Source organism: Curtobacterium sp. TC1 (assembly GCF_019844075.1).
Taxonomy (GTDB): domain Bacteria; phylum Actinomycetota; class Actinomycetes; order Actinomycetales; family Microbacteriaceae; genus Curtobacterium.
In genome coordinates this window covers 563131-619898 of the sequence record NZ_CP081964.1, presented here as the reverse complement: position 1 = coordinate 619898, position 56768 = coordinate 563131, and the positions used below count along the sequence as shown (strand labels likewise).

Sequence of the window (56768 nt, the reverse complement as noted above, 5' to 3'; positions counted from 1 at the left end):
CAATCAGCTCCTCGAACACCCCGACGAACAGCACCCCGACGGTGAGCAGCAGGAAGTAGTGCGCGGGCAGCGCCGTCCAGTCGATCAGGGGCAGCCGCACCAGGCACACCACGAGCACCAGGGCCGGGGCCAGCGCGGACCACCGCAGTGGCGTCCGGGTGCGGTCGACGGTTGCGATCCGCCACCAGCCGAGGCCGGTGACGACCACGGCGAGCGCGACGGCGGCGATGCCCTCGGGGACGACCAACGCACGGACGACGCTGTCGACCGTCTGGCCGAGCGTCGGGTAGTCGTCGCTCGGCCGTGACCGCCACGCGCTGATCGCCGCGAAGACCACGAGCGGCGCGAGGCCGATGAGCAGCGAGGGTGGGACCGGCCAGCGGCGACGACGGGGTTGGTGCACGTCCCGGTTGTACCAGTGCAGCCGTACGATTGGCGGTATGCGCCTGCCCTCGTTGTCGACCATGGCCGAGGACTACGTCAAGCTCATCTGGAAGGCCGGGGAGCGCGGCGGCGCCGGACTGGCCACGCGGGACATCGCGGCGACGCTGAAGGTCTCGGCCTCGACGGTGTCCGGCAACCTGAAGAAGCTCGACCGCGACGGCCTCATCGAGCACACCCCGTACTACGGCGTCGTGCTCACCCCGCTGGGGCAGCAGGTCGCGGTGGCGATGGTCCGGCGGCACCGGCTGATCGAGTCGTTCCTGGTGTCACGGCTCGGCTACACGTGGGACGAGGTCCACACCGAGGCAGAGGCGCTCGAGCACGCGGTGTCGGAGCGGTTCCTCGACCGGGTCGACGCCGACCTGGGGCACCCGACGCACGACCCGCACGGCGACCCGATCCCTGCAGCGGACGGCACCGTGCCCGCCACGCTCGGCGTCCTGCTCGGTGCGATCGAGCCCGGTGCGTGCGGGACGGTCGACCGGGTGTCCGACGATGACCCCTCGTTGCTGCGGTACTTCGACGAGCTCGGGGTCGGCCTCGGCACCCACCTGCGCGTCGAGCGGGTGCGGGACTACGCCGGGGTCATCGCGGTCTCGCGGCGCGGGGAGGACGGTGCCGAGGCGCTCGTCGACCTGCCGGCCGCCGCCGCGACCGCGATCTGGCTGGCCCCCGACGCCGACTGACGGGCGCGGGCGTGCCCGCGCGTCCGGCGCCCCCGTCCGGTGCCCCCCCCGTCCGGTGCCCCCCGTCCGGTGCCCCGTCCGGTGAGGTTCCGAAATCTCGGAACCTCGACGCGCCCAGGGGCCGTCCGTGGAACCTCGGCGTCGCGCACGCGGCGTGTTGTGGAACCTCGAGCGAGCCTCGCGGCCGAGACCGGCCCGCCTCGCGGCCGAGCCCGGCCCGCCCCGCAGCGACCGGCCCGCCCCATGTCGACCGGGAGGCCCGTGGCCGTGTCCGCAGCGGGCCTCCCGTCCGTCAGCCGGTGCCGTCCACGGCCGCACTCACCCCTTGGCGGATCGGGTGCGGCCGAGCGCCACCTCGCGCCGAGCCCGCTCGAGGGCGAGCGCTGACGCAGCGTCCGGGTCGTGCAACAGCCGCTCGGTGTCGGCGACGTGGTCCCGCACACCACCGGAGCCGCGATCCGCAGCCGCCGCGAGCACCGGCGCCACCGTCTCCTCGCCCAGCCCGACCAGTGCCCGCGACAGGCTGAGTCGTCGTTCACGTGGACCGACCCCGAGCTGCACCGCGAGCGTCCGGGCGAGCTCAGCCCGCTCGTCGTCGGGCACGAGTGCGACGGCGGTCCGCCAGGCGGCCCGGAGCACCTCGTCGTCGTGGTCCGCGAGCATTGGGCGCACCGACGGCCACGCCGCTGGGTCGCCGACCTTCGACAGCGTGTGCAGCGCCTGGCTGCGGGCCTGCGGTTCGGGACGGGCGAGCTCGGGGAGCACGCGCGCAACGACGTCGTCGGACGGGTGCCGGGTGAGCGCCCACGTGAGCATGTCGCGGACGAAGAAGTCCGGTTCGACGGCGCACTGTTCGACGAGCACGTCGAGGTCGCCCGCGTCCGGGGTCGTCCCGGCTGCCATCACGGCCTGCAGGCGAACCGAGGATCGGGGGTCGGCGAGGGCATCGGTGAGCACGGTCATGGCTCCATGCAACCCGCAGCCACCGGGGCCGTGTCAAGCCTCGGGGCATAGCGTCGGCAGCGGAGCGGTTCACACGGAGGACCGCTCGCCCGACCACGAAAGGACCCCGTATGCCCCGCATCGGTACCAGTGACCTCCACGTGTTCCCCCTCGCCCTCGGCGGCAACGTCTTCGGGTGGACAGCGGACGAGTCGACCTCCCACCAGGTCCTCGACGCCTACACCGCGGCGGGCGGCGACTTCATCGACACCGCTGACGTGTACTCCGCGTGGGCTCCCGGCAACGAGGGCGGCGAGTCCGAGCGGGTCATCGGTTCGTGGCTCGCGGCCTCGGGCAAGCGGGACGACGTCGTCATCGCCACGAAGGGTTCGCAGCACCCGCAGTTCCAGGGCCTCGGTGCGGACACCGTCGCCGCTGCCGCACGTGCCAGCCTGCAGCGCCTGGGTACCGACCGCATCGACCTGTACTACGCGCACTTCGACGACCAGTCGACCCCGCTCGAGGAGACCGTCCGCGCCTTCGACCAGCTCGTCAAGGACGGCATCGTCCGCTACACGGCGATCTCGAACTACTCGAAGGACCGCGCCGAGGAGTGGATCCGCATCGCGACCGAGAACGGCCTCGCGCAGCCGGTGGCGATCCAGCCGCACTACAACCTGGTCACCCGCGAGCCCTACGAGTCCGAGATCGCGCCGCTCGCCCACGCGCACCGCCTCGGCGTCGTGCCGTACTTCGCACTCGCCGCCGGGTTCCTGACCGGCAAGTACCGCTCGAAGGAGGACTTCGCCGGTAAGGACCGCGAGGGCCAGGTCTCGGGCTACTTCAACGACGAGGGACTCGCCGTGGTCGACGCCCTGTCCACCATCGCCGAGGCCCGCGACACCGAGCTCGCGACCGTCGCCCTGGCATGGCTGCAGGCACAGCCGGACGTCGTCGCGCCGATCGCGAGCGCCCGGAACACCGAGCAGCTGCCGGCGCTGCTGGCCTCGGCGGAGCTCGAACTCAGCGCCGACGAGCTGCAGACCCTGTCCGACGTGTCGGCGAAGGTCCCCGCGTCCGCCTGACCCGGCGAGCGCCCGACCCCGAACGACATCCCCGACGTCGCACGACGTCGGGGATGTCGTTCGTTGCACACGCGGGCATCACCGGCGCGCAACCAGCGACGAGATCGATGTCGTACGACGTCGACGGTGTCGTTCCACGTCGACCACCCGCAGCAGCCCGTACGCCCCCTACGCCCCCGGCGCCAACGACGCCGTGAGCTCCTGCCCCGACGACCGCGTCACGAAGCACGAGATGAACCGGTCGCCCTGGTCCCACGTCGCCTGGTCCGGCGCGTACGACCCCTGCACCTGCACGTCCCCGACGGCCGCAGCCGCCGAGGCGTTCAGCGCCGCGTCCGACTGGCACTGGTCGGCGGCCTGCGTCGCGAGGGCCTCTGCCCCCGGGTACGCGTCCCCGTCCACCGTCAGCCGAGCGGTGAGCTGCCCGATGTGCGGCGTCGCGCAGTCGACGACCGTGAAGCTCTGCGCCCAGGCGTTGGTGAACGGCGACAGGCACTCCCCGCCGGCCAGGTCGGTCCAGGCGTGCTCGCCTGGCAGCGCGGGCGTGGTGGCGAACTGGAGCGTGGCAGCCGGAGCAGCGGCCTCGTCCGAGGGGGCGGCGGACGCCGCGGCCGAGGGAGTCGCGGGCGCCGATGACGCCGCAGCCGATGACTTCGTCGGCGCGATCGCCTGGTCCGCGATGTTGTTCCCGAGGATCCACTTCGACAGCAGGAACACCAGGACGATGAGCACGACGATCAGGGCGATCGAGCCGTAGACGAGCAGCTGCTTGCCGCGCTTGCCCTCGCTCCGGAGCCGTGCAGCACCCTGGTTGATGAAGTTGTCACGCTCGACCGGCTGCCCCGACGACACCGGAGCAGACGACGTGCCAGCGCCGGCGCCCACCCCTGCACCCGCACCGGCCACTGCGGCGGACGGCACCGCGGCCGCCGGCATCATGCGCGTCCCGGTGTCCTCCGGGTCGTACCCCGTGCCACCGAGCTGCCCGACGGCCTCGGTACCGAACAGGTCCTTGATCGCACTCGTGTCGCTGGTCTCGCGGCCGTCCCACTCGGACTGGTCCAGCTCGTCCGGCGCAGCGGCCGGCAACGCCGCGGGCTGCGCACCGGTGTCGTCCCGGCGCAGGCCGAGCACGGCGTCCAGGTCCTGGCCCACGGCCGGTGGCAGGTGTGCCGGGTACGCGGGCGACGCAGCGGGCTCGACCAGGGGCGGCGCAGCGGTCGGCGGCACGGTCGCGTCGGGTTCGGACCACCAGGGCGTGCCGGCGACCGGCAGCGCGGTGGTCGCGGCGTCCGGGAGGCCCGTGGCAGCGTCCGCCCCGTCTCCCTCGGCGGCCGAGCGGGTCGTGTCCAGGGCTTCGGTCGGCTCCGCGGGAGTCGCCGGCCGCCCGGCAGCACCATCCGCGGTCGGCACAGCGGGAGCCGGCACGGCAGCAGCCGGCGGCACGGCAGCAGCCGGCGGCACCGCAGCAGCAGTCGGGACGGCCGGCGGCACCGGGAACGTCCGCTGCGCCCGAGGGACGCCGTCGACCGGGGTGTCGACCTCGCCGGAGACGACCTCGTCCTCGGCGTCGGTCTCGTCCGCCAGCGACCACGAACCGCCGCCACCGAACGCCGTCGTGTCGAAGGAGTCGCCGGTCAGGGTCGTCGGGACCTCGCCGGTCTCGTCGTCGCGGATGGCCCAGTCGAAGGGCCGGTCCGGTCCGGCGCCCTTCGTGGGCACGGATCCCGTGCCGGCGATCCGGAGCAGGTCGGTGAAGCTCGGCGGCTCCTCGGACGGGGGCAGCACGTTCTCGACGCCGAGCGGCTGGTGTGCGACGGGCCCGGTGGACGGGACGGGTGCGCCGGGGCCGGTCGCACGGCCGAGCCAGTCGACGTCGGCACGGCCCTCGCCGAACGGGTCGACGCGGCGACGCTCGTCCTCGATGGCCTTCGACGCCGCAGCGCGCTCGTCACGGTGGGTCTGCGCGGTGGGCAGCACGATCGACGACGGGTGCGGCGCGGTCGGGTTCGGCGGCACGACGGCGGCCGGCGGGATGCGGTCGTGCAGGGTGGAGCGCTCGTGCTCGGCGGCGGCGTCGGGGCTCTCGGACGGCGCCGACAGCTGCTCGGGCATCGAGATGGCCTGCGTCGCACCGTCGTCCAGCACCGGAGCCGCCGCCTCGAACGGCTCGGGCAACGGTGCGCCGGTCTCCCGTGCGGTCCGCTCGGCCTCGCGGCGTTCCCGGCGCGAGGGCCAGTCCTCCTCGCCCCGCGGGGCGCCGAAGATGTCCGCGGCACTGCGGAGACCGTGGAACGGAGCGTCCGGGTCGGACGCGCGCCGGGCCTCCTGGCCGTCGACCCCGTCGGCACCGTCGGCCGCTGCTGCGGGGCCGGCCGTGTCCTCGGGGTCGCGCGCGTCGTCCGGACGCTCCCCGCTCACGCGGTCAGCCCCAGATCAGCCAACCCGATGGCCGCGAAGTAGGGGTACCCGGCTGCCTCGATGGTCTCCTTGGCGCCGGTGTCGCGGTCGACGACGACCGCGACGGCCGCGACGATCGCGCCTTCGCGCTCGAGCGCCTCGGCCGCCTTGAGCGGCGAGCCGCCGGTGGTGGAGGTGTCCTCGAGCACGACGACGCGCTTACCCGTGAGGTCCGGGCCCTCGACCTGCTTGCCGCGGCCGTGGTCCTTCGGCTCCTTGCGGACGACGAAGGCGTCGTAGGTGAGGCCCTGTGCGGCGGCCTGGTGCAGCACGGCGCTGGCGATGGGGTCGGCGCCCATGGTGAGGCCGCCGACGGCCGAGACGTCGGGCACCTGCTGCACGAGCTCGGTCATGACCTGTCCGATCAGCGGCGCGACCCGGTGGTCCAGGCTGACCTTCCGCAGGTCGATGTAGTACGTCGCCTTCTTCCCGCTGGTCAGGGTGAAGTCGCCGTGGAACACCGCTTCGGAGGAGATGTACTGGATCAACTGTTCGCGCGCGTCGGTCACAGCGCACAAGGGTAGCCGGTCGGGCTCGCAGCGCGCTCCCCCGGTCTGTGGGGTCGTCCCGAGCAGCCCTCGGTACGCTCCGGGTCATGCCCCGAGCACCGCGTCGCGCCGCCGTGGCGCCGGCTCCGTCCGGCGGCCGTCGGTCCGGCGGCGTGGCCGGGGCGATCGGACGGGAGGCCCTGGGCGCGCTGGTCGCGCTGGCCCTGTCCGTCGTGGCCCTCCGCCACGTCGTCGCGACGGAGCGGGTCGCCTTGCTCTGGTACGACGGCGACTCGGTGCTGCTGCCGCTGGTGCACCGGTCGATGCAGCTCGGGCAGCCGTTCGAGTGGGCGATGTCCCCGGCGCTGTTCTTCTTCCCCGAGCTCCCCGTCTACCTGCTCTGCGCCCTCGTCACGAGCACCCCGCAGCAGGCGCTGGCGCTGAACGGGGTGCTCGTCCTGCTGGCCGTGTACGCGCTGGTGCGGGCGGCCGCGAACGAGCTCATGCCGTCGGCCGGGCGAGCGGCCCGCATCACGGTGTCGGCGGCCGCCGTGGCGTTCGTGACCCTGCTCGTGCTGACGGAGTCGTCGGCCACCGCGACGTCGCTCGAACTGGCGTCCCTGCTGCTCACGACGACGTACTACTACGGCGTCGTGCTGGCGATGCTCGGCACCGCGGTGCTCGTGCTCCGTGCCGTGCGGTTCGGGCGGGCGTCGGTCGTCGTGCTCGTGGTGCTCGGCCTGGTCGCGGTGTGCACGACGGCGTCGAACCCGCTGTACGTGCCGTGGTCCGCCGCGCCCGTGGTCGTCACGCTCGTGCTGCTGGCGGCGGTGCGCCGGGTGCCGTGGGGCCCCGCCCTGCTGCTGTCCGGCACCGTGACGGTCGGTTCGTTGGTCGGGTACCTGGCGCGGATCCCGCTGCAGCCCTTCGTGTCGCTCGACCCGGCCACGTACGTCCGACCGTCACGCGCGGTGGAGACCCTGCAGTTCTTCGCGGCCCTGACCGACGAGCGCGCCGGCACGGCCGCGGGCGACGCCGGACTGCTCCTGATGTTCGTCGGGGTGCTCGTCACCGTCGGCGGCACGGTCTGGGCCTGGCGGGTCCGGACCGCGCGCACCGTGCTCGTCGCCACCGCCCTGCCCCTGGTGACCGTCGTCGCGGCGTCGATCGGCGTCGTCGTCGTCGTCGGGTCGGAGACCCCGCGGTACCTCGAGCCCGTCGTCACCGCACCGCTGCTGGCCCTCGTCGCGGTGGCCGAGCTCACCCGCACCGCGGTCCGCCGCACCCGCGTGCACCGGCCGTTCCGCGGCGTCCGGGCCACCGTCGCGATCGCCGCCGTCGCCGTCCTCGCAGCCGGGGTCGCCACCGCACCGAGCACCGCGCACGCCGTCGCCACCGCCCGGTACACGCCGTCGTCCTGCCTCGACCGCTGGGCTGACGGACGGGCGGTCACCGGGGTCGGACAGTTCTGGACCGTGCGGCCCCTCGCGACGTACTCCGCCCGGAACGTGCAGCTGCTGCAGGTCCGCGACACCTTCGACACGTACCCGTGGCTGGTCGACCTCGGGGCGTACCGCGACGCCGACCCGACGTTCGTGGTGGTCGGGTCGCACGACCTGTGGACCACCGCGGTCGAGGACTCGCTCGGCGCCCCCGCGACGATCACGCACTGCACGGGGTTCGACGTCTACGACTACGCGGGGACCTCCGGCACCGAGGTGCTCCGACGCGACGTGGTCGGCAGCGCCGACGAGATCCGGCAGGAACGCGGGTTCTAGGAGTTGTCCACAGCGGCGCGTCGCCGTCCGATCTTCTCTGTACGGATGTATAGGCTCGTGCTCGATGTCTCGCCCCACCAGCCACCGCACCCCTCGTGCCTCCGTGCGCCTCCGCCTCGCCGTCACCGGCCTGGCACTCGCAGGCCTCGTCGGCACGGTCGTCGTCGATGCGCCCACTGCCCAGGCGGTCACCTACCCCACGTGGGATGAGGTCAAGAACGCCCGCGGCAAGGAATCCGCCAAGCAGGGGCAGATCACCGAGATCAAGGGCATCATCAGCGAGCTCGACGCCGAGGTCGAGGCCGCCCAGGCGAAGGCGAAGGAGCTCGGGCAGGTGTTCTTCGACGCCCAGTCCGATGCGCAGGACGCTGCCGAAGAAGAGCAGAAGCTCCGCGCGAAGGCCGACGAGCACGCGAAGGTCGCCGAGCAGAGCGCCGCGCAGGCCGGCCAGTTCGCCGCCCAGATGGCCCGCTCCGGCGGCGCCGACGTCACGACCTCGGTGCTGACCAAGGGCGACGATGCGCGCGACCTGCTCTACGACCTCGGTGCACTGAGCAAGCTGTCGGAACAGGCCGAGCGCGTCCAGGCCGCCGCAGCCGTCGACGCCGGCGTCACCCGTTCGCTCGAAGCCCAGGCCGACCGTGCCGCAGCGGAGCTCGAGCGGCTCGCCGCGAAGGCCGAGGCCCGCATGCAAGAGGCACAGGCCGCTTCCGACGCCGTGCAGACCGCGTACGACGAACAGCAGTCGAACAAGGCCCGGCTCGACGCCCAGCTCGCGACCCTGGTCTCCGGCCGCGTCCGCACCGAAGCCGAGTTCGCCAAGGGCGAGCGCGTCCGCAAGGCAGCCGAGGCGAAGGCCGCGCGCGAGGCCGAGGCCCGTGCCGCCCGAGAACTGGCCGCGGCGGCTGCGGCAGCGAACGCCGGCGGCGGATCGTCCGGAGGCGGTGGTGGCTCCGGCAGCAGCGGCTCGGGCAGTGGCGGCTCCGCCGGCTCGGGTGGCGGTCAGGGCTGGGTCCGTCCGGCCAGCGGCTACGTGATCAGCCCGTACGGCTACCGCGTGCACCCGATCTACGGCACCGTCATCAAGCACGACGGCACCGACCTGGCCAGCGGCTGCTCGACGCCGATCGTCGCCGCGTCGGCCGGCACCGTCGACTACGTCGGCTGGTACGGCGGCTACGGCAACTACGTCCGCATCAACCACGGCAACGGCGTCCAGACGGCCTACGGTCACATCGTCAACGGCGGGTTCCGGGTCAGCACCGGACAGCAGGTCTCCGCAGGGCAGCTCATCGCGCTCGTCGGCTCGACCGGCCAGTCCACCGGGTGCCACAGCCACATCGAGGTCCACATCAACGGCGCCACGACCGACCCGGTGCCGTTCATGTCCGCGCGGGGCGTCGCCTTCTAGCCCGCTCGATCGCACACCGACCGCCGCCCGCTCCCCGCGGGCGGCGGTCCGCTGTTTCTCCACAGCGCACCACGCAACATTTCACACTGAACTGCTGAAATGCTATGTTTCCCACAACGGCCAGTTGGATGGTGGGGGACGATGGGGATCGAGTTCGACGACGCAGCGGCGTCGCGGTTGGTCGATTGCGCGGTCGAGGTGGCACTCACGCTGCGAGCCAGCGCCGGACCGCGTCGGAGCACCGCCGAGGCCGCGCTCCTCGACTTCGACGGCGCGTACGCGCGACTGTTCGAGGCTGCTCGCGTGACGGAGTCCGCCGACCGCGTCCGGCTGGCGAAGGAGCTCGAGAGCTTGGCCGATCAGCTCCGCATCGTGCAACGGCAGGCGGACGAGGAACGGCAGCGATCGGCGGACCTGGCCGCGTGGCAGCGGCGCGAAGCCGACCGTGAGCTCGTGCGCATCGCCGGTGGCGTGCCGATGCAACCTGTGCTCGACTGGAGCAGCGCGGTCTTCGACCCGAAGCCGTCCAGCACACCGAAGCGCCCGTCACCGGTCTCCGCGACCTTCAGCGCCCGGACGCGCCAGCGCACCGGCGGTGGTCGCTCCGGCGGACGCAGCAGTGCCGACCCGACCAGGCTGCGGCAGTTCAGCGCGACCGCCCGCGCGCAGGACGCCTCGACGGAACAGGACATGGTCCGGGTGCGCAACGCCTGGACCGCGTTCACGAGCCGGTGCAGCTGGGTCCCCATCGACGGCGCGACGCTGCCGCGCGGGTTCGGCGACTACCTCGCCGAGAACGCCGAGGACGCGTCCTGGACCGACCGGGTCGCGGACGCCTTCAGCGCTGCCGGCGGGGGCTCCCTGGCGGACACCGCGCTCGACGCCGCCGCTGCCTCGACGCTCCCACCAGGGCTGCAGCGGCTGCTCGATTCGTCGCTGACCCCGGCCGAGGTCGCAGCGATCTGGGCAGCGCTCGGCTTCACCGACGCCGACGTCCGCGCGCTGCCGCTCACCACGCAGCTGCAGTTCGCGGGGCTCGACGGGGTTCCCGCCGCGCAGCGCGACATCGCATCTCGCGCAGTACTCTCCGCAGCCGTGCGGGATCCGGAGCGGCTGTACCGGCTGATGGGACTGGCCTACACCTACGGGGCGGTCAGCCTCGACGAGTTCCGGGAGCAGGTCATCGCGCTCCGTGACGGGCTCAACCGCGCTGATCAGCTCGCAGGTCGCCTGAAGGCGCCCTCGGCAGCGGTCGCACAGTTGGTCGGGTTCGGCGTCTCGAACGGCGCGCTCGTCGCCGCCGTCGCGCTCGGCGACCTGGACACGGCGTCCAACGTGACCGTCAACGTGCCGGGTGCGATGACCACGCTCGACAGCATGGGTGAGAAGGTCCGTGCCGCCAAAGGCCTTCTGGAAACCGCGTGGAAGCATCGACAGTCAGAGTCGTTCGCGGTCGTGTCGTGGATCGGGTACCGCGCCCCGGGCGTCATCGAGGTTCCGCGGCAGGATCGCGCGCACGCGGGCGGAGCGAACCTGGCGTCCTTCCTCGATGGCATCCACGACAGCCGCAGCACGGCCCCGCGGTCCGTGACCGTCCTCGGACACTCCTACGGCTCCACCACCGCGGCCGAGGCGCTCGCGCAGACCCGGCACCGCGTGGACTCGTTCGTCACGTACGGCTCGGTCGGGTTCACCGACACCACCACGCCCGAGCACCTCAACGTGGGCCGTGTCTACGCGACCGAAGGCGCAGAGGACCACACCGCGAGATTCGGGAGGATCGGACGCACCGATCCCCGCGACCTGCGCGACGTCGGGACGTTCAGCGCGGAAGCCGCCCCGGGCAGCAAGGCCGTCACCGGCCACGACATGTACCCGGACAGCGGCGTCGGCTACCTGTCCCGTGACGCCACGTCGCAGCACACGATCGCGAAGATCATCGCCACCGGGAAGCCATGATGAACACCATGCAATCGATGCTCCGCACCATCACGACGGCAGCCCTGGCGCTGGCCCTGCTGACCGGGTGCGCGGCAGGAGGAGACCAGATGCCCACCGACGCAGCCGGCCTGACCCAGGACGACGTCGCGGAGATGTCGCTCCACCAGGAGTTCGACGCCTTCCGGGACCACTACGACCACATGCAACGGCTCCTCAAAGAGGCACAGCTCCAGGTCCACGACGGCGAATGGGAATGGGGCGGCGGCGACGATCTGCCCGGGATAGGGGGTGATGGTGTCGCGCCGTTACCGGGCTCGGACACGAAGAACAGCTATGACATGAGCACCACCAGACTCTGGACCCCGCCCGGCGCGACCGACCAGCGGCGCGACCTGCAACCGATGATCGACTACTTCACCGAACAGGGCTGGACCATCGAACGCCGAACCATCACCGGCGACGAAGAAGTCTGGGCCACCACCGGCGACGGCTGGCAGATCCAGTACACCGCCCAGGAGAACGGCGACAACCCGATCACCGTCTACAGCGAGCCATTCTGGACCAACGACGGCAACGCCCTTTCGGATGCCATCTACGGACGCTCGACCGTAGCGTTCCCCGACCGGTCACTTCCGGGCGTGTTCCCGCCGTTCCCCTCCTGGAACGACCCGGTCGTCAACAAGCCCAAGATCTGACCGATGCTCCGCACCATCACGACGGCAGTCCTCTCCCTGGGACTGCTGACCGGGTGCGCAGCAGGAGGAGACCAGATGCCCACCGACGCAGCCGGCCTGACCCAGGACGACGTCGCGGAGATGTCTCTGCACCAGGAGTTCGACGCCTACCGCGACCACTACGACCACATGCAACGACTCCTGGAGGCCGCGCAGCTGCAGGTGCACGACGGCGAGTGGGAGTGGGGCGGCGGCGACCGCGTGCCGCTGATCGGTGGTGACGGCGTCGCGTCACTACCGGGCTCGGACACCGAGAACAGCTACGACATGAGCACCACCAGACTCTGGACCCCGCCCGGCGCGACCGACCAGCGGCGCGACCTGCAAGCGATGATCGACTACTTCACCGAACAGGGCTGGACCATCGAACGCCGAACCATGACCGGCGACGAAGAAGTCTGGGCCACCACCGGCGACGGCTGGCAGATCCAGTACACCGCCCAGGAGAACGGCGACTACCCCATCACCGTCTACAGCGAGCCGTTCTGGACCAACGACGCCCACGAGCTCCGGCGGGCCGTCGCAGGCCGTTCTCACGCCGATTTCCCTGATCAGTCGCTCCCGGGCGTCCACCCCGCCTTCCCTTCGTGGGACGACCCCATCGTCAGCCCACCGAAGATCTGACCCCGCCGACACGGCATGCCCCTGGGCACTCAGACGTCGTCGACATCGACGTTCCACAACGCCCGGTACCACGCAGTCCGCTCCGGATCGTCGGGCACCCCGTACGCCTCGTGGAACAGCGGCTCCCACCCGGGCCCGTAGTTCCACCCCAGCGCCATCGTCGCCACCGCCAGGTCGGCCCAGCGGTCCGCGACACCCGTGGCGTCCAGGTCGACGTGCCCGCTCCACCGGCCGTCGGCACCGATGAGCGTGTTGGGCGTGCACGGGTCTCCGTGGCACACCACGACGCGGTCACCGGGCGGCTCCGGGCCCAGGCGGTCCGTGTCGGCACCCGCCGCACGAGCACGGTCGAGCCGCGCCACGGTCGACCACGCGAAGGGGCAGTCGTCCACCGGCAGGGTGTCGTGGAACGCGCGGAGCCCCTCGCCGACCGCGATCACCGCGGTCCGGGGTTCGTCGTGCCAGCGGGGATCGACGGCACTCCACCCGGGGACGGCACGGGTGTGCAGCCAGACACCGTCGTCGTCCGCACCGTGGTCGAGCACCTCGGGCACCCGCACGTACCGCGACGCCCACTCGAGTCGCGCGGCCTCGTTGCCGATCCACCGGCCGTAGGCGTGCGGCAGGACCTTCACGAACTCGTCGGCGTGCTCGTCGGGGCCGATCCGGAAGGTCGTGCCGCCGATCTCGTTGTGCCAGACCAGGTCGACCTCGCGGCCCCGGGCGGCCGCGGCGACCACGCGCGGCACGGGGACGACGGCGTCCGGACCCGGTAACCCGCCGATCGACCGCACCACGACGGTCCTAGTGCACGCGGTCCGGGCGCGAGGACCCGGCCCCATCGCGCGCGATCTCGAGCAGGACCGGCAGGCGTTCGCCGAGCAGGGCGTCCAGGTCCGCCACGACGGCTTCCACCCGTTCGGTGACCTCGCGCGGCGACGCACCCCGGCGCGGACGCACCCGCACCCGGATCGCCCGGCCACCGCGGACGCGGTACACGTCGACCGCGAGCGAGGCCACCTGCGGCAGTCCACCGATCGCCGACGACAGCGCGTGCTGCACGGCCGTGGACTCCACCCGCACCGAACCGGCGACACCGTCGGCCGATCCGTCGCTCTCGACGACGGTGCCCTCGCGGCCACCGCCGAGCGTCGTCAGCACCACGATCGCCAGGATGCCGACGACGACCCCGCCGCCGAGCACCCACGTCCACGACAGCAGGGAGTCATCGCGTGACGTGTCCGTGCCGAGGCCCGCGAGCGCCTCGCCGGCCGTGCGCCACCAGGACGCCACGAGCGGCAGGCCCTGGGCGGTCTGCACCAGGATCGCACCGACCCCGGCGACGAGCAGGACGAGCCCGACGACGACGAGCGCCGTCCGGCCGAGCCCACGGTTGGTCGCGTTCATCCGTCCACCCGTCCGGTCGGCTGGACGCGCACCCGCGCGGCGAGGGCGGGGAGCGCGTCGATCGCAGCGAACTCGCGCTCGACGGCCTCGGTCGCGGCGACGGCGGGCACGTCGACACCGGCAGCCGGACGCAGCACGACCTCGACGGTCCGGCGGCCGACGGTGCCGACGGCGGCGTCCTGACCGAGCCGCGTGGCGGAACGGGCAGCACGCGCAGCGGCCGAGGCGAGCACCTCGTCGTCGACCACGACGGCGAGCCGGTCGGAGGACATCGCGTGGCGCGGGCGCCGCTGCGGCAGGACCCCCTGCAGCAGGAGCACCAGGCCGACGAGTGCGACGATGGCGGCGATCCCGACGACGAGCGTGGTGGCGAGGCCGTCGGGCGCGGCGAGGGCGGCGTCCACGACTGCGCGCGGGTCGACCCCGAGGACGTTCTGGTCGAGCAGCACCAGGGCACCGGCGAAGACGGCAGCGCCGGCGAGCACGAGGGTGACGAGCATCGCGATCACGACGGCACCGGACCGGGACACGTGGGTCTCGCGGCGGAGCAGGCGGCGGTACGTGGCGGCGTGACCGGCGGACGGTGCAGGACCGGCCTCGGGGACCGATGCGGTCCGGCCGTCCACGGCGGTCACCGGACCCTCCGCGGGACGTCGACGACCGACGACGCGAACGTCACGGTCACCCGGGACACCTGTCGGCCGGTGATGGTCCGGAGCCGTTCGGCGATCGTGCCGCGGGCCCGGTGCGCGCTCGTGACGACGGGTTCGTCGGGGACCGCGTGGCTCCCCAGCACGGGCAGGGTGAGCGGGGCGGTGATCTCGACCGCCAGCGCACCGCGACCGTCGTCCGCGACCCGGGCACGGACCTCCCGGAAGGCCACACGCAGCGCTTCGGAGGCGACCGCCTGCGCGGTGTGGACCAGGGCCGACGTGCCGATGCGGTCGGAGCCGGGGAGTCGCGCGCCGCTGTCGCCTGCCGTGGCGACGGCGGCGGCGGTCACGACGAGCTCCGGCGTCCGCGCAGCACGTCGACGAGACGACGCACGTCGACGTCACCGGCGACGATGCGGGCGACCAGGCCGCCGACCGCCATGCACACGGCGACGACGACGAATGCCCAGAACCCGAGGGTCACCGCGACGATCGCGAGGAGGGCCCCGACGCCCATCCCGACGACGGTGGCGTTCACCGGACCCGGCCCTCGCGGACGTCGCGACCGTCCAGGTCGTCGACCGTGCCGTTCAACGCAGGGATGTTCACGTCGTTGATCGCGATGTTGACCTCGGTGACCTCGAGCCCGACGAGCTCGGTGACGGCGTTCGTGACGGCTACGCGCACCGCGGTGGCGACGTCCATCATCGGCGTCGGGTAGTCCACGACGATCGTCAGGTCGACGGCGACCTGGGTCTCGCCGACCTCGACCCGGACCCCCTGGCCGAGCGCGCTCGAGCCGATGGCGTCGCGGATGGCGCCGAAGGCCCTGGCAGCGTTGCCGCCGAGGGCGAAGACGCCGGGGACGTCACGTGCGGCGATGCCCGCGACCTTGGCGACGACGGTGTCGTCGATGATCGTCTTGCCCTTGGCCGTGACCTGGGTGGTGGTGGTGCCGGTCGTCACGGTCCCGTCGACGCGGTTCGTCGTCGATGCCATTGCTGCCTCCGATGCGATCGATTCCTGGTGCTCCAGCGAACACCATCGTGCCGTACCCCGGCCGAGGATGGGCGTGCCGGTAGGTTCGATCCCATGCGCGTGGCGACCTGGAACGTGAACTCCGTCCGCACCCGAGTGGGGCGGATCGTCGACTGGCTGGTGCGCGAGGACGTCGACGTCCTCGGCATGCAGGAGATCAAGTGCAAGCCGGAGCAGTTCCCGGTGCAGGCGTTCGAGGACGCCGGCTACCACGTCGAGGCGCACGGCCTGAACCAGTGGAACGGTGTCGCGTTCGCCAGCCGGCTGCCGATGGAGGACGTCACCCGCGACTTCCCCGGCCAGCCCGGGTTCCTCAAGGGACACGAGGGTCCGGACCTGCCGGTCGAGGCCCGGGCCATCGGCGTCACCGTCGACGGCGTGCGGCTGTGGAGCCTGTACGTGCCGAACGGGCGCGAGGTCGGCGACCCGCACTACACGTACAAGCTCGACTGGCTCGCGCAGCTGGCCGACCGCACCGCCGAGTGGATCGCCGCGTCGCCGGAGACCCCGCTCGCACTCATGGGCGACTGGAACGTCGCGCCGCTCGACACCGACGTGTGGGACGTGCGGGTGTTCGAGGGGCACACCCACGTCAGCGAACCCGAGCGCGCCGCCTTCCGGGCGTTCGAGACGGCGGGGCTGCAGGACGTCGTCCGCCCGATCGTCCCCGACGGCTACACGTACTGGGACTACAAGCAGCTGCGCTTCCCGCGCAACGAGGGCATGCGCATCGACTTCGTGATGGGCTCGCAGGCCTTCGCCGACGTCGTCACCGATGCCTCGATCCACCGCAACGAACGCAAGGGCGACGCCCCGAGCGACCACGTCCCCGTGGTGGTCGACCTCGACCTGGACACGTCGCTCGACGACGACCGTCCGATGATCTTCTGACTTCTGTTACGTCCCGGGTCCGCCCGCGTTGAGCGGGGCGGGGGCCGGACGTAGATTTCCTGCACCGAACCCCTTCGAGAGCAGGTGAAGCCATGTCCCGCACGACGATCCTTCCCATCCAGCGCGTCATGGCGAACGCGGCCCCCGGCGCATGGCGCGACGGCATCGTCGTCGAGACCCGTCCCGCCGACGCCGTCGTGGTGTTCCTGGACGGCGGCGTGACCCAGCTCCGGGTGGCGGACGCCGACGGCTTCCTGTCGGTCGGAGACCCGGTCGCCCACCACCCGGTGGCGGAGATCCTCAGTGCCGGCGGTCGTCAGACCACGGCGCGCAGCGCGTAGCTCGGGCTCGTCGGCTCAGGCAGACATCGAGGCGAGCATCGCCTCGCACTTCGCGACCATCTCGTCGCAGGCCATGGCGCAGTAGCGGCACGACTCGTCCATGTCCATGTGCTTCCGGCACTCGGCGGCGCACATCGTGCCCATCGTCATCACGGTCATGAGCATCGCCTGCATGCTCGGCAGGTCCATGCCCGCCGGACGCATCATCATCCGCATGCCGGTGTCGGCCATCATCGCCGTGTTGGAGCACATCGCGGCGCAGGTCGCCATCTCGCCGCCCATGCGCATGTCGCTCGCGGAGCACATCGTCGCGGCCATCGACGCGGCGTTCATCGCCATCATCGTGTCCTGCATCAGGTCCGTGTCCATCTCCACGGGCATGTCCGTCATCGACATGTTCTTCATCATCGCCATCGTGTCCATCGGAGGTCTCCGTCCGTCGTGGTCCCGAGGCGGGTCCGCCCCGTGGACGCCAGCGTACGCGCGCCCCTCGGCCGACGCGGTGCACGCGACCCCACGGCGGACGGGAGGCCCGTGGCGGGCCCGCCACGGGCCTCCCGTCCGCCCCGCGGTGCGCCCAGGGCGCGCTACGGGTGCAGCAGCGCGGCGATCGCCACCAGGACGGGGACCGAGCCGATCGTCGAGATGAGCACCACGTCGCGGGCGACCGGGACCGCCGCGTCGTAGCGCTGCGCGTAGTTGAACACGTTCTGCGCCGCCGGCAACGCCGCCAGGGTGGTGAGCACGAAGACGTCCTGGTCGCCGAGCCCGAACACGAACCGTGCGAACACGTACGCGACCGCCGGCATCACCACGAGCTTGATCGACGACGCCACGATGACGTCCGTGCGGATCGCCGGGTCCCGCAGCGGCGCGGCACCGTGCAGGCTCATCCCGAACGACAGCAGGACGACGGGCACGGCAGCCGCGCCGACCAGCGAGAAGGGCTCGAGCACGGGGTCGGGCAGCGTGATGCCGGTCGCCGAGAACACCAGGCCGACCAACGAGGCGATGATGATCGGGTTCCGGAACGGCCCGGAGATCCGGCGTCCCCAGCCCCCCGCACCCGAGGTCGCGGCGTCGAGGATCGTCAGCGCGACCGGCGCGATGACGATGAGCTGCAGCAGGATCACCGGCACGACCGCGGTCGCCTGCCCGAGCACGTAGACGGCGACCGGCAGGCCGATGTTGTTGGCGTTCACGTAGCTCGCGGCCAGCGCGCCGACCGTCGTGGTGGTGACCGGGCGGCGCAACACGAAGCGGAAGACGGCCGCTGCGCCGAGTGCGACGACGACGGCGCTCAGCAGCGAGACCCAGAGCATCGGCGACAGCAGTGACTCGATGTCGGCGGATGCGATCGTGTGGAACAGCAGGCAGGGCATGAGCACGAAGAACGCGAGGCGGCTCATCACGAACTGCGCGTGCGGGCCGAGCAGTCCGATGCGCCCGACGACGTACCCACCGGCGATGATCGCGCCGATGATCGCGAAGCCGGTCAACACGCCACCCATCGCGTCCATCCTTGCACCATGTGACGTCGCTCAGGTCGGAAATGCGTTCGCATCGAATACCGTTGCAGGCACCATGACCTCGACGAACGCCGACACCCTCACCCGGTCCACCGACTCCAGCCAGCCCCTCGTGCCCCTGCTGGAAGAGCGTTGGAGCCCCCGTTCCTACGACGAGACCGCGACGATCTCGGACGAGCAGTTCGACGCCGTCCTCGAGGCCGCCCGCTGGGCCGCGTCGGCCATGAACTTCCAGCCGCGCCGGTTCATCGCCGGTCGTCGTGGCACCGAGACGTTCCGCAAGATCAACGAGAACCTGCTCGGCTTCAACGCCGCGTGGGCCTTCCGTGCCAGCGCCCTGGTCGTCGGCGTGCTCGAGACCGTGACCGAGGACGGCGACGAGCGTCCCTTCGCGCAGTACGACCTCGGCCAGTCGCTCGCCGCGCTCACCGTCCAGGCGCACGCCGAGGGCCTGCACGTGCACCAGATGGCGGGCATCGACGCCGCCGGGCTCCGCGCCGCGTTCGACCTGCCGGAGCGCTTCCTGCCCTTCACCGTGACGGCCATCGGCACCGTCGCGCACCCGTCGCAGCTCGACGAGAAGGCGGCCGAGCGCGAGGTCGCCCCGCGCACCCGCCTGCCGCTCGACGAGGTCGTCCTCGTCAAGGAGTAGCCCTCGGTACGAACACGCGGCCGCGTCCCCGCCGGGACGCGGCCGCTGCCGCGTAGAATGTCGTGACATGCAGCCCGAGATGAACTTCTACACCCGCAAGTGGGTCCGCCCCGAGGACCTGAACGCCAACGGCACCCTGTTCGGCGGCAGCCTGCTCCGCTGGATCGACGAAGAGGCCGCGGTCTACGCGATCATCCAGCTCGGCAACGGCAAGGTCGTCACGAAGTACATGTCGGAGATCGAGTTCGTGTCCTCCGCGAAGGAGGGCGACATCGTCGAGATCGGCCTCGTCGCCACCCGCTTCGGCCGCAGCTCGCTCACGATGCGGGCCGAGGCGCGCAACCTCTTCACGCACCGGAGCATCCTGACCATCGACGAGGTCGTGTTCGTGAACCTCGACGACGACGGCAACCCGGCGCCGCACGGCTACACCGACATCACGTACGACCGCGACCGGGTCCCCGCGACGCACCGGGCCTGACCGCGCGCGACCCCGCAGACATCACGCAGCAGTCCCCCGTCGTGGACCCAGCATGCGGCATGTGATCGGTGGCCTCTGGCAGGATCGGGGCATGACCACGCCCCGCCTCGTCGCCTTCGACCTGGACGACACCCTCGCCCCGTCGAAGTCCGCCCTCGACCCCCGCATGCTCGAGACCTTCGCGTCCCTGCTCGAGGTCGTGCCGGTCGCGGTCATCTCCGGCGGCAACTTCACGCAGTTCGAGCAGCAGCTCGTCACCCCGCTGCGCCACCGGGACGGCCTGACCCTCGACGACCTGCACCTGCTGCCGACGTGCGGCACGCGGTACTACCGCTGGTCCGACGACGACTGGGCCCTGCAGTACGCCGAGGACCTCACCGACGAGCAGAAGGCACGTGCCCTGGCCGCCGTCGAGTCCGTGGCGAAGGACGCCGGCTACTGGGAGTCCGAGACCTGGGGCGACATCCTCGAGGACCGCGGATCGCAGATCACGTTCTCCGCGCTCGGCCAGGCCGCGCCGGTGGACGTCAAGAAGCAGTGGGACCCGACCGGCGCGAAGAAGGACGACCTGCGTCGCCGCGTGCAGGCCGAGCTCCCCGACCTCGAGGTCCGGTCCGGCGGTTCGACGAGCGTCGACATCACCCGCAAGGGCATCGACAAGGCGTACGGCATGCAGCGTCTCGCCGAGATCACCGGCGTCGCGCTCGACGACATGCTCTTCGTCGGCGACCGGCTCGACCCCGAGGGGAACGACTACCCGGTGAAGGCCCTCGGTGTGCCGTGCCACGCGGTCGAGGGCTGGGAGGACACCAACGCGTTCCTGACCGAACTCATCCCGACCCTGCGCTGATCCTGCGCCGGGTCAGCCGAGGCTGCGGACGGACTCGATGAACGCACGGATCTTCGCCGGGTCCTTCACGCCGCGCTCGGACTCGACGCCGCTGGACACGTCGACACCGTCGGGGTCGAGCGCCTCGACCGCGGCGACGACGTTGGCGGGGGTCAAGCCGCCCGCCAGGATCCAGGCTTCGTCGATCGCACCCTCGATCGACGCGGGGTCGATCAGCCGACCGCTCCCCGGAACGGTGGCGTCGAGCAGCAGCAGGTCGTGGTCGTACGCGGCGCGCTGCTCCGGGGTCTCACGCAGGTAGTCCTCGGCCGCGATGGCCCGGATGGTGAAGAAGCCGGCGTCGCGGGCACGGGCGAAGTCGCTCGCCGCCTCGCCGCCGTGCAGCTGCAGGGTGGTGAGCCCGACCTCGGACGCGATGCCGACGACCTCGTCGATCTTCTGGTCGCGGAAGACCCCGACGGCGTCGATGCCATCGGGCAGCCGCTCGACGAGTTCCTTCGCCAGGTCGGCCGTCACGGTGCGGGGGCTGTTCGCGGCGAAGACGAACCCGACCGCGTCGGCGCCCGCGTCGACGGCGGCGTCCACGGTGTCGGGCGTCGACAGGCCGCAGATCTTGATCCAGCGCTGGTCGGTCATGCTGTCCATCCTGCCAGGGACCGCGGACGAACGGGACGCGCGGGCGACCTCAGTGCAGCATGCCCGCGACGTAGGCGGAGCCGCACGCGACCAACACGCCGAACGCCGCGAACGTGCCGACGAGGACGTTCCGCCGACGCCAGCGACGGACGGCCGAGAAGGTGCCGCGCTTCGCGTGCCGGTGAGCCGCACGGTGCATGCGGTGGTCGCGCTGGTGCTTGACCCGCTCCGGTCCGAGCGGCACCGGCCCGGTGATCTGGGTGGAGCCCCCACGCAGGGCGCTCGCGATCGCGACCGCGGTCGGACGGCGCTCCGGGTCACGGGCGGTCATCCGACTGAGCAGGTCGCGCCATTCCGAGGCGATGTCGTCGGGGATCTCGGGGTCGTGCCGCAGGCGCGCGAGTGCGGCCTCGATCAGGGTGCCGGAGTACTCCTGCTTGCCGGTGAGGGACTCGAGCAGCACCAGCCCGAGGGAGTAGACGTCGGTGGCGAAGCTGATCGGCTCACCGGCGACCTGCTCGGGGCTGAGGTACGCCGCCGTGCCGATGACCGTGCCGTCGTTCGTCAGGCGTGAACCGTCGACGAAGTGCGCGACACCGAAGTCGGTGAGCTTCACGGTCCGCGCGAACCCGGAGGACCCCTCGTCGCTGATCAGGATGTTGGCGGGCTTGACGTCGCGGTGCACGATGCCGCGCGAGTGCACGTAGGCCAGGGCGTCGGCCAGCTGGGCGCCGAGGTCGGCCACCTCGTAGTTGTGCAGGGCGCCCTCGGACAGACGGCGCAGCAGCGTCGTGTCGGCGATGAGCTCCATCACGATGAACCGGTGCGGGCCGTCCGGGAAGTCGTGCGTGCCGGCGTCGTAGAGCGGGATGAGCCCGGGGTGCGACAGCATGCTGAGCAGCCGGATCTCGCGCTCCTGGCGGACACGATCGGCCGTGGTCATCTTGTCCGGCGTCGCGAAGAGCTTCACGGCGACCGCGCGGTAGGTGTGCTCGTCGCGGGCTTCGTAGACGGTCCCCATGCCACCCGTGCCGATGAGCTTCACCAGGCGGTACCGGCCCGACAGGACCGTCTCCGTCCGCAAGCCGTCGAGCAGGGTCATGGTGTCCGTCGTTCCGTCTGGAGCCGCAGGTTCCGCAGCAGCTGCCGGCGTGTTGGCTCACGAGAAACGGTACGCGTCCGACCCCGCTTTTGGACGGGTGTTATGACATCGTGATCGGCGTACTTCCCTGTGTTCATGCGGATGCATCAGGGTACCGTTCGACCTCCGACCAGGGTGAGCGATCACGCAAGGAGGACAGCGATGGCACTGACGAAGGGTGACGAGGTGCACTGGAACACCTCGCAGGGACAGACGACCGGAAGACTCGTGCGGAAGCGCACCAGCGACTTCGAGTTCGACGGTCAGACGTTCAAGCCGACCGACGACGATCCGTACTGGATCGTCGAGTCGGAGAAGAGCGGCAAGCAGGCCGCGCACAAGGAGTCGGCGCTGACCAAGGCCTGACGGCGGAGCGACTCAGTCGCGGGCGGGCTCGGCGCGACGACGACCTCGTGCGCCCCCGCCCGCGGCACCGTCGCCGTCACCGTCCGCGCGGCGGTCCGCCCGCCAGCGTCGGAGGCGGCGGACCACGAAGGTCACCACGACGACCGCGATCGCGACGTAGAGCACCCGGTCGATCCACTCCGTGTACTGCTCGACGCGGTCGTACTGCGAGCCGAACGCAGCACCGAGCAGGACGAGTGCGCTGTTCCAGATGCCACTCGCGATGATCGTGAACACCGAGAACGTGCCGAGGTGCATGCGGTCCGCACCCGCGGGCAGCGAGATGAGGCTGCGCACGATGGGGACGAAGCGGCCGAAGAACACCGCGCTCTTGCCGTGCCGGTGGAACCACCCGGCAGCCTTCCGGAAGTCGTCCTCGTCGACCAGGGGGAGCTTGCCGAACCACCGCGTGGTGCGCTCGAACCCGATCTTCGCGCCGAGCCAGTAGAGCACCAGTGCGCCGAGGTAGGAACCGAGCGTCGCCAGCACGAGGACCAGCACGAGGTTCATCTGGCCGGCGCCGCCGAGGAACCCGGCCAGCGGCAGGATGACCTCGGACGGGATCGGCGGGAACACCGTCTCGACGAAGAGCATGAGCGCGACGCCCCACTCCCCCAGGGCGTCGATGACCTGGAGCACGAGGCCGGACAGCCCGCCCAGGTCCGAGGGCGCGGTGGAGTCGCCGCTGGCGACGGTCATGGTACGGGCGGTCACGGCAGTCGTCATGCCCCCAGCATCCCTGAACGCCCTGTCAGGACCCGGCACGGAACCTGAACGTCAGCCGAGTCCCATGTGCGAGGTCCGGACGTGGGTCAGCGACCGCGCGAGGGCACCTCGGGCAACGGCGTCCCGCCCGACCGTCGACGGCACGATCTCCACGGGGTGTCGGAGCTGCGGCGTGACCACCGCGGCGAGCGCCTCGGCGAACACCGGTGCCGCCGGCAGGACCTCACCCCCGATGACCACGACCTCGGGGTCGATGGTCGTGACGAGCTGCACGACACCCGGCGCCACGTCGTCCGCGAAGGCGCGGACGACCTCGACCGCCTCGGGGTCGGGACCGTCCGCACCGCCCTGACCCGGCGCAGCGCCCCCGCGCCCGGCCGCGGCGAAGACGGACTCGAGGTCGGTGTCGGACGCGATCCGGGCCTCCAGACGGGCCGGCGCACCGGGCCATCCCGTCGAGGCCAGGCCGCCCATCTCGCCGGCCGCACCGCGCGCTCCGCGCGCCAACGCCCCGTCGATGACGTAGGCCGCGCCGATCTGGCGACCCATCACCAGGTACAGGCCGTCCTGGACGCCGCGGAAGCGGCCCCACATCGCCTCGGCGGTGGCGGCGAGCTTGGCGTCGTTGTCGAAGAAGGTCGCGACCCCGGGGAACAGGTCCTGGATCCGGCCGGGCACGCGGCGCTCGACCCACTCCGGCACGGCGACCGTGTAGTCGATCTCGCCGGAGCGGTCGACGACGGCGGGGACGCCGAACGTGGCGGCGAGGACCGGCGACGCATCCGAGTCGGCCGTCAGGCGGCGGACCACGTCCTGCACGCTCGTCCACGCCTGCTCCGCGTCGGCGAGGTCCGCGTAGCGCTCCTCGACCCGGGTGAGGGTGACGCCGCGCAGGTCGGCGCGGATGCCCACGATGCCGTGCAGCCCGAGGTCGACGCCGAGCACGGAGCCGGCGGTGGCGTCCGCTGCGAAGCGCTTGGCCCGACGACCCGCCTTGTTCGGGGTGGCGATCGCCTCGGCCTCGGTCACCCAGCCCTCGTCGACCAGGTCCGCCAGCGCCGCCTCGACCGTGGGACGGGAGAGCCCGACGGTGCGGCTCAGCTCGGTCACGGTCCGCGACGCGTCATCGCGCAGGAGCTCGTCGAGGATGGCGCGGGAGTTCATGAGTCGGAGCACCCCCGGCGTCGTCCCCACGACACTCGGGATCGTTGACACGGTCTCGTCCACGGCCATAGCCTCCACATTACGAAAGATCATTGAGGAATGGTGGACTCCGACATGCTCATCCCACGACCGCGCCGCGCCGTGCCCGGCACCGGCGCCTTCGAGATCACCCCGTCGACCCGCATCGCAGCGGACGCAGCGAGCGAATCGGTCCGACTGTACCTGCAGCAGACGCTGCGGGCGTCGACCGGCCAGCCGGTCCGTGACGCGGTCGACGGCGCGACCGACCACGCCGGCGCCATCTCGCTGCGCGTCTCGGACGACCCCTCGCTGCCCGCCGGCCCACCGTCACCCGAGGGCGAACGCGCCGAGTCCTTCCGCCTGACCGTCACCACCGACGGCGTGGACGTCGTCGGTGGCTCGGCCGCCGGCGTCTTCTACGGCGTCCAGGCCTTCCTCCAGCTGCTGCCCGCCGACGTCCACCGCAGCGGCCGTGTCGGCACCGGGCCGTGGACGCTCCCCGCCACCGTCGTCGAGGACGCGCCGGCCTTCGCCTGGCGCGGCGTCATGCTCGACGTCGCCCGGCACTTCCGCACCAAGCACGAGGTCATGCGCGTCGTCGACCAGCTCGCGGCGCACCGGATCAACCGCCTGCACTTCCACCTGACTGAGGACCAGGGCTGGCGCATCGAGATCCGCAAGTACCCGCGACTGACCGAGGTCGGGTCGTGGCGACGCGAGTCGCAGGTCGGCGCGCACGTCCCCGACGCCGACGGCGTCCTGCACCCGGCCGCGTTCGACGGCCGACCGCACGGCGGGTACTACACGCAGGACGACATCCGCGAGATCGTCGCCTACGCGGCGGACCGGTTCGTCACCGTCGTCCCCGAGATCGAGACGCCCGGACACGTCCGCGCCGCACTGGCCGCGTACCCGTCGCTCGGCGTGCACCCCGAGACACCGGTCGAGGTCTGGACCGAGTGGGGCATCGCCGACGACGTCCTGAACGCCGACGACAGCACCGTCGACTTCTTCAAGGACGTCCTCGACGAGGTCATCGCGCTGTTCCCCTCGCGCTACATCGGCATCGGGGGTGACGAGTGCCCGAAGGTGCAGTGGGTCGAGGACCCCCGCACCCAGGAGCGCATGCGCTCCCTCGGCCTCGAGGACGAAGAGCAGCTGCAGGCCTGGATCATCGGGCAGCTCGCGGCGCACGTCGCCTCGCACGGTCGGCGGGCGTTCGGCTGGGACGAGATCCTCGAGGGCGGCACGCTCGACCCGTCGGCGACGATCGTGTCCTGGCGCGGCCTGACCGGTGCGCGGACGGCGGCGAAGCGCGGGCACGACGTCATCTCCTCGCCGGACGACCAAGCCTACCTGGACTACCGGCAGAGCGACCTGGCGACCGAGCCGATCCCGGTGTCGATCGTGCTGACGGTCGACGACGTGTTCGCCTTCGACCCGGTGCCGTCCGGCCTGACCGAGTCCGAGCGGGCCCACGTCATCGGCGGCCAGGGCAACATGTGGACGGAGCACGTCGACACCGCCCGGAAGCTCGACTACCAGCTGTTCCCGCGGGTCGCGGCACTGGCCGAGGCCCTCTGGTCGGCGGACGTCACCGGTCCGCGCGACGTCGCCGAGTTCCGCGGGCGGTTGGCCGAGCACACCGCGCGGCTCGAGGCGATGGGCATCGAGTACCGGCACGAGGCCGGGCCCTTCCCGTGGGAGCAGCGCCCGGGCGTTCCGGGGCGGCCGCACTCCCGCGAGGACCGCGCCGCCTACATCGACGCGATCACGGCGAACATCGCCGAGTAGGAAGCGCCGCGGGCGGGCGGGCGCTCGCGTCGAGGTTCCACGACTCGCCGCTCACTTCCGTCGAGGTTCCACAGAGGCCCGCGTGCGCCCGTGAGGTTCCGAGATCTTGGAACCTCACGGGGTGGGCGCGACCACGAACGGACGGGAGGCCCGGTGCCAGCTGACACCGGGCCTCCCGTCCGTCAGGTGGTGACGTCGACTACACGGCGACGGCCACGCGGTCGTCGGCCGTCTCGGACACGGCGGCGTCCGCCGCCGGGGCCCGACGCACGAACTTCTTCAGCCCGACCAGGACCAGCGCGGACACGATCGTGCCGGCCAGGATCGCGACGATGAACATCGCGACGTCGCCGATGGCGAAGAACACGAAGATCCCGCCGTGCGGCGCCCGCGAGGTCACACCGGCCGCCATCGAGATCGCACCCGTCACCGCGGCCCCGACCATCGACGCCGGGATGACGCGCAGCGGGTCGGCGGCGGCGAACGGGATCGCGCCCTCGGAGATGAAGGACGCTCCGAGCAGCCAGGCGGCCTTGCCGTTCTCGCGCTCGGGCTTCGTGAACCCCTTGCGGTACAGGACGGTCGAGGCGAGGGCCAGGGCGAGCGGCGGCACCATGCCGGCGGCCATCACGGCGGCCATGATCTCGAACGGCACGACGTTGGTGGCGGTGCCGGCACCGAGGCCCGCGACGGCGAACGCGTACGCCACCTTGTTCACCGGGCCACCGAGGTCGAACGCCATCATCAGGCCGAGGATGATGCCGAGCAGGATCGCCGAGGCGCCGGACAGCGAGTTGAGGAACTCGGTCAGCTGCGTCATCAGCCAGGCGATCGGGCCGCCGAGCACGAGCAGCATGAGGCCGGAGGCGATGATCGAGGCGAAGAGCGGGATGATCACGACGGGCATCAGGCCACGCAGCCAGCGCCAGGTCGGGATGCGCCCGATCCAGTACGCGGCGGCGCCGGCGATGAGGCCACCGATCAGACCACCGAGGAACCCGGCGTTCATGAAGACGGCGATGGAACCGGCGACGAAGCCGGGCGCGATGCCGGGTCGGTCGGCCATCGCGTAGGCGATGTACCCGGCGAGTGCCGCGACCAGGAACCCGAGCGACACGGAGCCGATCTGGAACGCGGCGGCGCCGAGGTAGTACCGGAGGCCACCCGACGGGAGGTCGAGCAGCGTCGAGTGCTGCAGCGTCCAGACGGCGTTGTTCACGCCGTCGTCCCCGTGGTCCAGCGCGATGCCGTAGCCGGCGAGCAGGAAGCCGAGCGCGATGAGCAGCCCGCCGCCCGCGACGAACGGGATCATGTAGCTGACGCCGGTGAGCAGCCAGCGCTTGAGCGCCTGCCCGAAGTGCTCGTTCTTGACGGTGGACTCGCCCTCGGCGGACGCTCCGCCCTGCACGCGTGCGGCGTTCGGGTCGTCCGAGGCACGGATGGCCTCGGCGATCATCTTGTCGGGCTCGTCGACGCCGCGCTTGACGGGGCCGGAGACGAGGGGCTTGCCGGCGAAGCGACCGCGGTCGCGGACGTCGACGTCGACCGCGAAGACGACGGCGTCGGCGCGGGCGATCAGGGCGGGGTCGAGGGGCTCGACCTGCGAGGAGCCCTGGGTCTCGACGTGCATCTCGGCGCCGGCGCGCTGCGCCGCGGCGACGAGGGCGTCGGCCGCCATGTAGGTGTGCGCGATGCCGGTCGGGCAGGCGGTGACGCCGACGAAGACCTTGCGGCCCGGCGCGGGTGCGGGAGCCGGACGGGAGGCACTGCTCGCCGTCCCGACGCCGGCTTCGGACACCTCGCCGCTCACCTCGCGGTCGACGAGCTGGACGATCTCGTCCGGGGTGGCTGCGGCGCGCAGGGCGGCGGTGAAGTCGTCGCGGATGAGCGCGCGGGCCAGGGTCGACAGGACAGTCAGGTGGTCCTTGTCGGCACCTTCGGGCACGGCGATCATGAACACGATGTCGGCGTCGCCGTCCGGGGCGCCGAACGACACCTTCCGGGCGAGACGCGAGAACGCCAGGGTCGGTTCGGACACCGACGCCGAACGGGCGTGCGGGATCGCGATGCCACCGGGCACGCCGGTGCCGACGCTGGCCTCGCGCTTGATGGCGTCCTCGGCCAGGACGGCGCCGTCGGCGGCACGGCCGGTCGCGGCGACGCGGTCGGCGAGGACGCGGATGACGTCGGCCGAGGTGGCACCGAGGTCCTCGTCGAGGCCGACGAGCTGGGCGCTGATGAGGCGCGGACTCGAGTCTGCGGACATGTGCTTGCTCCTTCGCAATGGCGCTGGTCGCGCGGGTCGTGCGGGTGTTCGGGGAGTGGGGGGCTGGCTGCGGGGTGTTCGGGCTGGGCGTCAGGCGGGCTCGGGTGCCGGGTGCGTCGTGAGCACCCGGACCGAGATCGCCGTCGGGTCGGTGTGGTCGAGGGCGGGCACGTCGCTGCCGGGCAGGGCTGCGGCGGCGGCTCCGGTCGCGACGGCCTGGGCGAGGCGCTGCTCGGGTGACGCTCCGGCCACCTCGGCGAGCAGGTAGCCGGCGAGCGAGGAGTCCCCGGCGCCGACGGTGGAGCGGGCGACGATCCGCGGTGCCGCGGCGGCGAAGGCCCCCTCGCCGGAGACGAGGACGGCGCCGGCGCTGCCGAGGGTGAGCAGGACGGCGTCGACGTTCCGGTCGCGCAGGCGCTGCGCGGCGGCCACGGCGGCGTCGAGGTCCTGCTCGTAGGTGTCCGGGTCGCCACCGACGACCTCGGCGAGCTCCTCGGCGTTCGGCTTGACCAGGTCGATCCGCTCGCCGGACTGCAGCAGGGCGGTGAACGGGACGCCGGACGAGTCGACCGCGATCCGGACGTCCTCACCGTGGCGCGCACGGACGGCACGGACGAGCACGGCGAGCGCGTCGTCGGGCAGCCCTGGCGGGAGCGATCCGGCGAAGACCACCCAGCGGGCGGCGGGGCCGGTGGCGGTCGCTGCCGCGGTGTCGGCGACCAGGGACGCGAGGTCGTCCAGGCGGCCGGCGAGCGAGGGACCGGGCTCGTTGAGCTTCGTGGTGGTGCCGGTCGGCTCGGTCACGGTGACGTTCGAGCGGAGCGGCGCGCCGATCGGCAGTGCGGCGGTCGGGATGCCCCGGGTGGCCAGGCCGAGCAGCACCGGGTCGAGCTCGTCGCCGGGCAGGACGGCGATCGTGTCCCCGCCGCTCGCGACGACCACCCGGGACACGTTCACGCCCTTGCCGCCGGGCTCCGCGGTGGAGCGGGTGGCGCGCTGGACGGCGCCGCGCTGCAGTTCGCCGGAGAGCTCGATGGTGCGGTCGAGGCTCGGGTTCGGGGTGACCGTGACGATGCGGCGGTTCATGCGACGACCACCTCGACGTCGGCGTCGGTCAGGGCGCCGGCGAGGTCGGCCGGCGGCGCCTGGTCGGTGACGAGCGTGTCGATCTCGTCGAGTCGGGCGAAGCGCATGAGGGCTTCGACCCCGTGCTTCGCGGCGTCGGCGAGGACCACGGCGCGGCGGGCCGCGAGGACGTACGCGCCCTTGACGGCAGCTTCGTACTCGTCCGGCGTGCTCAGCCCGAACCCCGCGGACAGACCGTTCGTGCCCACGAAGGCGATGTCGGGCCGCAGCGCGCCGATCTGCTCGACGGTGGCGGTGCCGACCGCGGCGCTCGTGACCCCACGCACCCGGCCGCCGAGCAGGTGCAGCTCGACGTGCTCGCTGTGCTGCAGGGTCGCGGCGATCGGCACGGAGTTCGTGATGACCGTGAGGGTCGCGCCGGCGGTGGCGGGTTCCCACCGTGCGAGTTCGGCGGCGACGGCGGCGCACGTGGTGCCCGCGTCGATCGCGATCGAGCCGGTGAAGGTCGAGGGCACCAGGCGCATCGCAGCGCGGGCGATCTCGGACTTCGCGGAGCCGTGCTGGCCCTCGCGCTCGGCGACGGAGAGTTCGACGACGCTCGAGCGGCCGATCGGGACCGCTCCCCCGTGCACGCGGCGCAGCACCCCGGCGGACTCGAGGGCGTCGAGGTCGCGGCGGACGGTCTCGGTGGTGACGTCGAAGTGCTCGGCCAGGTCGGCGACGGAGACCCGGCCGGCGTCCTGCAGCGCTGCTGCGATCGCGTCGTGCCGCTCGGTTGCGTACATGCCCGAACTCCTTCGTTCCCGTGGGTTTCAGGAACCATAAGCCACAAACCCACACAAACACAACCACCCCGCCATCGCCCGCCTCCCCGCTCCCTCCCCGCTCCCTCCCCCGAGGTTCCAAAATCTCGGCATCTCGCGCGACCCACAGCCTCTCCGTGGAACCTCGGCGGACCACACGCGGCATGTCGTGGAACCTCGGCGAATCCCAGACGCACGAACAGCCCACACGCACGAACGCCCCGCCGTGCACGTGCACGACGGGGCGTCCGGTCCGGCGGGTCAGCCCTTCACGGCCCCTGCCGTCATCCCGCTGACCAGCCGGCGCTGCACGATGAGGAAGAAGACGACCACGGGGATCGAGAACAGCACGCTCGCCGCCATCAGCCCGCCGAAGTCCGTGCCCTTGTTCGTCGAGAACCCGGCCAGCCACACGGGCAGCGTGTACATCCCCTGGTCCTTGAGCATCACGTAGGCGATCAGGTAGTCGTTCCACGCCGCGATGAACGCGAAGACACTCGTGGCGATGACGCCGGGCATCACGAGGGGGAACAGTACGCTCCACAGGATCCGGAAGGTGCCGGCGCCGTCGACCTTCGCGGCCTCTTCGATCTCGACGGGCACGGCCACGAAGAACCCGCGCATCACCCAGATCGAGAAGGGCAGCACGCTCGCCACGTACGCCAGGATCAGTCCGACGTAGCTGTTGAGCAGCCCGAGCGTCTGGAACGACAGGAACAGCGGGATGAGCAGGGCGCCGGACGGGATCATCTGCACGAACAGGATGCCGACCAGGATCGCGCGCCGCCCTCTGAACCGGAACCGCGACAGCGCCGCCGAGGCCAGGAACCCGACCACGATCGACAGCAGCACGGCTGCCACCACGACGATGGTCGAGTTCCGCAGGTAGACCAGGAAGCCCTCCTGTGTGAGCGCCCGGGTGAAGTTGTCGAGCGTCGGGTGCAGCGGCGCCCAGATCGGGGTCATGGTCGTGACCTCGTCCGCCGGCTTGAAGGCGGTGTTCACCATCCAGTAGATCGGGAACACCCACACCAGGCAGAAGACGATCGCGATCGTGTTCGCGACGATGCGCGGCTTCCGTTTCCGGACGTGCACTGGACGGTCGCCGACGTGGGCTGACGTGGTCACAGGTCCTCCTCACCGCTGCGGACGAGCCGGCGGATGTAGTAGCTGGTGAGCGCGCCGAGGATCACGGTCGAGATGACGGCGATCGCGGCGCCCTGGCCGTAGGCGTTGGAGACGAACGACTTCACGAAGGTCCAGATGCCGAGCGTCAGGGTGGCCTCCTCCGGACCACCTCGGGTGAGCAACCAGATCTGGTTGAAGACGTTGAAGTCCCAGATCACCGACAGGATCGACACGAGCAGCAGGGTCGGTGCGAGCGCCGGCAGCGTGATCGCGCGGTACATCGTCCAGGTCGAGGCGCCGTCGAGCGCTCCGGCCTCGTAGTACTCCGGCGCGATCTGCGACTGCGCGGCGTACAGCGTCAGCGCGACGAACGGCACGGCCTGCCAGATCACGAGCGTGAGCACGATCGTGTACGCCTGCCCGGGGTCCGACGCCCAGTTGTCCTGCGTGTGGTCGCCGAACACCCGCAGCTGCGTGATGAGCCAGTTGAGCACACCGTAGAACGGCTGGAACAGCCACTGCCAGACCAGGCTCGACGCCACGTTCGGCATCGCCCAGGCCAGCACGAGCACGACGCTGACCACGGTGCGCATCGCGACGCCGAGCCGGGTGAGCAGTTGCGCGACGCCCATCCCGATGACGATGGTGCCGAGCACCATCGCTCCGGTGACCAGGACGGTACGCAGGATGACCGGCCAGAAGCTGGCGTCGGTCAGGACGTTCGTGTAGTTCGAGACGCCGGCGAACCCGGCCTGCCCGGTGAAGATCGCCCGGAGGCCGTAGTCCTGGAACGAGATGACGACGAGCCGGACGAGCGGGTACACGACGAGCGCCAACAGCAGGATCGCCGCGGGGGCCAGCAGGACGAGCGGAGCCCGCGACGTCCCGGACGACCGGCGCCGCGGACCGCTCCGGCCCCGGTCACCCGGACCCCGCGACGACCCCTGAACCAGACCGCCGACGCTCTGCCCGCCGGCGACCGGCTCGGACTGCTCCGAACCGGTCGCCTGCTCTGCAGTGGAGGTCATCGACTACGGCTGCGCGTTGAGCGCGGTCGTGAGGTGCTTCGAGAAGCCCTCGGCGGCCTGCTCCGGCGACTTCCGCCCGGTCGCGATGTCCGCGAACATCGACTGGAACGACGCGTCGCCCTCGATGGTCGCCCAGCCCGGGGTCGCCGGGGTGGGTCGGCTCGTGCCCGCAGCCTCGAAGTACGGCTTGTGGAGGGTGTCGACGTCGTCGGCCACCGCGTCGAGCAGCTCGGTCGAGTTCGGCTCCCAGCCGTCGACGCCGAACACCTGGTCCTGCTGGAACTCCTTCGAGGTCAGGATCTTCAGGTAGTACAGCGCGAGGTCCTGGTTCGCGGCCTTCGCCGGGATCCCGAGGTCGGACCCGCCGAGGAACACCGGCTGCGTCTTCCCGTCCGTCTGCGACGGCATCGGGAACGTGCCGATCTGATCGGCGAGCGCCGGCTTCGCGGTGGTGATCGAGCCGATCTCCCACGCCGATCCGAGGAACGCCGAGGTGTTGCCCTGGGCGAAGACGTCGCTCTGCGAGGGCTTGTCGGTGTTGATGTCCTGCGTCGACTTCGCGGAGTAGTCGTTCTGGAACGTCTTCCACGCCGTCAGGCCCTTGACCGCATCGGCCGAGTCGAGCTTCCCGGTCCACTTGCCGTCCTCGTCGGAGGCGATCTCGCCGCCGGCGTCCCACACCCACTGCAGCCCGCCGTACCAGTACTGGCCGGGCATGTAGAAGGCGGAGAAGTCGCTCGCCGTGTTGGCGGCCTTGACCTTGTCCAGGTCGGCGGTGAGCTCCTCGTACGTGGTCGGCACGTCGGTGACGCCGGCGTCCTTCCAGACCTTCTTGTTGTAGACCACGGCCCGGTTGCCCGCGAAGAGCGGTGCGCCGTAGAGCTTGTCGTCGACGGTGGCCGGCCCCTCGAGCCCGGTCAGCCAGGTCTGGCCGTCCTTCAGTTCGTCGCGGTACGGCGTCAGGTCCATGAGACCACCGGCCGCCGCGTAGACCGGCACCTGCGTGTTGCCGAGGTCGACGACGTCCGGGGCGTCGTCCTGGGCGAGCGCCGTGGTGAGCTTCGTGGTGATCCCGTCCCACTGCTGGGTCTGGAGCTTCACCTTCGCCCCGGTGTCCTTCGTGAACTGCTCCTGCGCGGCGTCGAGGACCTTGTCGCTCAGGTCGCCGTTCATCATCCAGACAGTGATGGTCTTGCCCTTGCCATCGGGTGTGCCGATGGCTTTCGTGCCGCCGTCGGAAGCTCCGTTGCTTCCGGCGGAGCACCCGGTGAGGGCGAGCGCGGCCGCCAGGCCGAGCGCACCGAGTGCGGCGAAACGCGTGCGTGTCACGTTGACTCCCTTGGTCCGACCTTTATGAAAGGACGTTGCGTATTCGCAATAGAAGACCTTCCCAGAGCCCTTGTCAACCGTTGGATCGGTCCCTGTGAGCGGGTTCGATCCGCGTGTTTCCGGGCGATCACGGATGTCGAACAGATCGTCGCCGACGCTTGACGCGACTGGTCATGACCAGGCATGATCTGCGCCGCGCGTCGACGGGGTGGACCGGACGACCGGGAGGCCCGGTGCCGGTCTCGCAGACCGGCGCCGGGCCTCCCGGATCACCACCACTGCCGTCAGACGGCCGCCAGGGCGGACGTCGGCGGGATGCGCGCTGCGCGCGCCGCCGGGTACAACCCGGAGACGCCGCCGATCAGGACCGTCGCACCGAGTCCACCGCCGACGGCCCAGAGCGGCAGCGCGACCGGCCACCCCTGCGAGACGGCGAACACGACGGTGACGGCGACGCCGATCAGGACCCCGGCCACCCCACCGAGGAACGACAGCAGCAGGGACTCGACCAGGAACTGGTCGCGGATGGTCCGGCGCCGCGCACCGAGGGCACGTCGCACGCCGACCTCGGCGCGGCGCTCGAGCACGGTGATCACCATCGTGTTGGCGACCCCGATGCCGCCGACGAGCAGCGCGACGCCGCCGATGCCGACCAGCAGTCCGGTGAACGAGTCGTCGGTGGCGTCCTTTGCGGCGAGCGCGTCCGACGGTCGGGTGACCCCGACGTCCTGCGGCGCTCCCGGACGGACCGCCCCCGCGAGCCCCTCACGGGTCTGCTCGACGCGAGACGGGTCGACGCGCGTGTAGACCGCGGTCGGCGCGCCGTCGAACCCGAGCTGCCCGGCGAGGGTCCGGGGGACGAACACGCTGTTGTCGAGGTCCTCGGCGAGCGCGAGCGGTCGCAGGATCCCGACGACCTGCACCCACTGCCCGCCGATCCAGACCCGGCTGTCCGACCGGACCTCGTCGATGCCGAGGGCATCGGCGGCCTCGGCCCCGAGCACGACCTGCGGGGCCGCTCTCCGGGTGTCGTCGATCCACCGGCCGGAGGCGAGCTCACCGCCGAGCACCTCCGGGACGTCACCCCAGGCCGCCAGCACGGAGATGCCCTTCGTCTCCGGGGCCGGGACGAACCCGTTGCGGTAGACCGCGGTCTCCGGGACGGTGCCGACCGCGGCCGCGGACTCGACGTCGTCCTGGCGCTGCACCGACTCGAGAGCGGTGTCCGGCAGCGGCGGCGTCTCACCGAAGCCCTGCGCCTGGGTGACGGTGAGCACGTTCGTGCCGAGGGCGTCGAGGACCTGGTCGACCTTCGCCTTGCTCGACGACGAGATGCCGACGACCGCGATCATCGCCGCGATGCCGATGGCGATGCCGAGGGCCGACAGGACGACGCGGCCGGGCCGGGTCCGCAGGCCGAACACCCCGAGCCGGAGCAGGTCCGCCGGGCTGACGGTTCCTCGGGCGCTCACCGGTCGCCCCGGATCGCCGCGGCGAGTGCTTCGGCCCCGCCCGCGGCGTCGTCCTGCGAGACGAGACCGTCGCGCATCCGCACCTGCCGAGGCAGCGAGGCCGCGAGTTCGAGGTCGTGGGTGATGACGAGCACAGTGGTCCCGCCGTCGTTGAGCTCGCGCAGCAGCCCGAGGACCGCCGTGCCCGAGGCGGTGTCGAGTGCCCCGGTCGGCTCGTCCGCCAACAGGATGGTGGGTTCGCCGACGATGGCCCGGGCGATCGCCACCCGCTGCTTCTCGCCGCCGGACAGCTGGTGGGGGCGGTGGTCGACCCGGTGCTCGAGCCCGACCCGGCCCAGTGCCTCGACCGCACGTCGGTGCCGGTCGCGGCGCGGGATGCCCGCGTAGAGCAGGCCGTCGGCGACGTTCTCGGCGGCGGTCGCCCCGGCTTGCAGGTGGAAGTGCTGGAACACGAACCCGACGTGGTCGGCCCGCAGTCGCGACAGGGCGTCGTCGGACATCGTGGCGACGTCGTTGCCGGCGATCGTCACGGTACCGGACGTCGGCCGGTCGAGCGTCCCGACGATGTTGAGCATGGTCGACTTGCCGGAGCCGGACGGCCCGACGACGGCGACGAGTTCCCCGGCCGCGACCTCGAGCGAGACGCCGCGGAGCGCGCCGACGTCCCCGTACGTCTTCACGACGCCCTCGAGCGACAGGACGACTCGACGGTCCGCCATGGTCGTGGGGGTCATCCGGGCACCACCACGCGGTCACCGGCCGCGACGTCGCCGCTGATCGCGACGCGGCCGCCGGCGGTGAACCCCGGTTCGACGGGTACGCGCTCGGTCCGGCCGCCCTGCTGCACGACGTCGACCGCGTACGAGCCACCGGAGCCCGCGACGAGCGCCGACACCGGGACCGACAGCACGCCCCGTTCGGTGGTGCCCTTCGCGTCGATCTGGGCGGAGGCGGCCGCGGGCAGCTTGCGGTCGCCCGGGTCGAAGGACACCGACACCACGACCTTGGTGCCGCCGTCCTCGCCGGTCTCGGGCTGGATGTCCGCGACCTCGCCGCGCATCGCGGCGCCGGTCCCGTTCACCCGGACGTCGACCCGGGTGCCGACCGCCAGTCGCTCGGCGTCGCGCTGGGAGACGGTCGCCGAGACGACCCGCTTCGTGCTCGTGACCTGCAGCACGTCTCCGCCGGCGCCGCCGCCAGCACCCTCCGCGCCGGCGGCGCCGGTCGACTGGCCGAGCTTGCCGTCCACCGACGCGACGCGCACTGCGCCGTCGACGAACGCGATGTCGTCGGCGGTGAGGACCCCGGTGACCTCGTGACCGCGGTCCTCCTGCCACCGGCGCACCGCCGCCTGGGTCCGCGGCCCGAACTCGTCGTCCACGGACACGTCGTAGCCCAGGGCAGCTAGGTTCTCGTTGAGCTGCCGCACGTCGGTGCCGTGCGTGCCACGGGACAGGTCGCGCCAGAGCGGAATCGTGCCGTACATCGAGCGCACACCGCGCTCGTCCACCGCGTACAGGTACTCGTCACGCTGGATGACGTCGCCGGGGCGGGGCAGCCACGTGATGGTCCCCGAAGCCGCGGCGGGCACGCCGGTCGGGGTGCCGTAGCCGAGCGTGCCCGCGAAGACCTTCGAGTCGGTCAGGTCGCCCTTCGTGACGGCTGCCGTCGAACCGGCGCGGGTCGGACGATCCGAGGCCGACGCGGACGCTGCGCTGCCACCTCGCAGGTCGAGGAGCGCCCAGGTCCCGGTACCGGACGCGAGCACCGCGATGAGACAGACACCGACGACCACCGTGCGGCGTCGGCTCGAGTGCCTCACTGGTCGACCGCCGTCCCGGCGGTGCCGAACGCCTCGTCGGTGCACGCACGCGCGACCTCGTCGAAGGCCGCACTGTCGTCAGCCCGGTACGCGCGCTGGCCGCCCTCGTCGTCGGGGTAGTCCGAGAAGCCACCGTCGCGGATGCACTCGGCCACCTCGCGGAGCGTCTCCTCGCTGCCCGGCATCGGCTTCGCCGCCTTGACGTCCCCGGCGCCCTCGTCGTCCCCGAGGCACTCCGCGAGATCGCTCTGGTACTGCTCCGGGTCGGCACCGTCCGGCACGCTGAGGCGCATCGTCGATCCGCCGCCCGACGGGTCCGGCATGTCGTAGCCCTTCCCGCGCATGCACTCGGCGAGCGAGGATCCCTTGACCGCCGACCCCGGTGCCGTGTCGGCTTCGTCGTCCGGGCCAGCCGTGCAGGCGGCGAGCAGGCTGGGCAGCAGGAAGGCGGCTGCGGCGAGGGCGAGCAGGGAACGGGTGCGGCGAGTGGTCGTTGCGTTCATGGTTCCAGGACACCGGATCAGCTGTTTCGCGCCACGTCCCTCCGGGTTTGCACCGACGAAACACCGACGCGGATCTCGAGTCCGCCGGACGGCCGAGCGGCGATCGACAGCGACCACCCGTGTGCCTGCACGATCGACGCCACGATCGACAGCCCGAGGCCGCTGTGCCGCCCGGCCGATCGCGGCGACGAGCACCGCCGGAACGGCTCGACGAGGCGGGGTGCCTCGTCCGCCGGTACCACCGGTCCGGAGTTCTCGACGACGATCCCGTCCGGCGCGGTGGACACCCGGACGAACCCGCCGGGCTCGTTGTACTCGACGGCGTTGCCGACCAGGTTGCCGAGGAGCTGCCGCAGCAGCGTCGGCTCGGCGTCGACGACCAGGCCGGGAGGCCCGGTGCGGGTCTCGTGCGTCAGCGCCACCCCGGCGTCGGCCGCGTTCCGGGTCGCCCCCGCGACCACCTCGGCGGTCACGTCGTCCACGTGGACCACCTGCGTCGTGCCGTCGAGCCCACGGTCGGCCTCGGCGAGCACGAGCAGCGACTCGACCAGGTGCTCGGTCCGCCGGTTCTGCTCGAGCAGCTCGTCGCGGACGGCCCGGACGTCGTCGGGATCGGCGTCGTCGTGCAACCCGATCTGCACGGCGGCCCGCTGCACCGCGAGCGGAGTGCGGAGCTCGTGCGACGCCTGCGCCACGAACCGCCGTTGGCTCTCGAACGCCGTCTCGAGCCGGTCGAGCAGGTCGTCGACGGTGCTCGACAGCCGCCGGAGCTCGTCGTCGGGACCGACGAGGGCGATCCGCTCGTGGAGGTTCGAGGCGGTGATCCGGTTCGCGGTGGCGGTGATCCGGTCGATCGGCCCGAGCATGCGCCTGCTGACGAACCACCCGACGCCACCTGCGAGCACCCCGGCAACGACGACCCCCACTGCCGACCACTGCCACTGCAGCGAGTTGGCCTCGGTGACGATGCGCAGGGTCTGCGTTCCCCCCAGCCGTTCGGGGGCGATCGGGACGGCGGACGGGATCCGAGCCGTCTCCCCGCCGTCCTGACCGTCCACGGGGAGCGTCCGGGCGAACGACTGCTGGGACGCGAGGTTCACGAACACCAGCACGGCGGCGGTCAACACCATCGACGCCCCGGCGAAGGCGAGGGCCGTCCGGACGCGGATCGTGAGCGTCCGCATCACAGGGCGTACCCCTGCCCGGGCACCGTCCGGATCGGGTCCGGGTCACCGAGCTTGCGGCGGAGTTTCGACATGGTCACCCGGACCGCGGCGGTGAACGGGTCGATGTTCATGTCCCAGACCTTCTCGAGGAGTTCCTCGGCGGAGACGATCCGGCCGTCAGCACGGAGCAGGGTCTCGAGCACCCCGAGCTCCTTCGCCGTGAGGTCGAGCGGGCGGCCGTCGCGCGTCGCCATCCGCCGGTTCGTGTCGACGAGTACTCCGGCGCGTTCGAGCACCGGCGCGACGGGGGCGACGCTCCGGCGGCCGAGCGCACGGACCCGCGCAACGAGCTCCGGGTACTCGAACGGCTTCGCCAGGTAGTCGTCGGCGCCGAGTTCGAGGCCGTTCACCCGGTCGGTCAGTGTCGTCGCCGCAGTGAGCATGAGGATGCGGGTGAGGCTCCCCCGCGCCGCGAGCCGCCGGGCCACCTCGTCGCCGTGCATGCCGGGGAGGTCCCGGTCGAGCACGACGACGTCGTAGTCGTTCACCGCCAGGAGCTCGTCCGCGTGGTCACCCCGGTGGGCGACGTCGACCGCCATGCCCTGCCGGGTCAACCCCGTCGCGACGAGGTCGGCGAGGGCTGTCTCATCATCCACCACGAGTACGCGCACTGAAACATTGCACGTGATGTTCCCAAGAAGCGCCTGGGAGGCGGTCAGGCGTCGAACGGCACTTCGCCGTGGTCGCTCACGCCGGCGCGCTGTCGGTAGGCCAGGTGCCCACCGAGGTACCCGCCGACCCCGACCACCGAGAGTGCGGCGAACCCGAGGAGCTTGCCGGCCCCGTGGTTGCCGTTCTTCCGCTGCCACCACGACAGCCCGTACAGCGAGATACCGACCCAGTTCACGGCCTGGTGCACCCATCCGGTGCGCAGCTGTTCGCGGTCCAACTCGGACCAGTCGACGTACCCGGCGAGGCTCGCGCTGCCGGACGACACCAGGCCGACGCCGACGAGGGTCTTCGCGGCCTTCGCGTTGCCCTTCCCGCCGAACACGTCGAGCACCGCGGCCGAGATCCACGCCCCGAGCGGCACCTGCACCATCAGCGGGTGCAGCGGATGCCCGAACGGCACCCCGTGCAGCAGTTGCCGCAGGGCCTTCGGCTTCGCGAGCGCGTTCACCACCGCTCGGTCGACGTCGACGGCCTTGTCGAGCACGCTCGCGTGCTCGACGGTGTCGGTGAGGCGACGGAACGCGCGGATCTCAGGCATGCCCTGCAGCCAACCCGGGAGGCCCGTGCCGGGTCCCAGGAACCGGCCCCGGGCCTCCCGTCGGTCACCCCACCCACCCGGAACCTGGTTCCGCGCGGCCGCCGCCTACTCCTCGACGATCTCCGCCAGTTCGAAGGGCTCGACGGTCAGGCCGTCGCCGTCCTCGGCGACGTCCACCCGCACGGTGTCGCCGTCGCGGACGTCACCGGACAGGATCGCCCGTGCCAGCTTGTCGTCGATCTGCCGTTGCATGAGGCGGCGGAGCGGCCGTGCGCCGTAGAGCGGGTCGTACCCGCGCTCCGCCAGCCAGCCTCGCGCCTGGGGCGTGACCGCCAGCTCCAGCCGCCGGTCGGTCAGCCGGCGGGCGAGCCGGTCGACGTAGAGCGACACGATCTGGCCGAGGTCGTCGGCCGTCAGGGCCTGGAACACCACGATGTCGTCGAGGCGGTTGATGAACTCCGGCCGGAACGCCTGCTGCACGAGCTCGCGCACGGCCGCTTCACGCTTGTCATCCGTCAGCGTCAGGTCGGTCATGAACTGCGAACCGAGGTTCGACGTGAGCACCAGGATCGTGTTCCGGAAGTCCACCGTGCGCCCCTGACCGTCCGTCAGGCGGCCGTCGTCGAGCACCTGGAGCAGCACGTCGAAGACCTCGGGGTGCGCCTTCTCGATCTCGTCGAGCAGGATCACCGAGTACGGACGACGCCGGACGGCCTCGGTGAGCTGCCCACCGGACTCGTAGCCGACGTACCCGGGCGGGGCACCGATGAGCCGCGAGACCGAGTGCTTCTCGCCGTACTCGCTCATGTCGATGCGGACGAGGGCCTTCTCGTCGTCGAACAGGAACTCCGCGAGCGCCTTCGCCAGCTCGGTCTTGCCGACGCCGGTCGGCCCGAGGAACAGGAAGGAGCCGGTCGGACGGTCCGGGTCGGAGATGCCGGCGCGGGTGCGGCGGACGGCCTCGGACACGGTGTTCACGGCGGTGCGCTGCCCGATGATCCGGCGGCCGAGTTCGTTCTCCAGGTGCAGGAGCTTCTCGGTCTCGCCCTGCAGCAGCCGCCCGAGCGGGATGCCCGTCCACTGGGCGATCACGGCGGCGATGTCCTCGTCGGTGACGCTGTCGTTGACCATGCGGTCGGCGGACCCGGCCTGCTCGGCGGCGGCGAGCTCGGCTTCGATCCGGGGCTTCTCCGCGTACTCGAGGCGTGAGACCGTCGCGTAGTCGGCCTCGCGCTGCGCGCGCTGGCTGCGCATGTTCAGGTCGTCGAGCTGCTGCTTCAGCTCACCGATGCGGTTCAGGCTCGCACGCTCGGCCTGCCAGCGTTGCTCGAGCTCGGCCAGCCGTTCCTCGCGCGTGTGCAGTTCGTTCCGCAGGGTCTCGAGCCGTGCCTTCGAGGCGTCGTCCTTCTCCTGCTTGAGCGCGAACTCCTCGACACGCAGCCGGTCCACGTTCCGCTTCAGTTCGTCGATCTCGACCGGGCTGGAGTCGATCTCCATGCGGAGCCGGCTGGCGGCCTCGTCGATCAGGTCGATCGCCTTGTCGGGCAGCTGGCGGCCGGAGATGTACCGGTTCGACAGGCTGGCCGCAGCGACGAGGGCGGAGTCGTTGATCGTGACCTTGTGGTGCGCCTCGTAGCGCTCCTTGAGCCCGCGGAGGATCGCCACGGCGTCCTCGACGCTGGGCTCCCCCACGTAGACCTGCTGGAAGCGGCGCTCGAGGGCGGCGTCCTTCTCAATGTACTCGCGGTACTCGTCGAGCGTCGTCGCCCCGATGAGCCGCAGTTCGCCGCGCGCGAGCATCGGCTTGAGCATGTTCGAGGCCGCGACGGACCCTTCGCCGCCACCGGCCCCCATCAGCGTGTGCAGCTCGTCGATGAACGTGATGACCTGCCCGTCGGAGTCGTTGATCTCCTTGAGCACGGCCTTGAGGCGTTCCTCGAACTCGCCGCGGTACTTCGCGCCGGCGATGAGCGAGGAGATGTCGAGCGAGACGAGTCGCTTGTCCTTCAGCGAGTCGGCGACGTCGCCGGCGACGATGCGCTGCGCGAGGCCCTCGACGACGGCCGTCTTGCCGACGCCGGGCTCGCCGATGAGCACGGGGTTGTTCTTGGTGCGGCGGGTGAGCACCTGGCTGACGCGTCGGATCTCGGAGTCGCGTCCGATGACCGGGTCGAGCTTGCCGCTGCGAGCGATCGCCGTCAGGTCGACGCCGTACTGCTCGAGGGCGGTCTTCTGTCGCTCTTGCGAGTCAGGAGCACCCTGGAGGTTCGCCATGCGTTCCGTCCTTTCGTTGCGGTGGTGTTGTACTTGAGTCTACTCCACTCAACTTACGTCGGCGCGGGCACATTCCGGATCCCGACGGCGCTGACCACGGCGCCGCCGACGAGCAGGACCGCCATCACGACGACCGCCCGGTGCAGACCGGCGACGCTCATCTCCCCGCCGAGGACCACGCCCGCGAGCGCCACCATCACCAGACCGGCGATCCGCGCGATCGCGTTGTTCACGGCCGACCCGACGCCGGCCTCGGACTGCGGCACCGACCCGAGCACGGCACTGGTCAGCGGCGTCACCATGAGCGCGATCCCGAACCCGATGAGCACGAGTCCGGGGAACACGGCGACCCAGTAGCCGTCCGGCCGCGAACCGACCACCAGCATCAGGAGCGCACCGACCGCCGCCACCGCTGGCCCCGCCGCCATGAACCAGCGCGGCCCGAACCGCCCCGCCAGTCCGCCCACCGCCGAGGACACCAGCAGCAGGACCACCGTCGGCGGCAGCGTCGCCAAGCCGGCGAGCCAGGCGGGGAAGCCCCAGACCTCCTGGAGGAACAGCGTGACCACGAAGAAGACCATGCTCAGCGCGCCGTAGATCGACAGGGTGGCGAGGTTGCTCACCGCGAAGTTGCGAGCCCGGAACAGCGCGAGCGGCACCAACGGCGAACCGGTCGTGCGGGTCACGTGGAGCTCCCACGGCACGAAGGCCCCGAGTGCCAGTGCGCCGATCACGAGCGCGGCGACCACCACCGGGGCGCCCCACCCGAGCCGCTCCTGCTCGATGAGTCCGAGCACCGCCCCACCGACTCCGACGACCGCGAGCACGGCGCCGACCACGTCGATGCGTGGCCGGACGGCGGGGTGCACGTCGCCGGTGATCCGCAGCACGAGCGGGATCGTCACGGCGATCGGCACGGCGGTCAGCACGAAGATCCACCTCCAGCCGATGCTGTCGACCACCAGCCCGCCGACCACGGGGCCGAGGATCGTCGCGGCGCTCGACCACGCGGTCCACGTGCCGATCGCCTTCGACTGCGCGGCCCCGCGGAACGCCGCCACGATGAGCGCGAGCGCACTCGGGGTCACCAGGGCTCCGCCGACGCCCTGGAACGCCCGCGAGACGATCAGGAACTCCCCCGTCGGGGCGATGGCGCAGGCGATCGAGGCGATCCCGAAGACGACGAGGCCCCACGTGATGATCCGGACCCGGCCGAACACGTCCGACAGTGACCCGGCGACGAGGATGAGCGAGCCGAGCGTCACCAGGTACGCGTCGACGGTCCACTGCTGCACGACGAGCCCACCGCCGAGCTCCTGCCGTATCGCGGGGAGCGCCACGTTCACCACGCTCGAGTCCAGCCCGACGACGAACGACGACAGGACCGCCACGACGAGCACCGTGCGCCGGTCGTCCCGGAGCGGCGCGGTGGCGTGGGGTGCGGCAGCGGTCATGTGCTCATCCTGCGCCCCCTCGGACCGCTGCGCGCCCGGCACGACGAAGCCCCCGCGATCGGAGTGGTCGCGGGGGCTGCCGACAGGACGGGGCTGGGTGTCCTGAGCTGTGTGGCTAGCGCCGTGAGTCGGTGTTCGGCTGCGCGCTCGGGCCGGGGTTCAGGATCGGACCGGCAGCGGGCTCGGCGGGAGCGGTCGGCGCGGTGGTGTTGGTCGCCGCGGTGTTCTGCACCGTGGTGTCACCCGCCTGCGCCTTCTTCTCGTCGTCGGTCATCTCCTTCTTGAAGATGTTGATCGACTGCCCGAGGCCCTTGGCGAGCGCCGGGAGCTTCGTCGCGCCGAACAGCAGGATGATGATGCCGAGGATGATCAGCAGGTGAATACCGCCGAGGCCTTGCCACATGTTGACTCCTTGAATCTGGATCTGGTCGCCGTCACCGAGTCATCGTCGACGCGAGCGGCGGAAGTCCGTCGTGCATCCATCGTAACTCCCCTGCTCCCTGATGCCCAGGCCGGGCGCCGGAACGGACACCGTTCGCACAGGGAACGCGATCAGTAGGCCCCACGGGATCGGATCACCGACGGGATCGTCCGCGCCAGGATCACCAGGTCGTGGATGAACGACCAGTTCTCGACGTAGTGCAGGTCGAGCCGCACACCCTCAGCCCAGTCCAGGTCCGATCGCCCGCTGACCTGCCAGAGGCCGGTGATGCCGGGGGTGACCAGGAGTCGGCGATCGGCGAAGTCCTCGTAGAGGGCGACCTCGCGCGGCAGTGCTGGACGAGGGCCGACGAGACTCATCGACCCGGTGAGCACGTTCCACAGCTGCGGCAGTTCGTCGAGCGAGGTCCTGCGCAGGAAGCCGCCGACCCGGGTGACCCTCGGGTCGTCCTTCATCTTGAACAACGGTCCGGCGCCCTCGTTCGCCGCGTGCAAGGTCGCCATCCGGGCTTCGGCGTCGACGCACATCGTGCGGAACTTGACGATCGGGAACTCCGCGCCGCCACGGCCCACTCGGGCCTGCCGGAAGAACACCGGGCCGCCGTCGTCGAGTCGGACGGCCAGAGCGATCGCGGCCAGGACGGGCGCCAGCAGCAGCAGTCCGAAGCCCGCTCCGACGACGTCGAGCAGCCGCTTGCCACCACGGCGCCGGTAGTCGGGCGTCTCGACGTGCATCAGCGGCAGGCCGTCGACCGGCCGTTCATGCACGCGCCCCGCGGCGATGTCGGACAGGGGTGAGGACACGACGAGCTCGACGCCGTGCTCCTCGAGTTGCCATCCGAGGCGGCGCAGTCGCTCGTGCCCGCCACGGACGGCCCCGGCGACGACGACCGCCGAGACGCCCTCGGAACGAGCCAGCGCGAGGACGTCGTCGATCCCGCTGACCACCGGAGCGGACACCGGCCCGAGGCCGATCATCGTCCCCACTGGCTCACAGTCGGTCACGACCGCACGGACCCGGTACCCGGCGCTGGGCGTCGCGGCGATCCGCCGCCCGACGTACCGGACGTCCTCGGCGTCCCCGACGAGCAGCACGTCCTGCAGCCGCTCGCCACGGGCGCGGGTCCGCGCCAACGCGCTCCTCACGACTTTCCGCCCGGCCGCCAGGAACACGAGGCCGAGTGGGAAGGCGATCGCGACGTAACCACGGGCGAGGTCGAGCTGCGCCGCGTAGGCCACGACGGCGACCACCGCGACCGAGACCAGGCTCGCGGTGACGAGACGTCGGTACTCGTCGCCGCCGATGCCGGCGATCCGCGGGTCGCGAGTTCGGAACGTCGACAGCAGGACCATCCAGATCAGGATGATCGCCGGGGCAGTCGCGAACTCCACCCAGCCAGCCTGGGGTCGAACGGCCGACAGCTCCCAGGGGAACCGGACCACGTGGGCGACCGCGAACGCCACGACCAGCAGACCGAGGTCCAGCAGGGCGACAGAGGGGCCGAACCCACGGCGGGCGCCAGCCGGCGCCGACACCGGCGGAGCCGCCGGGGGGACGGTGAGTGCTGCCGTGGGCGGACGCATCGCGAGCGACATGGTGGGACCTCCTGTCGACCTGGCCGACGGGAGGTCGACCGGACGCCGGAGTCGCTCGGGTCACGACAGCGAGCGGCGCACCACCAAATATATCACTGTGTCGTTCTGCATATCAACGGCCGAGTACGCGGTCCAGGCTCCATAGGACGGGTTCTGCGCGGAGTGCCGGGATGTCCGCCTCGGTCACGCCGGTGATCCGGAAGGCCACCCGCTCCCCGGGCAGCAGGGTCATGAACCCGCGGTCCACCGCACCGGTCGAGCTCACCCGGTCGGGCTGGACGAGCAGGTCCCGCACGAGCGAATCGGCCTCGACGGTCAGGTCCAGTCCGCCGTCGACGGGCGTGAACGCAGTCCGGTACCGCGCCGGCTCCCACCGCGTGTCGACGTCGGGGCCCGGCGTCCACACCGCTCGGCGCCAGTCCATGTCCGCCACGATGAGCTCGTTCGCCGGGTCGTCGACCACCCCGACGGACTCGGGCAGCGCGACGACCGCCACGCCGGCGGACGACAGGCGCACCGGCAGGGACACCTCGGCCAGGATCGTGCCGGCCGTGGTCACCCGGCGCACCCGCACCACGCTGTCCTGCCCGCCCCGAACCGACCGGACGGCGACCTCGACGGGCGAGGACCCGAACGCGCCGGGCGAGACGCCGAGGGACAGGGTGTCCGCCGCGTCTCCCGGATCAGTCGCCTCGCCGACGGCGGCCGACCCACCCGGGTGATCCGGGCCTCCCGTCCGATCCGCACCGGACGCAACCGGCGAGTCGGACGCGACCGCCCCGGAGACCGGAGAGGCGGGCGACTGCGCCGGAGACGCCGCAGACCCGGACACGGCGGACGGCACGACTGCCTCCCGTGACACCGGACGGATCGTCAGCAGGACGTCGTCGTACAGCCGCCGCAGCTCGTGCGCGAGCGGCTTCGACCGCCCCGCCGAGTCGATCGCCGACCACGACGACACCGGCCACAGGTCGTTGAGCTGCCACATCACCACGCCGGTGTTGCGCGGCCAGTGCGTCCGCCAGTGCTCGATACCCGTCGCGATCGCCCGGGCCTGCTGCAGCTGCGTCAGGTAGTGCCACGCATCGAACGAGAAGGGCCCCGTGCCGAACCGCGGCTCCAAGCCGCGGGCCAGCTTGCCCATCCCGTCGGCCGCCTTCTGGTGGTGGACCACCCCGGGTGCGTCCTGCGACAGCACCTCGTCGGCGACGCCGTCCCGCAGCGTCCGCCAGGCCGGGGGTGCCTGCCAGCCGAACTCGGACACGAACCGGGGAACGGACCCGCGGTAGGCGGTGTCGGGCAGGCGGTTCCAGACATCCCACGAGTGGTGCGTCTCGTGGTCGACGTCGTTGGCGGGCAGCGACTCGGAGCCCGACCACGGCGACGCCACCGTGTAGAAGCGCGACGGGTCGACGGCATCGACGATCGTCGGCAGCAGGTCGAGGTAGTAGTCGAGGCCCCAGCCGCGGTCGCCGAGCGAGTCCGCCCAGCCGTCGACGTCGTGCAGCCAGATGTTCTCGTTGTTGCCGTTCCACAGCACCAGCGAGGGGTGTCGGGCCAGCCGGGCGACGTTGTCCCGTGCCTCGGCGATGACCTCGCTGCGGATGGGTTCGACCTCGGGGTACGCCGAGCAGGCGAACGGGAAGTCCTGCCAGACGAGCAGCCCGAGTTCGTCGCACACCTCGTAGAAGTCACGCGACTCGTACACGCCACCGCCCCACACGCGCACGAGGTTCGTGCCGAGCGAGGCCGCCGCGCCCAGACGGGACTGCAGGCGTGCACGGTCGACGCGCGAGACGATCACGTCGTCCGGGATCCAGTTCACGCCCCGGACGTCGATGAGCGTCCCGTTGACGTGGATGGCGAACGGGCGGCCCATGTCGTCGACCTGCGTGTCGATCCGCGTCGACCGGAAGCCGGTGCGGAACGTGTCGCGGTCCAGGACCTCGCCCTCGACCGTCTGCAGTTCCACGACCACGTCGTACTGCGCCTGCGAACCGTAGCCGCGGGGCCACCAGCGCAGCGCCTCGGGCACGCGCACGGTGACGACGGTCTCGTCGTCCTTCGGCGTCAGCTGCGCCCGCGACCGCTGCCGCGTGGGCGTGCCGTCCTCCTTGAGACCGCTGACGGTGACGACGAGCACCAGGTCGTCGTCCTCGCCGTCCTGGTCCAGGTCGTTCAGGCCCGAGCGCTCGACCGTGATGTGTGCGTCGAGCACCCCTTCGCCGGCCTCGACGTCGACGAGCGGTCGGACCTCGCGCAGCCGCGCGGTCGACCACCGTTCGATGGCGACCGGTCGCCAGGGCCCGCTCGTGACGGCGGTGAGGCCCCAGTCCCAGCCGAAGTTCGAGGCCATCTTGCGGATGTACGGGAACGGCTCGTCGTACGGTCCCGGCATGCTGCCGGCCTTCGCGGCCACGCGGCCGGCCTCGCGGTACGGCGACTCGAACAGGATCTCGAGGTCCTTCGTCGTCGCCCCGGACCCGGACTGCACGCGCGCGTCGAAGCGGTAGCGCCGGTGCATGTTCCGCGTCGTGCCCACGACGACGCCGTCCAGACTGAGCTCGGAGACGGTGTCCAGGCCGTCGCAGACCAGGTCCACGCGTTCGTGGCCGCGGGGGTCGACGTCAACCGAGGTGCGGTAGGACCAGTCGGCCCGGCCGACCCACTTGGCGGCCTGCTCGTTCCGATCGAAGGTCGGGTCCGGCAGCAGGCCCTCCCGTTCCAGGTCGGTGTGCACCTGGCCCGGCACCGTCGCCGGGATGGTGCGGCCCGCGACGCCGTCCGGCGCACCGGTTCCTCCGGCCATCGTCACGGTCCAGCCGTCGCGGAGTTCCTCGCGTTCGAGGGTCATGCGGGTCCTTCTCTTCGGCGGACGGGGTGTCCGTCGCCTCGGTCGGGACGCCGGCCGGTGGCCCGCCCCGTGGCCGGTCGGTCGACCTGGAGGCGCGGCACCGGTTGTCCGGGCGTCGTCACGTCGCGCGCGCGATCGGGTGGCGCTTGCGCGTGGGGGTGCTCGGCGATGCTAGTACGGGATGCTTTCGGCAACCTATGTGGTGACAGCGCGGGGCCGCGCGTGCAGGGTGGGAACGTGATCACCGTTGCACTCGCCAGGTCCCTCCGCGACGCCGGCCTCCGCTGGCACCCCGAGACGGGCGACCGGTTCGTCATCGACAAGCCCGAGGTGGACGAGGACGTCTACACGGTCTCCGAGATGACCGTCGAACGGCACGACTCCCCCACCGGCACGATCCTCGGCTTCAACGGGACGACCGAGTGGGCGCTCGACTCCGTGACCGCGTCGGAGTCGCTCTGGCTGCCGCGCGAGGACCAGCTGCGCGAGCTGCTCGGGCCGTCGTTCATCGGGTTGACGCGGGTGGCGGCCGGCGGACGAGTGGTGTTCACGGTGACCGCGACGATCGGCGGTGTCGACCGGAGCTTCGCCTCGGAGACCCCCGCGATCGCCTACGGCCAGGCGTTGCAGGCCTACATCGCCGCCGCGCTGTCCTGAGCGGCGGACCCGCTCGTCCCGAGCGGCACGCCCGAGGCCGCCGATCCTGGACGTTGCCGGAATGCGCGCTGAGGGGCGTTTGGTTGCATGACACCATGACCGTTCCGAACATCACCCTGAACGACGGCAAGACCATCCCGCAGCTCGGCTTCGGCGTCTTCCAGATCGACCCCTCGTCGACCAAGGAAGCGACGCTCACGGCGCTCGAGGTGGGCTACCGCCACATCGACACCGCCGAGATGTACGGCAACGAGAAGGAGGTCGGCGAGGCCATCGCCGAGTCCGGCATCGACCGCTCGGAGATCTTCGTCACCTCGAAGCTCAACAACGGCTTCCACGCCCCCGAAGCAGCGCTGGAGAACGGCAAGAAGTCGGCGGACCTGCTCGGTGGCTACACCGACCTGTTCCTCATCCACTGGCCGCTGCCCACCGTCTCGGACTTCGTGCCGACCTGGAAGGCCCTCGAGGAGCTCTACGCCGCCGGCACGTCCCGCAGCATCGGCGTGAGCAACTTCCAGGCGCACCACCTGCGCCGCCTGCGCGCCGAGACGGACGTCCCGCCGGCCGTGAACCAGATCGAGGTGCACCCGTACCTGACCCAGGACGAGCTCCGCGCCGTCAACAGCGAACTCGGCATCGCGACCGAGGCGTGGTCCCCGATCGCCCAGGGCCTCGTGCTCGACGACGAGACCATCACCCGCATCGCCGGTGCCGTCGGCAAGAGCCCGGCGCAGGTCGTCCTCCGTTGGCACATCCAGCGCGGCGACATCGTGTTCCCGAAGTCGGTCACGCGCGCCCGTGTCGAGGAGAACTTCGCGATCTTCGACTTCGAGCTCTCCGACGAGGACATGACGGACATCACGACGCTCGACAAGGGCCACCGCACCGGTCCGGACCCCGACACGTTCGACTACGTGCCGGCCTGATCCACCAGCTGACGACGAAGCCGCCCGGGATGCCCCGGGCGGCTTCGTCGTGTCGGCGGCTACGCTGCAGGGGAGGGGTGTTCATGACTGCGGTGGCTCGGTTCGACGATGGGTGGACGCCGCAGTTCGACCAGGCGTACCGGAACGTCCTCGGTGCGGTCCGTGACGGCTCCCTCGGCCAGGACGTCGCCCACGACGAGCTGGCGCTCTCCGGACAGTTCGACCTCGACCCGGTGGTCCTCCACGCGGTGCTCGAGCGGCTGTGCGATGTCGGGCTCGCGGTCCTCGACGACCGGGCCGCTGTCCGCTTCCGTTCGCTGTCGCCCGCGGCCTGGGTGGACAACGGTTGGCTGCTCGTCGGTCTGCTGGAAGGGGTCATGCGCTCTGCCGTGCCCGTGCTCACGGCAGCTGATCGCGCCGAGCAAGGCCGCGTCGCCGAGACGCTCCGCCGCTCGGCGCACCTGCGTACCCCCGAACTCGATCCGGCCTTCTGGGCCTCGATCGCCTTCTGGATCGACCGGACCCCGAACGCGTCCCTCGGTCGACTCACCGCGCGTGCCGTCGAGCGAGCGCGGTTCGGTGTGACGCCGTCGATCCCGTTCCGGTCCACCGAGGTCGACGCCTGGGCGGCAGCGGCCGAGCAGGCGGTGCGGTACCCCGGAGTGCGGTCCGCCGAACGTGCCGCGCACGTCCTCGCCCGCCTGTGGGGCGAGCACGTCGACGCCGCCGCGGCCGCGTTCGGCAAGGCATCCGACGACGGATCGCCGTCGTCGTCCGCGTACTCCGCGCCGGAGGACTCCCCGAGCTGGGCCGTCTGGACACCGGACGACCTGTGGTGGGACCTGCTCGCGCTGGTGCGCGACGGAACACTCGAGCGCGACCGGACCTACCGCGCGGATGAGATCGCCGCACGACTGCGACAGTCGGTCCGGCGGCTCATGCCGATGGTCCGGCGACTCGAACTCCTCGGTCTCGTCGAGACGAGGCCGGACGACCCGGAGGCCGTCCGCATCACCCGACCGGACCTGCAGCACTGGACCGATTCGCTCCAGCTCGCGTCCACGCTCGTCGAAGCGTGCGCTCGGTGGTCCGTACCGACCCTGGACGACACCGGGCGAGCCGAGCTGCACGACGTGATCGACCGTCTCCGCCGCCAGGGCCGGATCCGTGACTACGGCTACACGATGTCGGTGGTGGAGCTCTCACGGCTCCTCGCGGACCACACGCCGAACCCGTGGCTCGCCGGCAGTCTGCGGTTCGCCCTGAGCCGACTCGCGTTCGTGTTCGACGAAGCGCCGCCCTTCCGCAGGTGGGACATCGAGGACGTCCTCACCCAGTTGGAGGACGCCATCGACCGCGGTGACCCGGACCGAGCCGCAGATGCGGCGCACGCGCTCAACGTCCACTACGACGCGCACATCGTGGACGTCGTCGCGCGGTTGTCCGGCACGGAGTCCTGAGCCGCACGGCACACGTCGGCGTTCGCCGTGCACCGTGCGACGCAGGCCCATGGTCAGCTGTCGGTGTCCGCGGTGAGGCGACGCCGACGGAGGACGAGCAGCACGGCACCGGTCGCTGCGAGCCCGACACCGATGAGTGACGCGACGAGGACGCCGTCCGACCCGGTCCAGGCCAGACGTGCGGGCCCCGTCGCGGACGCTGCCTCAGTCACGGCGTCTGCTCGGCCGTTCCCGGGGCCGCTGCCGTCGCCGCTCGGGGCAGGACCACCCCCGGTCCCGGATCCGCTCCCGTCACCCGGCAGTGTGGCCCCTGGTCCGTCGGACGGCGTCGGCGTCGGTACCGGCGGGTCGGTCGGCTCCGGAGTCGGTGACGGTGTCGGTGTGGGCGTCGGTTCCGGCTCCGGTTCCGGCTCCGGTTCCAGCCCGGGTTCGACCTCGACCCGGATCGTCGCGGACGCGACCTGCCCGGCGTTCGACGTGATCTCGTACCGCACCGGCGACGCGACCCCGCTGAAACCGTCCTCCGGGGTGAACGTCACCCGACCGGCGTCGTCCACGACGTAGGTGCCCTCACCCGGCACGTGCAGCCGCTTGCCGTCGTCGGACAACTCCGCACCCTCGAGCCCGTCATCGGTCAGCCGCAGCGACCCGAGGTCGGCACCGCTGCCGTCGAGCGCGTCGTTCCCCACGACGTCCACGACCACGGGTTCGTCCTGCTGTCCGGTCGCCGAGTCGTCCGCGGCGACGGCGTCCGGCAGCACCACGTCGAACGCGATCACATCGGAGTTGTTCGTCAGGTCGACGTCACTCACGGAGCCGTCACGCGCCACGGCTGCCATCCCCTCGTCGAAGCGGCCGGAGGTGAAGTCGGTGACGCTCTCCGCCGGCGCCGAGTACTTCCCGGTCCGGGTCGTCACCGGCACGGTCCCGCGCGCCAGCAAGACGACCTGCCCGCCGGGCGGCGCCGTCCAGTCGGTCGCGACAGTGCCCTCGCCCTGCGTCGAACCGCACGTCGCGCCGCCCGTGGCCTCGCACGACCAGGTGATGTCCTCGAGCGGCAGGTCGTCGGTCAGCGCCGTCGTCCGCGCCACGGCGTCGGCGGGGCCGCCGATCGTGGCCGGGCCGTCGTTGACGGAGCGGACGCGGAACGACACCTCGTCCCCCGCGGTCACCGGCCCCTCGGTGTCGACCGACGCCGTGGTCACGACGTCCGTGGGCTGCGTGGCCCGGACGTTGCGGATCTCGTGGAACTCGGCCCGCCCGCCCGTCGACGCGCTGAACCCGAACCGCATCCGGTCGGGCAGTGCCGTCGCCGGCAGGTCGGTGGAGATCAGGTGGTGCAGTTCTGCCGGCTCCGAGCCGACCGGTGTGGGGTCCGACATCGTGACGATCGCCGTGATGCCGCCGGCATCCCGGGGGACGACGTCGACCTTGACGTGCCGGTAGGTCGCCGCCTCGGCATCGACGCCGCGGTCTTCCAGGAACCCGTCACCACGGTTGCCCGTCGTCGCCAGCACGGGGTAGCACTCGGCCTCGGCCCCACGGACGGTGACGGCGTTCTGGATGAACTCCGGCAGCGCGAAGTTGCCGAACCGGTCGAACCCGACACCGACGACGCCGCCGTCGAGTCCGGCCGAGCACGCCGATCGGCCGTCGAAGTAGCCGAGGCCGCCGCCCACCGGTCCGATCGAGTCGAGCGGCACCGACGCATCCTGCAGGAAGAACCCGATCCCGTCCGCGTAGCCGGTGTCCTCCGGGCTCCACATCCGCTGGTCGAACTCGACGGTCAGCCCGTGGCTGGAGTCGTACGGCACCTCGTTGTACACGGCGGAGGCCATGTACTTGACGTTGTCGGTCATCCGGAGCCACTTGCCGGCCGAACCGTTCTCGACGACCGCCGCCTGCTGGTCGTTCGACGCGATGCGCGCCCATCCCGGCGGCATCGTGGTGCCGACGGGCAGGTCGACGAACGGGTCACGGATCGGGAACGGGTCGACCGCATGGGCCGGTGCCGCACTGGTCACGACACCCGCGCCGACGAGCACGCCGAACGCGATCATCGGTGCGAGTGCAACGGTCAGGACCGAGTGCGGCGGGCGGGTCCGGGGTTGGCGGACACGGGGTGGACGAGTGTGCATGGGAGTCCTCTCTGACGGTGCAGGAGACGACTGTGCACAGGCTGCGGACTGATCCGCAAGTATTATCCGTACGATATTCCGTGTTCGGTATGGCGCAGATCAGCGCGAGGTCGCCACCGAAGCGGTGACCGTGAACTTCGGGGTCCGCAGGACCTGCCGCGTCGGCCCGACCAGGCGCTCCAGCACCGGCCGGTAGCGCAGGTGTCCGTTCCAGACGCACCACAGTTCGCCGCCGGCCTGGAGGATCGTGGCCGCGTTCCGGAACATCGCCTCGGCCGCGTCGGTGGTCACCGTGGTGTCCGCGTGGAACGGCGGGTTGCAGAGCACCAGCTGGGCAGACCCGGCCGCGAGTTCATCCCCGGCGTCGGTACGCAGCGCGGTGACACGGTCGGCGACGCCGTTCGCCTCGGCCGTCGCCCGCGTCGATGCCACCGCGATCCGCGACACGTCGGTCGCGATGACCTTCACGTTCGGTCGACGCAGTGCGATCGCCGATGCGATGACGCCGTTGCCGGACCCGAGGTCGACGACGGTCCGGGCAGTCGGCACCGCGTCGTCCATCGCCTCGAGCAGGACCCGGGTGCCCTGGTCGAGCGAGGTCCCAGCGAACACCCCGCCGTGCGCGACGAGCGTCATGCCGAGGTCGTCGACGTGCACCGACCGCGGCCACGGGTTCGTCGCAGCCGCGCGGTTCGCCTGGGCACGCAGCGGGTCCTGCGCGATGAGCAGCCGCGACTTGCCCCGACCGCGCGAAGCGGTGACCTCGCCGAACGAGCGGCGCAGCACGTCGTTCTGCGACAGGTTCATGTACTTGACGTTGCCGCCGCACAGCAGCACGACGTCGGGAGCCGCGAACCGCGCGACGGCTCGGGCGATCTCGTCGAGCCGGTCGTGCGACTTCGACAGCCGCAGCACCACGAGCCGCACGTTCCGGAAGGCGTCCTCGAGCGAGTCCGGGTGGTGGAAGCCACGCAACCCGAACGTCCCGGCGTTCGCCTCGAGCGCGCGCTCCCCCACCAGCGAGTCCTGCACGACCCGGATGTCCGAAGCGCCGTACTGCGTGATGAGCCCGAGCGTCAGGACTCCGAGACGATCGTCGACGACCGCGACCTCGCCGGGCTGTCGGAGCGCATCGCCGTGCACGTGCGGTGCCTCGTCGATGAGGAACCGGTCGGTGCCGTCGATCGCGATGAGGTCCGGCGCGGATTCGTCGCGGCGGCGGAAGAGGTCGGCGAAGTCTGGCACCGCGTCAGCGTACCGGCGGCGGATCAGTGCGCGTTGCCCTCGGCGGAGAGCCGCAGGACGGAGTCACCGGCGGGAGCATCCGTGGCGACCCGGACGATCGGTTCCCAGCGGAGGAGCGAGCCGGGCGGCATCGAGAACCCTCCGGCGGTCCGGAGCGAGTACGTCATCGTCCGACCGCCGGCGCCGGCTGTCCCGTTCCGGAGCTCGAGGTTCCCGCTCGACCGCCAGACCTCGCCCGGCTTCCGGTACGAGCCGGCGAGCGTGGTCTGCCCCGGAGCGAACGTCGTGCCGGCGGGGGCCTCCATCGTGATCGTCGACGTGATGGCGGTGATCTGCGCGTGCACGGACAACCGTCCTTCGACCGCGACGTCCGCGCCACGCTCGAGGACCACTTGCTCGCCCTCGGCACCGCGGATGACCTGCCACCCGGGGATGTCCTCACGCGCCATCGGCACCAGGTGACCGTCGACGATCCGGTAGGCCTGGGGCGCACCCCCGACGGCGATCGCGTCGTCGTCGTTGTACACGGCGAGCAGTGCCGCCTGGGCGTGCGTGACGAGGAGCACCTGCCCGTCCCGGTAGGGCCGCCCGTCGAGGACGTCCACGAGCTCTCGACCGGTCTGCTCACCCCGGACCGTGCCGTGCGCGACGGGGGTGCCGTCCGGCTCGAGCAACTGGATGTCCAGGTACGCGGTCCCGGACCACGACGTGTGGGCCGAGTACGACGTGACCGATCTCCACCCGAGTTCCCCTGCTGCACGGTCGAGCCAGAGCGCCCCGATGACGCGGTTCGCCTGCCCGCGGGCGACCACGGAGTCGCCACCGACCGCGTCGGTCCGGACCACGATCGCGTCCTCGGTACCGTCACCGGCGCGCAGGCGGACGACGAGGGACCCCTCGCCCTGACCCGCCGCATCGGCAACGGCCACCGCGTCGACCGCCACCGCAGTGCCCCGCCCGCTGGCGGTCCCGAGCCCGGTCACCTCGGGCGCCGTGACGACGCGCTCGCCGACGGCCACTGCGGGAAGCGACCCACCGACGGTCCCGACCGGCGGGTCGTACCCGGGGATGAGGTACTCGATGATCCGGTCCTTCGAGTCGACGTTGTCCCAGATCCGGCGCTCCAGCGCGGGGAACTCCGCGATGGTCGCACGGGTGGCGTCGGACATCGGGAAGCCCAACGCGTCGTAGAACGGCGCGAGGTCCCGGTTGGCGACACGTGCCGCGACGGTGACGACGAGTGCGTGCTTGTCGTCGACGGTCAGCCCGTGCGGGTTCGTGATCGTGGACTCGCCCCGCAGCGCCGCGAAGTACCGCGGGAGGAACGCGTCGCCGAACGCCCGGCGGAGCTGCTCCCATGCCAGCAGTCGGACGCGGTCGGTGGCGGACAGCCAGTCACGGTCGTCGGATGCGAAGTAGCGCTCGAACGCCGAGGTGCTCTCGTCCCACCGGCTCCCGAAGCCGAGGCCGTCCTGCACGGCGAGCGCCGAGAGGTTCGTGATGGTCTCGCCGGTGCCGGGGAACGTGG

The 56768-nt window shown here is 71.6% G+C and carries 54 protein-coding genes (2 of these 54 only partly in view); 17 read left to right on the top strand and 37 right to left on the bottom strand.

Going from position 1 to position 56768, the window contains the following annotated elements:
* Window positions 1-403, bottom strand: partial view of a CPBP family intramembrane glutamic endopeptidase gene (locus KZI27_RS04110; RefSeq protein WP_222659431.1) — the 5' end (the start) only. The gene continues 476 nt to the left of window position 1, outside the view; the window shows 403 of its 879 coding nt (coding positions 1-403); its start codon is at window positions 401-403; the stop codon falls past the left edge of the window.
* A 37-nt stretch (window positions 404-440) separates the two neighbouring features.
* On the opposite strand from KZI27_RS04110, the gene KZI27_RS04105 reads away from it, so the two are divergent.
* Window positions 441-1130: a metal-dependent transcriptional regulator gene (locus KZI27_RS04105; RefSeq protein WP_222659430.1), complete on the top strand. Its 690-nt coding sequence runs from the start codon at window positions 441-443 to the stop codon at window positions 1128-1130.
* 318 nt (window positions 1131-1448) lie between these two features.
* On the opposite strand, the gene KZI27_RS04100 is transcribed toward KZI27_RS04105, so the two are convergent.
* Window positions 1449-2093, bottom strand: a complete 645-nt coding sequence (locus tag KZI27_RS04100; RefSeq protein WP_222659429.1) for a HEAT repeat domain-containing protein — start codon at window positions 2091-2093, stop codon at window positions 1449-1451.
* Window positions 2094-2203: 110 nt separating this feature from the next.
* Between KZI27_RS04100 and KZI27_RS04095 the strand changes: the two genes are divergently transcribed.
* Window positions 2204-3157 carry an aldo/keto reductase gene (locus KZI27_RS04095; protein WP_222659428.1) on the top strand — a complete coding sequence of 318 codons (954 nt, stop codon included), beginning with the start codon at window positions 2204-2206 and terminating at the stop codon, window positions 3155-3157.
* A gap of 168 nt (window positions 3158-3325) precedes the next feature.
* On the opposite strand, the gene KZI27_RS04090 is transcribed toward KZI27_RS04095, so the two are convergent.
* On the bottom strand, window positions 3326-5578 hold the full coding sequence (locus KZI27_RS04090; protein ID WP_222659427.1) for a septum formation family protein: 2253 nt from the start codon (window positions 5576-5578) through the stop codon (window positions 3326-3328).
* The gene (gene pyrE / locus KZI27_RS04085; RefSeq protein WP_222659426.1) at window positions 5575-6126 is read right to left on the bottom strand and encodes an orotate phosphoribosyltransferase; all 552 of its coding nucleotides are present in this window, start codon (window positions 6124-6126) and stop codon (window positions 5575-5577) included. The genes KZI27_RS04090 and pyrE overlap by 4 nt, the downstream gene beginning before the upstream one ends.
* Before the next feature lie 86 nt (window positions 6127-6212).
* Here pyrE and KZI27_RS04080 point away from each other — a divergent pair, with 86 nt between their 5' ends.
* From KZI27_RS04080 to KZI27_RS04060, 5 genes are all read left to right on the top strand, one after another.
* Window positions 6213-7883 (top strand): hypothetical protein, encoded by a 1671-nt coding sequence (locus KZI27_RS04080; protein WP_222659425.1) that lies wholly within the window; start codon window positions 6213-6215, stop codon window positions 7881-7883.
* A 64-nt stretch (window positions 7884-7947) separates the two neighbouring features.
* The gene (locus tag KZI27_RS04075; RefSeq protein ID WP_222659424.1) at window positions 7948-9294 is read left to right on the top strand and encodes a M23 family metallopeptidase; all 1347 of its coding nucleotides are present in this window, start codon (window positions 7948-7950) and stop codon (window positions 9292-9294) included.
* A 141-nt stretch (window positions 9295-9435) separates the two neighbouring features.
* On the top strand, window positions 9436-11253 hold the full coding sequence (locus tag KZI27_RS04070; protein ID WP_222659423.1) for an alpha/beta hydrolase: 1818 nt from the start codon (window positions 9436-9438) through the stop codon (window positions 11251-11253).
* 17 nt (window positions 11254-11270) lie between these two features.
* Entirely contained in the window at window positions 11271-11930 is a 660-nt protein-coding gene (locus KZI27_RS04065) for a hypothetical protein (RefSeq protein WP_222659422.1), read from the top strand.
* Between the two features lie 3 nt (window positions 11931-11933).
* Complete coding sequence (locus tag KZI27_RS04060) at window positions 11934-12593, top strand: hypothetical protein (protein WP_222659421.1); 660 nt, start codon at window positions 11934-11936, stop codon at window positions 12591-12593.
* Window positions 12594-12622: 29 nt separating this feature from the next.
* Here KZI27_RS04060 and KZI27_RS04055 read toward each other — a convergent pair whose 3' ends face one another.
* Genes KZI27_RS04055 through KZI27_RS04030 form a run of 6 tightly spaced genes read right to left on the bottom strand, consistent with a single transcriptional unit; the run spans window position 12623 to window position 15652 of the window.
* Window positions 12623-13390, bottom strand: coding sequence for an aminoglycoside 3'-phosphotransferase (locus tag KZI27_RS04055; protein ID WP_222659420.1), 768 nt, complete (start codon window positions 13388-13390; stop codon window positions 12623-12625).
* A gap of 7 nt (window positions 13391-13397) precedes the next feature.
* Window positions 13398-14000, bottom strand: a complete 603-nt coding sequence (locus KZI27_RS04050) for a hypothetical protein (protein WP_222659419.1) — start codon at window positions 13998-14000, stop codon at window positions 13398-13400.
* A complete protein-coding gene (locus tag KZI27_RS04045) occupies window positions 13997-14635 on the bottom strand; it encodes a hypothetical protein (RefSeq protein WP_222659418.1) in 639 nt (212 codons plus the stop codon). Before KZI27_RS04045 ends, KZI27_RS04050 begins: the two co-directional genes overlap by 4 nt.
* On the bottom strand, window positions 14632-15003 hold the full coding sequence (locus KZI27_RS04040) for a hypothetical protein (protein ID WP_222659417.1): 372 nt from the start codon (window positions 15001-15003) through the stop codon (window positions 14632-14634). Before KZI27_RS04040 ends, KZI27_RS04045 begins: the two co-directional genes overlap by 4 nt.
* Window positions 15000-15191: a DUF2273 domain-containing protein gene (locus KZI27_RS04035; protein WP_111086173.1), complete on the bottom strand. Its 192-nt coding sequence runs from the start codon at window positions 15189-15191 to the stop codon at window positions 15000-15002. Before KZI27_RS04035 ends, KZI27_RS04040 begins: the two co-directional genes overlap by 4 nt.
* Window positions 15188-15652, bottom strand: coding sequence for an Asp23/Gls24 family envelope stress response protein (locus KZI27_RS04030; protein WP_222659416.1), 465 nt, complete (start codon window positions 15650-15652; stop codon window positions 15188-15190). Before KZI27_RS04030 ends, KZI27_RS04035 begins: the two co-directional genes overlap by 4 nt.
* A gap of 93 nt (window positions 15653-15745) precedes the next feature.
* Between KZI27_RS04030 and KZI27_RS04025 the strand changes: the two genes are divergently transcribed.
* Together KZI27_RS04025 and KZI27_RS04020 are read left to right on the top strand one after the other, a co-directional pair.
* Window positions 15746-16582, top strand: a complete 837-nt coding sequence (locus KZI27_RS04025; RefSeq protein ID WP_123310434.1) for an exodeoxyribonuclease III — start codon at window positions 15746-15748, stop codon at window positions 16580-16582.
* Between the two features lie 92 nt (window positions 16583-16674).
* A complete protein-coding gene (locus KZI27_RS04020; RefSeq protein WP_131921332.1) occupies window positions 16675-16923 on the top strand; it encodes a nuclease in 249 nt (82 codons plus the stop codon).
* A 15-nt stretch (window positions 16924-16938) separates the two neighbouring features.
* On the opposite strand, the gene KZI27_RS04015 is transcribed toward KZI27_RS04020, so the two are convergent.
* Both KZI27_RS04015 and KZI27_RS04010 read right to left on the bottom strand, forming a co-directional pair.
* Complete coding sequence (locus KZI27_RS04015; RefSeq protein WP_222659415.1) at window positions 16939-17346, bottom strand: aldehyde dehydrogenase; 408 nt, start codon at window positions 17344-17346, stop codon at window positions 16939-16941.
* A gap of 164 nt (window positions 17347-17510) precedes the next feature.
* A complete protein-coding gene (locus tag KZI27_RS04010; RefSeq protein WP_222659414.1) occupies window positions 17511-18434 on the bottom strand; it encodes an AEC family transporter in 924 nt (307 codons plus the stop codon).
* Window positions 18435-18507: 73 nt separating this feature from the next.
* Between KZI27_RS04010 and KZI27_RS04005 the strand changes: the two genes are divergently transcribed.
* From KZI27_RS04005 to KZI27_RS03995, 3 genes are all read left to right on the top strand, one after another.
* Entirely contained in the window at window positions 18508-19104 is a 597-nt protein-coding gene (locus KZI27_RS04005) for a nitroreductase family protein (protein WP_111086179.1), read from the top strand.
* Between the two features lie 67 nt (window positions 19105-19171).
* The gene (locus tag KZI27_RS04000; protein ID WP_111086180.1) at window positions 19172-19585 is read left to right on the top strand and encodes an acyl-CoA thioesterase; all 414 of its coding nucleotides are present in this window, start codon (window positions 19172-19174) and stop codon (window positions 19583-19585) included.
* 91 nt (window positions 19586-19676) lie between these two features.
* Window positions 19677-20435, top strand: coding sequence for an HAD-IIB family hydrolase (locus KZI27_RS03995; protein WP_222659413.1), 759 nt, complete (start codon window positions 19677-19679; stop codon window positions 20433-20435).
* 12 nt (window positions 20436-20447) lie between these two features.
* Here the strand turns inward: KZI27_RS03995 and KZI27_RS03990 are convergent, their stop codons facing one another.
* Together KZI27_RS03990 and KZI27_RS03985 are read right to left on the bottom strand one after the other, a co-directional pair.
* Window positions 20448-21071: a phosphoribosylanthranilate isomerase gene (locus KZI27_RS03990; protein WP_222659412.1), complete on the bottom strand. Its 624-nt coding sequence runs from the start codon at window positions 21069-21071 to the stop codon at window positions 20448-20450.
* A gap of 49 nt (window positions 21072-21120) precedes the next feature.
* On the bottom strand, window positions 21121-22173 hold the full coding sequence (locus KZI27_RS03985; protein ID WP_222659411.1) for a serine/threonine-protein kinase: 1053 nt from the start codon (window positions 22171-22173) through the stop codon (window positions 21121-21123).
* Window positions 22174-22374: 201 nt separating this feature from the next.
* On the opposite strand from KZI27_RS03985, the gene KZI27_RS03980 reads away from it, so the two are divergent.
* Window positions 22375-22578, top strand: a complete 204-nt coding sequence (locus KZI27_RS03980; protein WP_222659410.1) for a DUF2945 domain-containing protein — start codon at window positions 22375-22377, stop codon at window positions 22576-22578.
* Window positions 22579-22590: 12 nt separating this feature from the next.
* On the opposite strand, the gene KZI27_RS03975 is transcribed toward KZI27_RS03980, so the two are convergent.
* Together KZI27_RS03975 and KZI27_RS03970 are read right to left on the bottom strand one after the other, a co-directional pair.
* Window positions 22591-23343 carry a DedA family protein gene (locus KZI27_RS03975; protein ID WP_261784083.1) on the bottom strand — a complete coding sequence of 251 codons (753 nt, stop codon included), beginning with the start codon at window positions 23341-23343 and terminating at the stop codon, window positions 22591-22593.
* 51 nt (window positions 23344-23394) lie between these two features.
* Window positions 23395-24570, bottom strand: coding sequence for an ROK family transcriptional regulator (locus KZI27_RS03970; protein WP_222659409.1), 1176 nt, complete (start codon window positions 24568-24570; stop codon window positions 23395-23397).
* A gap of 36 nt (window positions 24571-24606) precedes the next feature.
* Between KZI27_RS03970 and KZI27_RS03965 the strand changes: the two genes are divergently transcribed.
* Window positions 24607-26322 carry a beta-N-acetylhexosaminidase gene (locus tag KZI27_RS03965; protein WP_222659408.1) on the top strand — a complete coding sequence of 572 codons (1716 nt, stop codon included), beginning with the start codon at window positions 24607-24609 and terminating at the stop codon, window positions 26320-26322.
* A 199-nt stretch (window positions 26323-26521) separates the two neighbouring features.
* Here the strand turns inward: KZI27_RS03965 and KZI27_RS03960 are convergent, their stop codons facing one another.
* The 18 genes from KZI27_RS03960 to KZI27_RS03875 all read right to left on the bottom strand — a co-directional run bounded on the left by KZI27_RS03960 (window position 26522) and on the right by KZI27_RS03875 (window position 48814).
* Window positions 26522-28588: a fructose-specific PTS transporter subunit EIIC gene (locus KZI27_RS03960; protein WP_222659407.1), complete on the bottom strand. Its 2067-nt coding sequence runs from the start codon at window positions 28586-28588 to the stop codon at window positions 26522-26524.
* Between the two features lie 90 nt (window positions 28589-28678).
* Complete coding sequence (locus KZI27_RS03955) at window positions 28679-29674, bottom strand: 1-phosphofructokinase family hexose kinase (RefSeq protein ID WP_222659406.1); 996 nt, start codon at window positions 29672-29674, stop codon at window positions 28679-28681.
* Window positions 29671-30459 carry a DeoR/GlpR family DNA-binding transcription regulator gene (locus tag KZI27_RS03950; protein ID WP_222659405.1) on the bottom strand — a complete coding sequence of 263 codons (789 nt, stop codon included), beginning with the start codon at window positions 30457-30459 and terminating at the stop codon, window positions 29671-29673. Before KZI27_RS03950 ends, KZI27_RS03955 begins: the two co-directional genes overlap by 4 nt.
* A 279-nt stretch (window positions 30460-30738) precedes the next feature.
* Window positions 30739-31605 (bottom strand): carbohydrate ABC transporter permease, encoded by an 867-nt coding sequence (locus KZI27_RS03945; RefSeq protein WP_261784082.1) that lies wholly within the window; start codon window positions 31603-31605, stop codon window positions 30739-30741.
* Entirely contained in the window at window positions 31602-32633 is a 1032-nt protein-coding gene (locus KZI27_RS03940; RefSeq protein WP_222659404.1) for a carbohydrate ABC transporter permease, read from the bottom strand. The genes KZI27_RS03945 and KZI27_RS03940 overlap by 4 nt, the downstream gene beginning before the upstream one ends.
* Before the next feature lie 3 nt (window positions 32634-32636).
* Window positions 32637-33962: a sugar ABC transporter substrate-binding protein gene (locus KZI27_RS03935; protein ID WP_222659403.1), complete on the bottom strand. Its 1326-nt coding sequence runs from the start codon at window positions 33960-33962 to the stop codon at window positions 32637-32639.
* A 284-nt stretch (window positions 33963-34246) separates the two neighbouring features.
* Entirely contained in the window at window positions 34247-35434 is a 1188-nt protein-coding gene (locus KZI27_RS03930; RefSeq protein ID WP_222659402.1) for an ABC transporter permease, read from the bottom strand.
* Complete coding sequence (locus tag KZI27_RS03925; protein ID WP_261784081.1) at window positions 35431-36168, bottom strand: ABC transporter ATP-binding protein; 738 nt, start codon at window positions 36166-36168, stop codon at window positions 35431-35433. The genes KZI27_RS03930 and KZI27_RS03925 overlap by 4 nt, the downstream gene beginning before the upstream one ends.
* Complete coding sequence (locus tag KZI27_RS03920; protein ID WP_222659401.1) at window positions 36165-37256, bottom strand: peptidoglycan-binding protein; 1092 nt, start codon at window positions 37254-37256, stop codon at window positions 36165-36167. Before KZI27_RS03920 ends, KZI27_RS03925 begins: the two co-directional genes overlap by 4 nt.
* Window positions 37253-37759: a hypothetical protein gene (locus tag KZI27_RS03915; protein WP_222659400.1), complete on the bottom strand. Its 507-nt coding sequence runs from the start codon at window positions 37757-37759 to the stop codon at window positions 37253-37255. Before KZI27_RS03915 ends, KZI27_RS03920 begins: the two co-directional genes overlap by 4 nt.
* Window positions 37760-37776: 17 nt before the next feature.
* The gene (locus KZI27_RS03910; protein ID WP_222659399.1) at window positions 37777-38943 is read right to left on the bottom strand and encodes a sensor histidine kinase; all 1167 of its coding nucleotides are present in this window, start codon (window positions 38941-38943) and stop codon (window positions 37777-37779) included.
* Window positions 38943-39596, bottom strand: coding sequence for a response regulator transcription factor (locus tag KZI27_RS03905; RefSeq protein WP_222659398.1), 654 nt, complete (start codon window positions 39594-39596; stop codon window positions 38943-38945). Before KZI27_RS03905 ends, KZI27_RS03910 begins: the two co-directional genes overlap by 1 nt.
* Before the next feature lie 44 nt (window positions 39597-39640).
* On the bottom strand, window positions 39641-40195 hold the full coding sequence (locus KZI27_RS03900) for a DUF2231 domain-containing protein (RefSeq protein WP_111085459.1): 555 nt from the start codon (window positions 40193-40195) through the stop codon (window positions 39641-39643).
* Window positions 40196-40300: 105 nt separating this feature from the next.
* A complete protein-coding gene (locus KZI27_RS03895; protein WP_222659397.1) occupies window positions 40301-42469 on the bottom strand; it encodes an ATP-dependent Clp protease ATP-binding subunit in 2169 nt (722 codons plus the stop codon).
* Between the two features lie 53 nt (window positions 42470-42522).
* The gene (locus KZI27_RS03890; protein WP_222659396.1) at window positions 42523-43923 is read right to left on the bottom strand and encodes an MFS transporter; all 1401 of its coding nucleotides are present in this window, start codon (window positions 43921-43923) and stop codon (window positions 42523-42525) included.
* 115 nt (window positions 43924-44038) lie between these two features.
* Window positions 44039-44326 (bottom strand): twin-arginine translocase TatA/TatE family subunit, encoded by a 288-nt coding sequence (gene tatA / locus KZI27_RS03885; RefSeq protein ID WP_222659395.1) that lies wholly within the window; start codon window positions 44324-44326, stop codon window positions 44039-44041.
* 149 nt (window positions 44327-44475) lie between these two features.
* Complete coding sequence (locus KZI27_RS03880; protein WP_222659394.1) at window positions 44476-45960, bottom strand: sugar transferase; 1485 nt, start codon at window positions 45958-45960, stop codon at window positions 44476-44478.
* 112 nt (window positions 45961-46072) lie between these two features.
* Window positions 46073-48814, bottom strand: coding sequence for a glycoside hydrolase family 2 protein (locus KZI27_RS03875; protein ID WP_222659393.1), 2742 nt, complete (start codon window positions 48812-48814; stop codon window positions 46073-46075).
* 237 nt (window positions 48815-49051) lie between these two features.
* Between KZI27_RS03875 and KZI27_RS03870 the strand changes: the two genes are divergently transcribed.
* From KZI27_RS03870 to KZI27_RS03860, 3 genes are all read left to right on the top strand, one after another.
* Window positions 49052-49471, top strand: coding sequence for a pilus assembly protein CpaE (locus tag KZI27_RS03870; protein ID WP_222659392.1), 420 nt, complete (start codon window positions 49052-49054; stop codon window positions 49469-49471).
* A 95-nt stretch (window positions 49472-49566) separates the two neighbouring features.
* On the top strand, window positions 49567-50397 hold the full coding sequence (locus tag KZI27_RS03865) for an aldo/keto reductase (protein WP_222659391.1): 831 nt from the start codon (window positions 49567-49569) through the stop codon (window positions 50395-50397).
* A gap of 83 nt (window positions 50398-50480) precedes the next feature.
* Complete coding sequence (locus KZI27_RS03860; RefSeq protein ID WP_222659390.1) at window positions 50481-51857, top strand: FCD domain-containing protein; 1377 nt, start codon at window positions 50481-50483, stop codon at window positions 51855-51857.
* A gap of 53 nt (window positions 51858-51910) precedes the next feature.
* Here the strand turns inward: KZI27_RS03860 and KZI27_RS03855 are convergent, their stop codons facing one another.
* From KZI27_RS03855 to KZI27_RS03845, 3 genes are all read right to left on the bottom strand, one after another.
* Window positions 51911-53995 (bottom strand): Ig-like domain-containing protein, encoded by a 2085-nt coding sequence (locus tag KZI27_RS03855; RefSeq protein WP_222659389.1) that lies wholly within the window; start codon window positions 53993-53995, stop codon window positions 51911-51913.
* Between the two features lie 99 nt (window positions 53996-54094).
* Window positions 54095-55240, bottom strand: a complete 1146-nt coding sequence (locus KZI27_RS03850; protein ID WP_222659388.1) for a class I SAM-dependent methyltransferase — start codon at window positions 55238-55240, stop codon at window positions 54095-54097.
* A 23-nt stretch (window positions 55241-55263) separates the two neighbouring features.
* On the bottom strand, window positions 55264-56768 hold the 3' portion of the coding sequence (locus KZI27_RS03845; protein ID WP_222659387.1) for a M60 family metallopeptidase. It continues 904 nt past the right edge of the window; 1505 of the gene's 2409 nt are visible here — the last part of the coding sequence; the start codon falls outside the window, past its right edge; it ends in the stop codon at window positions 55264-55266.

What these genes read in the sequence shown, in the direction of transcription:
- KZI27_RS04105 (WP_222659430.1), top strand. Translation starts at nt 441, where the DNA reads ATGCGCCTGCCCTCGTTGTCGACCATGGCCGAGGACTACGTCAAGCTC.
- KZI27_RS03950 (WP_222659405.1), bottom strand. Translation starts at nt 30,459, where the DNA reads ATGTACGCAACCGAGCGGCACGACGCGATCGCAGCAGCGCTGCAGGAC.
- KZI27_RS03890 (WP_222659396.1), bottom strand. Translation starts at nt 43,923, where the DNA reads ATGACCGCTGCCGCACCCCACGCCACCGCGCCGCTCCGGGACGACCGG.
- KZI27_RS04080 (WP_222659425.1), top strand. Translation starts at nt 6,213, where the DNA reads ATGCCCCGAGCACCGCGTCGCGCCGCCGTGGCGCCGGCTCCGTCCGGC.
- KZI27_RS04100 (WP_222659429.1), bottom strand. Translation starts at nt 2,093, where the DNA reads ATGACCGTGCTCACCGATGCCCTCGCCGACCCCCGATCCTCGGTTCGC.
- KZI27_RS03940 (WP_222659404.1), bottom strand. Translation starts at nt 32,633, where the DNA reads ATGACCTCCACTGCAGAGCAGGCGACCGGTTCGGAGCAGTCCGAGCCG.
- KZI27_RS04050 (WP_222659419.1), bottom strand. Translation starts at nt 14,000, where the DNA reads ATGAACGCGACCAACCGTGGGCTCGGCCGGACGGCGCTCGTCGTCGTC.
- KZI27_RS03880 (WP_222659394.1), bottom strand. Translation starts at nt 45,960, where the DNA reads ATGTCGCTCGCGATGCGTCCGCCCACGGCAGCACTCACCGTCCCCCCG.
- KZI27_RS03915 (WP_222659400.1), bottom strand. Translation starts at nt 37,759, where the DNA reads ATGAACGCAACGACCACTCGCCGCACCCGTTCCCTGCTCGCCCTCGCC.
- tatA (WP_222659395.1), bottom strand. Translation starts at nt 44,326, where the DNA reads ATGTGGCAAGGCCTCGGCGGTATTCACCTGCTGATCATCCTCGGCATC.
- KZI27_RS04065 (WP_222659422.1), top strand. Translation starts at nt 11,271, where the DNA reads ATGCTCCGCACCATCACGACGGCAGCCCTGGCGCTGGCCCTGCTGACC.
- KZI27_RS04030 (WP_222659416.1), bottom strand. Translation starts at nt 15,652, where the DNA reads ATGGCATCGACGACGAACCGCGTCGACGGGACCGTGACGACCGGCACC.
- KZI27_RS03975 (WP_261784083.1), bottom strand. Translation starts at nt 23,343, where the DNA reads ATGACGACTGCCGTGACCGCCCGTACCATGACCGTCGCCAGCGGCGAC.
- KZI27_RS03985 (WP_222659411.1), bottom strand. Translation starts at nt 22,173, where the DNA reads ATGACCCTGCTCGACGGCTTGCGGACGGAGACGGTCCTGTCGGGCCGG.
- KZI27_RS03895 (WP_222659397.1), bottom strand. Translation starts at nt 42,469, where the DNA reads ATGGCGAACCTCCAGGGTGCTCCTGACTCGCAAGAGCGACAGAAGACC.
- KZI27_RS03925 (WP_261784081.1), bottom strand. Translation starts at nt 36,168, where the DNA reads ATGACCCCCACGACCATGGCGGACCGTCGAGTCGTCCTGTCGCTCGAG.
- KZI27_RS03855 (WP_222659389.1), bottom strand. Translation starts at nt 53,995, where the DNA reads ATGCACACTCGTCCACCCCGTGTCCGCCAACCCCGGACCCGCCCGCCG.
- KZI27_RS03900 (WP_111085459.1), bottom strand. Translation starts at nt 40,195, where the DNA reads ATGCCTGAGATCCGCGCGTTCCGTCGCCTCACCGACACCGTCGAGCAC.
- KZI27_RS03875 (WP_222659393.1), bottom strand. Translation starts at nt 48,814, where the DNA reads ATGACCCTCGAACGCGAGGAACTCCGCGACGGCTGGACCGTGACGATG.
- KZI27_RS03865 (WP_222659391.1), top strand. Translation starts at nt 49,567, where the DNA reads ATGACCGTTCCGAACATCACCCTGAACGACGGCAAGACCATCCCGCAG.
- KZI27_RS03860 (WP_222659390.1), top strand. Translation starts at nt 50,481, where the DNA reads ATGACTGCGGTGGCTCGGTTCGACGATGGGTGGACGCCGCAGTTCGAC.
- KZI27_RS04010 (WP_222659414.1), bottom strand. Translation starts at nt 18,434, where the DNA reads ATGGGTGGCGTGTTGACCGGCTTCGCGATCATCGGCGCGATCATCGCC.
- KZI27_RS04020 (WP_131921332.1), top strand. Translation starts at nt 16,675, where the DNA reads ATGTCCCGCACGACGATCCTTCCCATCCAGCGCGTCATGGCGAACGCG.
- KZI27_RS03960 (WP_222659407.1), bottom strand. Translation starts at nt 28,588, where the DNA reads ATGTCCGCAGACTCGAGTCCGCGCCTCATCAGCGCCCAGCTCGTCGGC.
- KZI27_RS04060 (WP_222659421.1), top strand. Translation starts at nt 11,934, where the DNA reads ATGCTCCGCACCATCACGACGGCAGTCCTCTCCCTGGGACTGCTGACC.
- KZI27_RS03980 (WP_222659410.1), top strand. Translation starts at nt 22,375, where the DNA reads ATGGCACTGACGAAGGGTGACGAGGTGCACTGGAACACCTCGCAGGGA.
- KZI27_RS03995 (WP_222659413.1), top strand. Translation starts at nt 19,677, where the DNA reads ATGACCACGCCCCGCCTCGTCGCCTTCGACCTGGACGACACCCTCGCC.
- KZI27_RS04075 (WP_222659424.1), top strand. Translation starts at nt 7,948, where the DNA reads ATGTCTCGCCCCACCAGCCACCGCACCCCTCGTGCCTCCGTGCGCCTC.
- KZI27_RS04025 (WP_123310434.1), top strand. Translation starts at nt 15,746, where the DNA reads ATGCGCGTGGCGACCTGGAACGTGAACTCCGTCCGCACCCGAGTGGGG.
- KZI27_RS03990 (WP_222659412.1), bottom strand. Translation starts at nt 21,071, where the DNA reads ATGACCGACCAGCGCTGGATCAAGATCTGCGGCCTGTCGACGCCCGAC.
- KZI27_RS04015 (WP_222659415.1), bottom strand. Translation starts at nt 17,346, where the DNA reads ATGGACACGATGGCGATGATGAAGAACATGTCGATGACGGACATGCCC.
- KZI27_RS04000 (WP_111086180.1), top strand. Translation starts at nt 19,172, where the DNA reads ATGCAGCCCGAGATGAACTTCTACACCCGCAAGTGGGTCCGCCCCGAG.
- KZI27_RS04095 (WP_222659428.1), top strand. Translation starts at nt 2,204, where the DNA reads ATGCCCCGCATCGGTACCAGTGACCTCCACGTGTTCCCCCTCGCCCTC.
- KZI27_RS04005 (WP_111086179.1), top strand. Translation starts at nt 18,508, where the DNA reads ATGACCTCGACGAACGCCGACACCCTCACCCGGTCCACCGACTCCAGC.
- KZI27_RS04070 (WP_222659423.1), top strand. Translation starts at nt 9,436, where the DNA reads ATGGGGATCGAGTTCGACGACGCAGCGGCGTCGCGGTTGGTCGATTGC.
- KZI27_RS03965 (WP_222659408.1), top strand. Translation starts at nt 24,607, where the DNA reads ATGGTGGACTCCGACATGCTCATCCCACGACCGCGCCGCGCCGTGCCC.
- KZI27_RS03910 (WP_222659399.1), bottom strand. Translation starts at nt 38,943, where the DNA reads ATGCGGACGCTCACGATCCGCGTCCGGACGGCCCTCGCCTTCGCCGGG.
- KZI27_RS03955 (WP_222659406.1), bottom strand. Translation starts at nt 29,674, where the DNA reads ATGAACCGCCGCATCGTCACGGTCACCCCGAACCCGAGCCTCGACCGC.